Annotated in this window: 53 protein-coding genes and 1 riboswitch (2 of these 54 only partly in view); of the genes, 23 read left to right on the forward strand and 30 right to left on the reverse strand. The window is 60.8% G+C overall.

The annotated features are described in order from the left end of the window. The 6 genes from AC0IW7_RS16565 to tkt form a co-directional block, all read right to left on the reverse strand. On the reverse strand, positions 1-100 hold the 5' end (the start) of the coding sequence (locus tag AC0IW7_RS16565; protein WP_471819466.1) for an MliC family protein. 233 nt of this gene lie to the left of the window's left edge; only the first 100 of its 333 coding nucleotides appear in the window; it begins with the start codon at positions 98-100; its stop codon lies off the left edge, out of view. A 44-nt stretch (positions 101-144) separates the two neighbouring features. Then, positions 145-348 carry a hypothetical protein gene (locus AC0IW7_RS16570; protein WP_463540798.1) on the reverse strand — a complete coding sequence of 68 codons (204 nt, stop codon included), beginning with the start codon at positions 346-348 and terminating at the stop codon, positions 145-147. A 97-nt stretch (positions 349-445) separates the two neighbouring features. Then, a complete protein-coding gene (locus tag AC0IW7_RS16575; protein ID WP_471819468.1) occupies positions 446-697 on the reverse strand; it encodes a hypothetical protein in 252 nt (83 codons plus the stop codon). An 8-nt stretch (positions 698-705) separates the two neighbouring features. Further along, positions 706-1,878 (reverse strand): phosphoglycerate kinase, encoded by a 1,173-nt coding sequence (locus AC0IW7_RS16580; RefSeq protein ID WP_471819469.1) that lies wholly within the window; start codon positions 1,876-1,878, stop codon positions 706-708. Positions 1,879-1,904: 26 nt separating this feature from the next. Beyond that, a complete protein-coding gene (gene epd / locus AC0IW7_RS16585; protein ID WP_471819471.1) occupies positions 1,905-2,978 on the reverse strand; it encodes an erythrose-4-phosphate dehydrogenase in 1,074 nt (357 codons plus the stop codon). A 157-nt stretch (positions 2,979-3,135) separates the two neighbouring features. Further along, complete coding sequence (gene tkt / locus AC0IW7_RS16590) at positions 3,136-5,133, reverse strand: transketolase (protein ID WP_471819472.1); 1,998 nt, start codon at positions 5,131-5,133, stop codon at positions 3,136-3,138. 187 nt (positions 5,134-5,320) lie between these two features. Between tkt and AC0IW7_RS16595 the strand changes: the two genes are divergently transcribed. From AC0IW7_RS16595 to AC0IW7_RS16610, 4 genes are all read left to right on the forward strand, one after another. Next, positions 5,321-6,346, forward strand: a complete 1,026-nt coding sequence (locus AC0IW7_RS16595) for an ArsR/SmtB family transcription factor (protein ID WP_471819474.1) — start codon at positions 5,321-5,323, stop codon at positions 6,344-6,346. Positions 6,347-6,365: 19 nt separating this feature from the next. Further along, on the forward strand, positions 6,366-7,556 hold the full coding sequence (gene metK / locus AC0IW7_RS16600) for a methionine adenosyltransferase (RefSeq protein WP_122497613.1): 1,191 nt from the start codon (positions 6,366-6,368) through the stop codon (positions 7,554-7,556). Positions 7,557-7,950: 394 nt separating this feature from the next. After that, the gene (gene ligB / locus AC0IW7_RS16605) at positions 7,951-9,627 is read left to right on the forward strand and encodes an NAD-dependent DNA ligase LigB (protein WP_471819476.1); all 1,677 of its coding nucleotides are present in this window, start codon (positions 7,951-7,953) and stop codon (positions 9,625-9,627) included. Between the two features lie 114 nt (positions 9,628-9,741). Then, positions 9,742-10,146 carry a DUF1090 domain-containing protein gene (locus AC0IW7_RS16610; RefSeq protein WP_471819478.1) on the forward strand — a complete coding sequence of 135 codons (405 nt, stop codon included), beginning with the start codon at positions 9,742-9,744 and terminating at the stop codon, positions 10,144-10,146. Between the two features lie 6 nt (positions 10,147-10,152). Here AC0IW7_RS16610 and AC0IW7_RS16615 read toward each other — a convergent pair whose 3' ends face one another. The 3 genes from AC0IW7_RS16615 to AC0IW7_RS16625 all read right to left on the reverse strand — a co-directional run bounded on the left by AC0IW7_RS16615 (position 10,153) and on the right by AC0IW7_RS16625 (position 11,572). Continuing rightward, complete coding sequence (locus AC0IW7_RS16615) at positions 10,153-10,602, reverse strand: c-type cytochrome (RefSeq protein WP_471819480.1); 450 nt, start codon at positions 10,600-10,602, stop codon at positions 10,153-10,155. A gap of 74 nt (positions 10,603-10,676) precedes the next feature. Beyond that, entirely contained in the window at positions 10,677-11,063 is a 387-nt protein-coding gene (locus tag AC0IW7_RS16620; protein WP_471819481.1) for an MAPEG family protein, read from the reverse strand. 104 nt (positions 11,064-11,167) lie between these two features. After that, positions 11,168-11,572 carry a hotdog domain-containing protein gene (locus tag AC0IW7_RS16625; RefSeq protein WP_122497623.1) on the reverse strand — a complete coding sequence of 135 codons (405 nt, stop codon included), beginning with the start codon at positions 11,570-11,572 and terminating at the stop codon, positions 11,168-11,170. A 178-nt stretch (positions 11,573-11,750) separates the two neighbouring features. Continuing rightward, positions 11,751-11,868, forward strand: a riboswitch (S-adenosyl-L-homocysteine riboswitch). A gap of 21 nt (positions 11,869-11,889) precedes the next feature. Here AC0IW7_RS16625 and ahcY point away from each other — a divergent pair. The 3 genes from ahcY (at position 11,890) to AC0IW7_RS16640 (ending at position 16,540) form a co-directional block, all read left to right on the forward strand. Then, positions 11,890-13,284, forward strand: coding sequence for an adenosylhomocysteinase (gene ahcY / locus AC0IW7_RS16630; protein WP_463551148.1), 1,395 nt, complete (start codon positions 11,890-11,892; stop codon positions 13,282-13,284). A gap of 112 nt (positions 13,285-13,396) precedes the next feature. Then, positions 13,397-14,242, forward strand: coding sequence for a methylenetetrahydrofolate reductase [NAD(P)H] (gene metF, locus AC0IW7_RS16635; RefSeq protein ID WP_471819483.1), 846 nt, complete (start codon positions 13,397-13,399; stop codon positions 14,240-14,242). 375 nt (positions 14,243-14,617) lie between these two features. Further along, the gene (locus AC0IW7_RS16640) at positions 14,618-16,540 is read left to right on the forward strand and encodes a DEAD/DEAH box helicase (protein ID WP_471819485.1); all 1,923 of its coding nucleotides are present in this window, start codon (positions 14,618-14,620) and stop codon (positions 16,538-16,540) included. A gap of 220 nt (positions 16,541-16,760) precedes the next feature. On the opposite strand, the gene AC0IW7_RS16645 is transcribed toward AC0IW7_RS16640, so the two are convergent. The 3 genes from AC0IW7_RS16645 to AC0IW7_RS16655 all read right to left on the reverse strand — a co-directional run bounded on the left by AC0IW7_RS16645 (position 16,761) and on the right by AC0IW7_RS16655 (position 19,046). Next, positions 16,761-17,351 (reverse strand): YceI family protein, encoded by a 591-nt coding sequence (locus AC0IW7_RS16645; protein WP_122497631.1) that lies wholly within the window; start codon positions 17,349-17,351, stop codon positions 16,761-16,763. Between the two features lie 30 nt (positions 17,352-17,381). Next, complete coding sequence (locus tag AC0IW7_RS16650) at positions 17,382-17,936, reverse strand: cytochrome b (protein WP_122497633.1); 555 nt, start codon at positions 17,934-17,936, stop codon at positions 17,382-17,384. Positions 17,937-18,128: 192 nt separating this feature from the next. Then, entirely contained in the window at positions 18,129-19,046 is a 918-nt protein-coding gene (locus AC0IW7_RS16655) for an SdiA-regulated domain-containing protein (protein ID WP_471819487.1), read from the reverse strand. Between the two features lie 140 nt (positions 19,047-19,186). On the opposite strand from AC0IW7_RS16655, the gene AC0IW7_RS16660 reads away from it, so the two are divergent. The 6 genes from AC0IW7_RS16660 (at position 19,187) to AC0IW7_RS16685 (ending at position 25,342) form a co-directional block, all read left to right on the forward strand. Then, complete coding sequence (locus tag AC0IW7_RS16660) at positions 19,187-20,203, forward strand: AraC family transcriptional regulator (RefSeq protein ID WP_471819489.1); 1,017 nt, start codon at positions 19,187-19,189, stop codon at positions 20,201-20,203. Between the two features lie 141 nt (positions 20,204-20,344). Then, entirely contained in the window at positions 20,345-21,400 is a 1,056-nt protein-coding gene (locus AC0IW7_RS16665) for an ABC transporter ATP-binding protein (RefSeq protein WP_471819490.1), read from the forward strand. Then, positions 21,397-22,311, forward strand: a complete 915-nt coding sequence (locus AC0IW7_RS16670; RefSeq protein WP_471819492.1) for an ABC transporter permease — start codon at positions 21,397-21,399, stop codon at positions 22,309-22,311. The genes AC0IW7_RS16665 and AC0IW7_RS16670 overlap by 4 nt, the downstream gene beginning before the upstream one ends. Further along, a complete protein-coding gene (locus AC0IW7_RS16675) occupies positions 22,308-23,096 on the forward strand; it encodes an ABC transporter permease (protein WP_471819494.1) in 789 nt (262 codons plus the stop codon). Before AC0IW7_RS16670 ends, AC0IW7_RS16675 begins: the two co-directional genes overlap by 4 nt. Positions 23,097-23,130: 34 nt before the next feature. Beyond that, entirely contained in the window at positions 23,131-24,177 is a 1,047-nt protein-coding gene (locus AC0IW7_RS16680; RefSeq protein WP_122497644.1) for an ABC transporter substrate-binding protein, read from the forward strand. A 133-nt stretch (positions 24,178-24,310) separates the two neighbouring features. Continuing rightward, positions 24,311-25,342 carry a histone deacetylase family protein gene (locus AC0IW7_RS16685; protein ID WP_471819495.1) on the forward strand — a complete coding sequence of 344 codons (1,032 nt, stop codon included), beginning with the start codon at positions 24,311-24,313 and terminating at the stop codon, positions 25,340-25,342. Between the two features lie 72 nt (positions 25,343-25,414). Here the strand turns inward: AC0IW7_RS16685 and AC0IW7_RS16690 are convergent, their stop codons facing one another. From AC0IW7_RS16690 to AC0IW7_RS16705, 4 genes are all read right to left on the reverse strand, one after another. Continuing rightward, on the reverse strand, positions 25,415-25,762 hold the full coding sequence (locus AC0IW7_RS16690; protein WP_471819546.1) for a NirD/YgiW/YdeI family stress tolerance protein: 348 nt from the start codon (positions 25,760-25,762) through the stop codon (positions 25,415-25,417). A gap of 89 nt (positions 25,763-25,851) precedes the next feature. Further along, positions 25,852-26,778 (reverse strand): SdiA-regulated domain-containing protein, encoded by a 927-nt coding sequence (locus AC0IW7_RS16695; RefSeq protein ID WP_471819496.1) that lies wholly within the window; start codon positions 26,776-26,778, stop codon positions 25,852-25,854. A gap of 177 nt (positions 26,779-26,955) precedes the next feature. Then, positions 26,956-27,621: a fumarylacetoacetate hydrolase family protein gene (locus tag AC0IW7_RS16700; protein WP_471819498.1), complete on the reverse strand. Its 666-nt coding sequence runs from the start codon at positions 27,619-27,621 to the stop codon at positions 26,956-26,958. A 110-nt stretch (positions 27,622-27,731) separates the two neighbouring features. After that, positions 27,732-29,126, reverse strand: coding sequence for an FAD-binding oxidoreductase (locus AC0IW7_RS16705; RefSeq protein WP_471819500.1), 1,395 nt, complete (start codon positions 29,124-29,126; stop codon positions 27,732-27,734). A 202-nt stretch (positions 29,127-29,328) separates the two neighbouring features. On the opposite strand from AC0IW7_RS16705, the gene serA reads away from it, so the two are divergent. Then, a complete protein-coding gene (gene serA, locus AC0IW7_RS16710; protein WP_471819501.1) occupies positions 29,329-30,558 on the forward strand; it encodes a phosphoglycerate dehydrogenase in 1,230 nt (409 codons plus the stop codon). Between the two features lie 272 nt (positions 30,559-30,830). Here the strand turns inward: serA and AC0IW7_RS16715 are convergent, their stop codons facing one another. After that, positions 30,831-31,298 carry a DUF4399 domain-containing protein gene (locus tag AC0IW7_RS16715; protein ID WP_471819503.1) on the reverse strand — a complete coding sequence of 156 codons (468 nt, stop codon included), beginning with the start codon at positions 31,296-31,298 and terminating at the stop codon, positions 30,831-30,833. 321 nt (positions 31,299-31,619) lie between these two features. Between AC0IW7_RS16715 and AC0IW7_RS16720 the strand changes: the two genes are divergently transcribed. Beyond that, a complete protein-coding gene (locus AC0IW7_RS16720; RefSeq protein WP_463540776.1) occupies positions 31,620-32,162 on the forward strand; it encodes a DUF6160 family protein in 543 nt (180 codons plus the stop codon). A 40-nt stretch (positions 32,163-32,202) separates the two neighbouring features. Here the strand turns inward: AC0IW7_RS16720 and AC0IW7_RS16725 are convergent, their stop codons facing one another. Next, positions 32,203-32,829 (reverse strand): 2OG-Fe(II) oxygenase, encoded by a 627-nt coding sequence (locus AC0IW7_RS16725; protein ID WP_471819505.1) that lies wholly within the window; start codon positions 32,827-32,829, stop codon positions 32,203-32,205. Between the two features lie 87 nt (positions 32,830-32,916). Here AC0IW7_RS16725 and AC0IW7_RS16730 point away from each other — a divergent pair, with 87 nt between their 5' ends. Further along, positions 32,917-33,690: a hypothetical protein gene (locus AC0IW7_RS16730; protein WP_471819507.1), complete on the forward strand. Its 774-nt coding sequence runs from the start codon at positions 32,917-32,919 to the stop codon at positions 33,688-33,690. A 10-nt stretch (positions 33,691-33,700) separates the two neighbouring features. Here AC0IW7_RS16730 and bipL read toward each other — a convergent pair whose 3' ends face one another. Then, a complete protein-coding gene (bipL, locus tag AC0IW7_RS16735; protein ID WP_471819509.1) occupies positions 33,701-34,630 on the reverse strand; it encodes a phospholipase BipL in 930 nt (309 codons plus the stop codon). Positions 34,631-34,751: 121 nt separating this feature from the next. Between bipL and AC0IW7_RS16740 the strand changes: the two genes are divergently transcribed. Next, a complete protein-coding gene (locus tag AC0IW7_RS16740; RefSeq protein ID WP_471819511.1) occupies positions 34,752-35,333 on the forward strand; it encodes a DUF6436 domain-containing protein in 582 nt (193 codons plus the stop codon). On the opposite strand, the gene AC0IW7_RS16745 is transcribed toward AC0IW7_RS16740, so the two are convergent. Then, on the reverse strand, positions 35,311-36,336 hold the full coding sequence (locus AC0IW7_RS16745) for an AraC family transcriptional regulator (RefSeq protein WP_471819512.1): 1,026 nt from the start codon (positions 36,334-36,336) through the stop codon (positions 35,311-35,313). The genes AC0IW7_RS16740 and AC0IW7_RS16745 overlap by 23 nt on opposite strands. 137 nt (positions 36,337-36,473) lie before the next feature. Here AC0IW7_RS16745 and AC0IW7_RS16750 point away from each other — a divergent pair, with 137 nt between their 5' ends. After that, positions 36,474-38,858, forward strand: coding sequence for a penicillin acylase family protein (locus tag AC0IW7_RS16750; protein WP_471819514.1), 2,385 nt, complete (start codon positions 36,474-36,476; stop codon positions 38,856-38,858). A 254-nt stretch (positions 38,859-39,112) separates the two neighbouring features. Here the strand turns inward: AC0IW7_RS16750 and AC0IW7_RS16755 are convergent, their stop codons facing one another. The 8 genes from AC0IW7_RS16755 to AC0IW7_RS16790 all read right to left on the reverse strand — a co-directional run bounded on the left by AC0IW7_RS16755 (position 39,113) and on the right by AC0IW7_RS16790 (position 48,437). Continuing rightward, on the reverse strand, positions 39,113-40,012 hold the full coding sequence (locus tag AC0IW7_RS16755) for an ABC transporter permease subunit (protein WP_471819515.1): 900 nt from the start codon (positions 40,010-40,012) through the stop codon (positions 39,113-39,115). Then, positions 40,009-40,890 (reverse strand): ABC transporter permease subunit, encoded by an 882-nt coding sequence (locus AC0IW7_RS16760; RefSeq protein ID WP_163016725.1) that lies wholly within the window; start codon positions 40,888-40,890, stop codon positions 40,009-40,011. Before AC0IW7_RS16760 ends, AC0IW7_RS16755 begins: the two co-directional genes overlap by 4 nt. Before the next feature lie 23 nt (positions 40,891-40,913). Beyond that, a complete protein-coding gene (gene potA / locus AC0IW7_RS16765) occupies positions 40,914-42,056 on the reverse strand; it encodes a polyamine ABC transporter ATP-binding protein (RefSeq protein ID WP_122497675.1) in 1,143 nt (380 codons plus the stop codon). A 156-nt stretch (positions 42,057-42,212) separates the two neighbouring features. Continuing rightward, positions 42,213-43,307: a polyamine ABC transporter substrate-binding protein gene (locus AC0IW7_RS16770; protein ID WP_463540766.1), complete on the reverse strand. Its 1,095-nt coding sequence runs from the start codon at positions 43,305-43,307 to the stop codon at positions 42,213-42,215. A 257-nt stretch (positions 43,308-43,564) separates the two neighbouring features. Next, the gene (locus AC0IW7_RS16775; protein WP_122497677.1) at positions 43,565-44,662 is read right to left on the reverse strand and encodes an extracellular solute-binding protein; all 1,098 of its coding nucleotides are present in this window, start codon (positions 44,660-44,662) and stop codon (positions 43,565-43,567) included. Positions 44,663-44,860: 198 nt separating this feature from the next. Next, positions 44,861-46,228 (reverse strand): aspartate aminotransferase family protein, encoded by a 1,368-nt coding sequence (locus tag AC0IW7_RS16780; RefSeq protein WP_471819516.1) that lies wholly within the window; start codon positions 46,226-46,228, stop codon positions 44,861-44,863. Positions 46,229-46,282: 54 nt separating this feature from the next. Continuing rightward, the gene (locus AC0IW7_RS16785; RefSeq protein WP_108098960.1) at positions 46,283-47,641 is read right to left on the reverse strand and encodes a glutamine synthetase family protein; all 1,359 of its coding nucleotides are present in this window, start codon (positions 47,639-47,641) and stop codon (positions 46,283-46,285) included. Positions 47,642-47,684: 43 nt separating this feature from the next. Then, positions 47,685-48,437, reverse strand: coding sequence for a gamma-glutamyl-gamma-aminobutyrate hydrolase family protein (locus AC0IW7_RS16790; RefSeq protein ID WP_471819518.1), 753 nt, complete (start codon positions 48,435-48,437; stop codon positions 47,685-47,687). A 277-nt stretch (positions 48,438-48,714) separates the two neighbouring features. Here AC0IW7_RS16790 and AC0IW7_RS16795 point away from each other — a divergent pair, with 277 nt between their 5' ends. The 5 genes from AC0IW7_RS16795 to aguA all read left to right on the forward strand — a co-directional run bounded on the left by AC0IW7_RS16795 (position 48,715) and on the right by aguA (position 54,376). After that, the gene (locus AC0IW7_RS16795; RefSeq protein ID WP_463540761.1) at positions 48,715-50,091 is read left to right on the forward strand and encodes a glutamine synthetase family protein; all 1,377 of its coding nucleotides are present in this window, start codon (positions 48,715-48,717) and stop codon (positions 50,089-50,091) included. Between the two features lie 234 nt (positions 50,092-50,325). Next, positions 50,326-51,396 (forward strand): polyamine ABC transporter substrate-binding protein, encoded by a 1,071-nt coding sequence (locus tag AC0IW7_RS16800; RefSeq protein ID WP_471819520.1) that lies wholly within the window; start codon positions 50,326-50,328, stop codon positions 51,394-51,396. 130 nt (positions 51,397-51,526) lie between these two features. After that, the gene (locus AC0IW7_RS16805) at positions 51,527-52,168 is read left to right on the forward strand and encodes a TetR/AcrR family transcriptional regulator (protein WP_471819522.1); all 642 of its coding nucleotides are present in this window, start codon (positions 51,527-51,529) and stop codon (positions 52,166-52,168) included. Between the two features lie 136 nt (positions 52,169-52,304). After that, positions 52,305-53,183, forward strand: coding sequence for an N-carbamoylputrescine amidase (gene aguB / locus AC0IW7_RS16810; RefSeq protein WP_471819523.1), 879 nt, complete (start codon positions 52,305-52,307; stop codon positions 53,181-53,183). Between the two features lie 98 nt (positions 53,184-53,281). After that, the gene (aguA, locus tag AC0IW7_RS16815) at positions 53,282-54,376 is read left to right on the forward strand and encodes an agmatine deiminase (protein ID WP_471819525.1); all 1,095 of its coding nucleotides are present in this window, start codon (positions 53,282-53,284) and stop codon (positions 54,374-54,376) included. 143 nt (positions 54,377-54,519) lie between these two features. On the opposite strand, the gene AC0IW7_RS16820 is transcribed toward aguA, so the two are convergent. Together AC0IW7_RS16820 and desA are read right to left on the reverse strand one after the other, a co-directional pair. Continuing rightward, positions 54,520-55,503, reverse strand: coding sequence for a GGDEF domain-containing protein (locus tag AC0IW7_RS16820; RefSeq protein ID WP_471819526.1), 984 nt, complete (start codon positions 55,501-55,503; stop codon positions 54,520-54,522). 123 nt (positions 55,504-55,626) lie between these two features. Next, positions 55,627-56,493: the 3' portion of a delta-9 fatty acid desaturase DesA gene (desA, locus tag AC0IW7_RS16825; RefSeq protein ID WP_471819527.1), read on the reverse strand. Its footprint extends 321 nt past the window's final position; 867 of the gene's 1,188 nt are visible here — the last part of the coding sequence; its start codon lies beyond the right edge, outside the window; the stop codon is at positions 55,627-55,629.

The following is a 56,493-nucleotide window of genomic DNA, read 5'->3' on the forward strand; positions in this document are numbered from 1 at the left end:
AGGTGGTCCACTGCTCACCCGATGGCGAGCTGGCACAGCCGGTCAATGCAGCACTGGCAGCAAGCAATACGGGGGCCAATCGGCCCATAACGCCTTTCATCCACACTCCTTATGGGCCAGCGTTGCTTGCCCGGGTTCGTTCGGTCAGGGGCAGTTTTGCTCGTGACTGTCAGTCATTGGTGGCTCGCCGGTGCTTTGCGCCTCAACCCGTTGATCGTTCTGATTGGTCGGCAGACTGATCTGAGCAGGGCTCAATACTTCGCACGTACTCGTCGCGCCACCGCCGGCACAGCCGGTCAACAGCACTAACAACGAAGCAGACAACAGCGTGGCGCAGTAGCGGTTCATGGCGGGTCTTCCTTTACGCGGGAGGGGTATTAGCAATGACCGTGGGGCCATTGAAATAGTTGCTCCTACGTAACGGCTCAGACCGCGCGGGAATCCGCTACGGGCATTCCTCCATGGCCGCCGCCGGCTGGTTATCGCCTTGGGCCGGCTGCGGGCGGTGTTCTTCGTCGAATCGACGGTAGATCACCGCAGAGGTTTCTGCCCACCAACTGGTTTGATAACAGCTTGGCTCGCCAGCCTGCTGCGCCTGTTGCGGTTTATCCGGCGTGACCTTCTGCTCCGGCGCGCTGCTGCAGCCTTGCAGCAATACGCCGAGGACAACAACGGACAACGGAGCGAGCAGGCGCATGGTTCGCATCAGCCCTTCGCGCGCTGCTCAAGCACTTCCACAGCGGGCAGTACTTTGCCTTCGACGAACTCGAGGAACGCACCGCCGCCAGTGGAAATGTAGGAGATCTGCTCGCCCACACCGTATTTGTCGATAGCCGCCAGGGTGTCGCCACCGCCGGCGATGGAGAACGCCTGGCTCTCGGCAATCGCCAGGGCCAGGGCTTTGGTGCCGTGGCCGAACTGGTCGAATTCAAACACGCCAACCGGGCCGTTCCACAGAATGGTTTTCGACGACTTCAGCAAATCGGCGAACAGCGCGGCAGTTTGCGGGCCGATGTCGAGGATCATGTCGTCGTCGGCCACGTCGCTGATGGCCTTGACGGTGGCCTCAGCGGTTTGCGCGAATTCCTTGGCAACCACCACGTCCACCGGCAGCGGCACGCTGACCTTGGCGGCGATGGCTTTGGCGGTGTCGAGCAGGTCGGGTTCGTACAGCGACTTGCCCACCGGGTAACCGGCGGCCGCGAGGAAGGTGTTGGCGATGCCGCCGCCGACGATCAACTGGTCGCAGATCTGGCTCAGGCTGTTGAGCACGTCGAGCTTGGTCGACACTTTCGAGCCGGCAACAATCGCAGCCATCGGTTTGGCCGGTGCGCCCAGGGCTTTGCCCAGCGCGTCCAGTTCGGCAGCCAACAGCGGGCCAGCAGCGGCCACTTTGGCGAACTTGGCCACGCCGTGGGTCGACCCTTCGGCGCGGTGGGCGGTGCCGAAGGCGTCCATCACGAACACGTCGCACAGGGCGGCGTATTGCTGGGCCAGCTCGTCAGCGTTCTTCTTCTCGCCCTTGTTGAAGCGCACGTTTTCGAACAACACGATGTCGCCCGGTGCCACGTCAACGCCACCGAGGTAGTCGGCTACCAACGGCACATCGCGGCCCAGGGCCTTGCTCAGGTAGTCGGCCACTGGCTTGAGGCTGTTCTCGGCGCTGAATTCGCCCTCGGTCGGACGCCCCAGGTGGGAGCACACCATGACGGCCGCGCCTTTTTCCAGGGCCAGTTTAATGGTCGGCAAAGAGGCGAGAATGCGCGCATCGCTGGTGACCACGCCGTCCTTGACGGGCACGTTAAGGTCTTCGCGAATCAGCACGCGCTTACCTTTCAGATCCAGATCGCTCATTTTTTGTACAAGAGGGGTGGTCATGGCGCAGTCCTTCCCGGGCTGGTTGATCAAAGGGGCTTGGAAACAGGTGCAACAGAAACAGGTGAAGCAGCGACGTCCAGATAATGCTGAGCCACGTCGAGCATGCGATTGGCGAAACCCCATTCGTTGTCGAACCAGGCCAGCAGGTTCACCAGCCGTGGGCCGGAAACGCGGGTCTGACTGCCATCGACAATCGCGGAATGCGGGTCGTGGTTGAAATCGCAGCTGGCGTGCGGCAATTCGGTGTAGGCCAATAAACCCTTCAATGGCCCACTTTCCGCCGCTTGGCGCAGCACTCGGTTGATCTCGTGTGCATCGGTATCACGCGCAGTTTGCAGGGTGATGTCCAGGCACGAGACGTTCACCGTCGGCACTCGCACGGCTTTGGCCTGAATTCGTCCGGCAAGTTCCGGCAACAAACGCTCGATACCGCGAGCCAGGCCGGTGGACACCGGAATCACCGATTGAAACGCCGACCGCGTGCGACGCAAGTCTTCGTGGTGATAAGCGTCGATCACCGGTTGGTCGTTCATGGCCGAGTGAATCGTGGTGATGGATGCATATTCCAGACCCACCGCTTCATTGAGCAATTTCAGCAACGGCACGCCGCAGTTGGTGGTGCACGAGGCGTTGGAGACCAACGTCTCGTGGCCCGTTAGCTGTTGCTGGTTAACGCCGTAGACGATGGTGGCGTCGATATCCGCCTCGCTCGCCATCGGCTGCGAGAACAACACACGCGGCACGCCGGCGTCGATAAAGCGCTGGCCGTCGGCGCGGGTGTTGTAGACGCCGGAACATTCCAGCACCAGGTCGACATCCAGCGCCTTCCAGTCGATGCCCTCAGGCGTGGCGCTGCGCAGCACCAGCAAGTTGTCGCCATTTACGTGCAGGCAATCGCCTTCAATCCGCACCTCACCGGGGAAGCGCCCGTGGGTGGAGTCGAAGCGCGTGAGGTATTCGATGCTGGCCAGATCCGCCAGATCATTCAGCGCCACCACCTGAAAACCGGCCTTGGCGCCACGCTCATACAACGCACGCAGTACGCAACGACCAATGCGGCCATAACCGTTGAGGGCAACTTTGTAAGGACGCTGGGACATGGACAGGCTCACGTCGGGTAAAGCGGAGGGGGTTAGCAGTCAGCCTTGGGTTCACTCCAAACACCCGTCATTCCCGCGCAGGCGGGAATCCAGGCTTATCGATTGGACGACACGACTGAATCCACCTGCGTGAGGACGGCGAGTGCAGAGCCGGCTCTTAACCTTCCAGCAACTCGCCAGCCTGCTCGAGGATGTTCTCCACGGTAAAGCCGAAGTGCTCGAACAACGCCGGAGCGGGGGCCGACTCGCCGAAGCTGGTCATGCCGATTACGCGACCTTCCAGGCCGACGTACTTGTACCAGTAGTCCGCGTGGGCGGCTTCGATGGCGATACGCGCGCCCACTTGCAGCGGCAACACGGCCTGCTTGTAGCCGGCGTCTTGGGCGTCGAACACGCTGGTGCACGGCATGGACACTACGCGCACCTTGCGGCCTTGCTCGGTGAGCTTGTCGTAAGCCTGAACGGCCAGGGCAACTTCCGAGCCGGTGGCGATCAGAATCAGCTCAGGCTCGCCCGCGCAATCTTTCAGCACATAACCACCGCGCTCGGCGTTGGCCAGTTGCTCGGCGTCGCGGTTTTGATGCGGCAGGTTCTGGCGCGAGAAAATCAGCGCGCTCGGGCCGTCTTTGCGTTCAACGGCGTGCTTCCAGGCGATGGCCGATTCAACCGCGTCGGCTGGGCGCCAGGTGTCGAGGTTCGGCGTGGTGCGCAGGCTGGTGAGCTGCTCGATTGGCTGGTGCGTCGGGCCGTCTTCACCCAGACCGATGGAGTCGTGGGTGAACACATACAGCACGCGCTTTTTCATCAGCGCCGACATGCGCACAGCGTTGCGAGCGTATTCCATGAAGATCAGGAAGGTGGCGCCATACGGCACGAAGCCGCCGTGCAGGGCCACGCCATTCATGATGGCGCTCATGCCGAACTCGCGTACGCCGTAGAACATGTAGTTGCCAGCAGCGTCTTCGGCGCTCACGCCTTTGCAGCCTTTCCACAGCGTGAGGTTGGAGCCGGCGAGGTCAGCCGAGCCGCCGAGGAATTCCGGCAGCAGCGGACCAAATGCATTCAGCGCGTTCTGGCTGGCTTTGCGGCTGGCGATGGTTTCGCCTTTGCTCGCCACTTCATTGATATAGGCAACGGCCTTGTCGGCGAAGTCGGCAGGCAAGTCGCCGGCCAGGCGGCGTTTCAGCTCGCTCGCCAGTTCCGGGTGAGCGGCAGCGTAAGCGTCGAAACGGCTGTTCCACTCCGCTTCGGCGGCAGCGCCCGCCGTTTTGGCGTCCCACTCGGCATAGATGTCGGCCGGAACTTCGAACGGGCCGTGGTTCCAGCTCAGCGCGGCGCGGGTCAGGGCGATTTCGTCGGCGCCCAGCGGAGCGCCGTGGCAGTCTTCCTTGCCTTGCTTGTTTGGCGAACCGAAGCCAATCACGGTTTTGCAGCAGATCAGCGTCGGCTGCGCGCTCTTGCGAGCGGTGTCGATGGCGATCTTGATTTCTTCGGCATCGTGGCCGTCCACGTTGCGGATCACTTGCCAGCCGTACGACTCGAAACGCTTGGGCGTGTCGTCGGTGAACCAGCCTTCCACTTCACCGTCGATGGAGATGCCGTTGTCATCGTAGAAAGCGATCAGCTTGCCCAGGCCCAAGGTGCCGGCCAGCGAACTCACTTCGTGGGAAATGCCTTCCATCATGCAACCGTCACCCAGGAACACGTAGGTGTGGTGGTCGACGATGTTGTGGCCAGGACGGTTGAACTGCGCGCCCAGCACTTTCTCCGCCAGGGCAAAACCCACGGCGTTGGCCAGGCCTTGGCCCAGTGGGCCGGTGGTGGTTTCTACGCCAGGGGTGTAGCCGTATTCCGGGTGGCCCGGGGTGCGGCTGTGCAGTTGGCGGAAGTTTTTCAGGTCGTCGATGGACAGGTCGTAACCGGTCAGGTGCAGCAACGAATAGATGAGCATTGAGCCGTGGCCGTTGGACAGGATGAAGCGGTCACGGTCGGCGAACTCAGGGTTGCTCGGGTTGTGCTTGAGGTAGTCGCGCCACAGCACTTCGGCGATGTCCGCCATACCCATCGGTGCACCGGGGTGGCCGCTGTTGGCTTTCTGCACGGCATCCATGCTGAGGGCACGAATGGCATTGGCACGCTCACGACGGCTGGGCATCGCTAATCTCCTGGGTAGGGCTGTTCACAAAAAGGCGGCCATTTTCGCCCAGGCCGGTAGTGCGGGGCAATCACAGATGGTCGAACCGGGCCGCTTTTGTCCCTTCGACGACCCTCGGCGCGCAATATCAAAACTTTTTGATATTGGTGTTGCTGGATAAAAAATGACCGACTAGACTGCGCACCCTATGAATATGCGCGTCCCCCAACTGCGTTTCGAACCCGCCGATGAGCTGGCCGCCCTGTGCAAGGCCGGCGGTGATCCGCTGCGGTTGAACGTGTTGCGCGCGCTGAGCAACGACTCGTTTGGCGTACTGGAGCTGGCGCAAATTTTCGCCACCGGCCAGTCCGGCATGAGCCACCACTTGAAGGTGCTGGCCCAGGCCGGGCTGGTTGCCACGCGCCGCGAAGGCAATGCCATTTTCTACCGCCGTGCCCTGGCTCCGGCCGAACGCCTGGGCGGCCTGTTGCACAGCGCGTTGTTGGATGAAGTCGACAACCTGGAACTGCCGGCCGACGTACAAACCCGCATCGCCGCCGTTCACGGCCAACGCGCCGCCGCCAGTCAGGATTTTTTCAGCCGCATGGCCGAGAACTTTCAGGCCCAGCAGGACTTGATCGCCGGCCTGCCGCAATACCGCGACAGCGTGCTCGCCCTGCTCGACGCACTTGGCTTCAGCCGCGGGGCCACAGCGCTGGAAATCGGCCCCGGCGATGGTGGTTTTTTGCCCGAGCTGGCCAAGCGTTTCGCCCGTGTTACGGCGCTGGACAACAGCGCGGCCATGCTTGAATTGGCCCGCGTACGCTGTGAGCAAGACGGCCTGAACAACGTTGAATTACAACTGGCCGATGCCTTAAATGAAGAAAGCGCGCGGCTGACCGCCGACTGCGTGGTGCTGAACATGGTGCTGCACCACCTGGCCGCCCCGGCCGACGCGCTGAAGCAACTGGCGCAGCGGGTCAAACCCGGCGGCAGTTTGTTGATTACCGAGTTGTGCCGCCATAACCAGAGCTGGGCCCGCGAGGCCTGTGGCGACCTCTGGCTTGGCTTCGAACAGGACGACCTGGCCCACTGGGCACAAGCCGCAGGGCTTGAACCCGGTGAAAGCCTCTACATTGGTTTACGCAATGGTTTCCAGATTCAGGTGCGCCATTTTCAGCGCGCCCCTGGTAGCCCGGACCCATCAGCAGCCACAACGCTGCCGAACACTTGATAAACAGGAACCCGTCGAGATGAGCGAATACTCTCTTTTCACCTCTGAGTCCGTGTCTGAAGGACATCCAGACAAAATCGCCGACCAGATTTCCGATGCCGTCCTCGACGCCATCATCGCCCAGGACAAACACGCTCGCGTAGCGTGCGAAACCCTGGTGAAAACCGGCGTTGCCATCATCGCCGGCGAAGTGACCACCAACGCCTGGGTCGATCTGGAAGAAATCGTCCGTAACGTCATCACCGACATCGGCTACACCAGCTCCGACGTCGGCTTCGACGGCGCCACCTGCGGCGTGATGAACATCATCGGCAAGCAGTCCCCCGACATTAACCAGGGCGTTGACCGCAGCAAGCCGGAAGACCAGGGCGCTGGCGACCAGGGCCTGATGTTCGGCTACGCCAGCAACGACACCGACGTGCTGATGCCAGCCCCGATCTGCTACGCGCATCGTTTGGTAGAGCGTCAGGCCGAAGCGCGTAAATCCGGCCTGCTGCCTTGGCTGCGCCCGGACGCCAAATCGCAAGTGACCTTCCGCTACGAAAATGGCAAGCCGGTCGCCGTGGACGCCGTGGTTCTGTCGACCCAGCACAACCCGGAAGTCAGCTACAAAGACCTGCGCGAAGGCGTGATGGAACTGATCGTCAAGCACGTGCTGCCGGCTGAATGGCTGCACAAAGACACCCAGTTCCACATCAACCCCACCGGCAACTTCGTGATCGGCGGCCCAGTGGGCGACTGCGGCCTGACCGGCCGTAAAATCATCGTCGACTCCTACGGCGGCATGGCCCGTCACGGCGGCGGCGCGTTCTCCGGTAAAGACCCATCCAAGGTAGACCGCTCGGCCGCTTACGCCGGTCGATACGTGGCCAAGAACATCGTCGCTGCCGGCCTGGCCGAGCGCTGCGAAATTCAGGTGTCCTACGCCATCGGCGTGGCCCAGCCCACGTCGGTTTCGATCAACACCTTCGGCACCAACAAGGTCAGCGAAGAGAAGATCATCCAGCTGGTGCGCGACACCTTCGACCTGCGTCCGTACGCCATCACCAAAATGCTCGACCTGCTGCACCCGATGTACCGTCCAACTGCGGCCTACGGCCACTTCGGTCGTACGCCGGAAGAACTGACTGTCGGTGATGACACCTTCACCACGTTCACCTGGGAAAAAACCGACAAGGCCGAACAGCTGCGCGCTAACGCCGGTTTGTGAGTGCTGCGTTGAAGTGAAAAAGCCCCGCCTTGTGCGGGGCTTTTTTGTGTGCAGGACGGGATGGATTCGAGCCCACCTCAAGCAACGCCGTCATGGCCGCAAAGGTGGCGGGGGATCTGTCCCAATTACCGTCATACCCGCGCAGGCGGGAAACCAGGCTTGCGGACCGAAGTGAAATGGTCGGCGGTCCCAAGTCCTCTGCCCGCCGAAAGATTCTGGATCCCCGCTTTCGCGAGGATGACGGAGGTTTTTCTCAACACCACGTCCCCCCCGCAAGCGGCAACGACAGACTCTTTTCCAGCCATAACCTACAACCCCGCCAGCCCGCTCTGCTTGGCACAATTTCCCCAATCCGTAACCTGCCGGGTGCCCTCATCCGAACAGGACGTTCGCCATGTTGCGACGGATTGCCATACTGCTTTGCTCCACCCTGCCCCTCTTGTGTTCTGCCGCGCCCTGCCCGTCCTGGCCACCGGAGCGCGCCGCCCTTGAACTCAACGCCCTTAGCGACCAGATTGGCCAATGGAACGAGGATTACCGCCAGGGCCGCGTCACGGTCGCCGATGAGCTTTACGACCAAACACTGCTAAAACTTCAAGACTGGAAAATCTGCTTCTCCGCCATTGAGGTGGCAGAACCGGCGACCACGCCGACTGAAGGCGGACCGCTGGAGCATCCGGTCGCGCACACCGGGCTCAACAAATTGCCCAACGCGCAGGCGGTCGGCGAATGGCTGAAGCACCGCAGCGATATCTGGGTGCAGCCCAAGGTCGACGGCGTGGCGGTCACCCTGATCTATGCCGATGGGCAGCTGCAGCGCGTCATCAGCCGCGGCGACGGGCTCAGCGGCCAGGACTGGACCGACCACGCGCAACACATTCCCGCCATCCCACCCCGCTTGAACGCCAGCGAAGGGCAAACGCTGGTTCAAGGCGAGCTGTATTTGCAGGCCGCTGGCCATGTGCAAGCCAAGCGCGGCGGCATGGGTGCGAGGGCGACCGTGGCCGGGCTGCTCAATCGCAAACAGCTGTCGGATGCAGACGGTCAGCGCATCGGCTTGTTCGTGTGGGAGCTGCCAAACGGCCCATTGGATATGCCGTCCCGGCTAGACCGCCTGATTGACCTGGGCTTTACCGATACCGTGAAGCTGACCCACCCGGCCCATTCCCTCGCCGATATAGAGCAGTGGCGCCAGCACTGGTACCAAAGCCCGCTGCCGTTTGCCAGCGACGGCATCGTCATCCGCCAGGGCACCAGGCCCGCCGGCAAACGCTGGCGAAGCGTGCCGCCGGCAAGCGCGGTGGCGTGGAAATACCCGTATGCCCAGGCGTTGGCCGAAGTGCGGCGGGTGGAGTTCAAAGTCGGCCGCACCGGCCGCGTCACCCCTGTGCTGCACCTGGAACCGGTGCAGTTGGACGACCGCACCATCCGTCGCGTGAGCGTCGGCTCCTTACGGCGCTGGAGCCGCCTGGATATTCGCCCCGGCGACCAAGTGGCCATCGCCTTGGCCGGCCTGACCATTCCGCGCCTTGAAGGCGTGACCTGGCATACGCAAACCCGTGAAGAACTCGCCCCACCTGAGGCGAGTCGCTATCACCTGTTGAGTTGCTGGACGCCGGAGCCAGACTGCGCCAGCCAGTTTCGCGCCCGACTGGAGTGGCTGAGCAGCAAAAAAGGCCTGGCGATGGCGGGCGTTGGCCCGGGCACGTGGGAAAAATTAATGAACGCCAACCGCGTTAGCGGGCTGCTCGACTGGTTGGACTTAACCGAAGCAGAACTGGCCGGCCTGCCAGGCTTGGGTAAACGCAGCGCCAGCAACCTGTATGGCAGCTTCCAAAGCGCATTACAGCAGCCGCTGCCCACTTGGTTGAAAGCGCTGGGGATGCCGCCGACGGGCGATGCGAGTATGGCTGAAACCTGGGACGAGCTCGCGCAGCGTAGCGAACGGGATTGGCTCGATCAGCCCGGCATTGGCAAAACGCGCGCACAGCAACTGACGGCTTTTTTCCGCGATCCGCAGGTGCATGCGTTTCGGGAAAAATTGCAGGCGGCGGGTGTGAGTGGCTTCTGATGACCCGAGTCCGCCACCCTAACAGACCGGTTTCTATCGGATAGACTTCTGGCCATCGCGACCTCGCGCAAGCGTCCGGTCGCCGATCTTTTTCACTGCCAACGGAGCGTTGCAATGTTGTCTTTACATGCCTTACGTCACCTTGTCACAGCGGCCGCGCTTGGCCTTTTCGCCGCCTCGGCTGTGGCTGCCGAAAGCACTAAAACCCTGACCGGTTGCGCCGCCAAGCGCGACGAAATCCAGCAGCAAATTGAACACGCCAAAGCCGCCGGCAACAGTGCGCAGCAGGCAGGTTTGGAAACGGCATTGAGCCAAGTTAAAAACAACTGCACCGATGAGCAGTTGGAGAAATCACGCGAGCAAAAAGTGCTGGACGCTCAGCACGAGGTGAAACGCCGCGAAAGCGATCTGCAAAAGGCCATGGCCAAAGGTGACCCAGAGAAGATCGACTCCCGCAAAAACAAACTGGCCGAAGCCCGCAAAGAACTCGACGAAGCCAAAAAGCAACTGGGTCGCTAATCACGATCAGTGATTGCGGAACGCCTTGTGGCAGGTTTCACAGGCGTCTTCCACGGCCTGCACGGGCGCGTCGAGTTTCTTCGCGTCCAGTGCCGGATCCCGGCTGGCGACGACGAGGGCTGCCGTCGCGGCTTCCAGATTTTTCGCTAGCTCCTGAAAGCGCGCCTGGTTTTCCCACACTTCGGGCTTGGCGCTGCTTTTGTCGGTTTCCTGCGCCTGCGGGAAATACTGCCAAGGCTGCTTGGACAACTCGTCGAGCTTCACCGCGCCGGCAGCGAATTTCTCGCTGTCGAACTGCACCCTGCCGCGCAACATGCCGCCCAGGTCTTCACCTGTTTTGAGCATCTGTTTGAAGATGGCCTGGCGCTTGCCCTGTGGCGAATTGGGATCAACGCCACCGCAGGCGGCTAGTGCCAGACAGGCGAAAACAATGAGAGTGGCTTTTTTCGAAATCATGGCGAGGCTACTTTTGGCTGTTCAACGGCGGCCGCCAGTATCCTCGCCTTGCTCCCGATTACCAACCTTCGACGTCAGACGCTGACGAAGAAAAAGCTCGCGATCAGCGCCATGCCAACGCCCCAGATCAACGAGCGAATCGGCGCCCAGTCAGCCAGGTAGCAGATGATGTAAAGAATGCGGCTGACGATAAACCAGATCGCCAGCAGGTCGATGGTGGTCTGTGTGGCATGGCCGATTTGATGGGCAATGATCACCGCAGCAGCGAATGCCGGCGTCACCTCAAAGCCATTGAGCTGGGCGTTGTTGGCGCGCTTGGCCGGACCATTCATGGTCGCCTGCAACGCACGGGGATCGTGATTGTGTTTGGGCGTGAAACCGCCGCCCAAGCCTTTGGCCAGCCCTGTGCAGAGGTAGGGAAGAAACAGCGCAATCAGCACGCACCAATAAGCAACGGTCATAGCAACTCCTCGGTTTTATTGTTCCGAGCAGCTTGCCCTGATGCGCGCGCCGAATCCATGGCCAGCCAGGCGCTGGCCAATGGCATATGAGTCAATCGCTCGGCTTAGGCCGAACCGCCCTCTTCCTTGAACTGGTCACGGATATAGGTGATTTCGGTTTTGCCATGGGGCGCCGGGTTGCCGTCGGCATCGACGTTAACAAACACCATCTTGTCGATGGTCAGGATGCTTTTGCGGGTGATCTTGTTGCGCACCTCGGCGCGCATGGTCAGCGACGTGCGGCCGAAAGCGGTGGCGGTGATGCCCAACTCGATGATGTCGCTCTGGCGCGCCGACGAGACGAAATTGATTTCGGAAATCAGCTTGGTCACCACGTGCTGGCTACCCAGCTGGATGATCGCGTAGATCGCCGCTTCCTCGTCAATCCACTTCAGCAAGCTGCCGCCGAACAAGGTGCCGTTGGGGTTGAGGTCTTCGGGCTTCACCCATTTGCGTGTGTGGAAGTTCATACCTGCTCCTCGTGTTAGAACGCCCGCAGCATGGCAGAAGCGATGCGAGGCTGTCGCAACAACGCTGTTAATAGTGGCTATAGCCCATTGCGACAGAAAGCCTTGGGCAAGCTCGCCGGCGCAGCTATAATCCCCCAGCTTCAAAGCGGCCCCCTGGATTGTGGGTCGCTCCCGCCACCTGTTCGAGGGGCGCTGCAGCAGGTTCTTCCGTCGCGAAGTGGCCTGTCAGGCTCGAGCAGGGCGTAGAGAACAGCCATTCGCTGGCTGTTAAAACGCATCAACGGCGCCCATTCGCACACCACGAATGGAGTTACAGCATGAGCGCTGCTTTTACCGACTATAAAGTCGCCGATATTTCCCTGGCCGCTTGGGGCCGCCGCGAAACCATCATCGCCGAATCCGAAATGCCAGCCCTGATGGGCCTGCGCCACAAGTACGCCGGCGAGCAGCCGCTCAAAGGCGCGAAGATCATCGGCTGCATCCACATGACCATCCAGACTGCCGTGCTGATCGAAACCCTGGTTGCCCTGGGTGCCGAAGTACGCTGGTCGTCCTGCAACATTTTCTCCACTCAAGACCAAGCCGCTGCTGCCATCGCTGCTGCCGGCATTCCTGTGTTCGCCTGGAAAGGTGAAACCGAGCAAGAGTACGAGTGGTGCATCGAGCAAACCATCCTCAAAGATGGCCAGCCGTGGGACGCCAACATGATTCTCGACGACGGCGGCGACCTGACCGAAATCATCCACAAGAAATACCCGGCCATGCTCGACAAGATTCACGGCGTGACCGAGGAAACCACCACCGGCGTTCACCGCCTGTTGGACATGCTGGCCAAGGGCGAGCTGAAAATTCCGGCCATCAACGTCAACGACTCGGTGACCAAGAGCAAGAACGACAACAAGTACGGCTGCCGTCACAGCCTGAACGACGCCATCAAGCGCGGCACCGACCACCTTCTGTCCGGCAAGCAAGCGCTGGTCATTGGCTACGGTGACGTGGGCAAAGGCTCGGCTCAGTCGCTGCGTCAGGAAGGCATGATCGTCAAGGTCACCGAAGTAGACCCGATCTGCGCCATGCAAGCGTGCATGGACGGTTTTGAAGTGGTTTCGCCGTTTATCGATGGCAACAACGACGGCACCGCCGCCAGCATCGACAAACAACTGCTGGGCAAAATCGACCTGATCGTGACCACCACCGGTAACGTCAACGTCTGCGACAGCAACATGCTCACCGCTCTGAAAAAACGCGCAGTGGTCTGCAACATCGGTCACTTCGACAACGAGATCGACACCGCTTTCATGCGCAAGAACTGGGCATGGGAAGAAGTGAAGCCGCAGGTGCACAAGGTTCACCGCACCGGCGCTGGCAGCTTCGATCCGCACAACGATGACTACCTGATTCTGCTCGCCGAAGGCCGCCTGGTTAACCTGGGCAACGCCACCGGTCACCCGAGCCGCATCATGGACGGCTCGTTCGCCAACCAGGTGCTGGCGCAAATCTTCCTGTTCGGCCAGAAGTACGCCGACCTGTCGCCGGCTGAAAAAGCTGAGCGCCTGACTGTGGAAGTGCTGCCGAAGAAACTCGACGAAGAAGTGGCCCTGGAAATGGTCAAGGGTTTCGGCGGCGTTGTGACCAAGCTGACCAAAACGCAAGCCGACTACATCGGCGTGCCGCAGGAAGGCCCGTTCAAGCCACACGCCTACCGCTACTGATGTGCCCGGCGCCCGCACCCGCGGGCGCTTTGCCGCGAAGTACAGGCTCGCGCTTTCCGATTGGAAGCCGGGCCTGTCGACCATTCGCCAGCGTTTCCGAGAGCACTTTTAAATGAGCAAAGAACGTCGCTACAGCTTCGAGTTCTTCCCGACCAAGACCGACGCTGGGCATGAAAAACTGTTAGCCACTGCCCGCGTGCTGGCTGGCTACAACCCCGATTTCTTCTCCTGCACCTACGGTGCCGGTGGTTCGACCCGCGACCGCACGATCAACACCGTGCTGCAACTGGACAGCGACGTGAAGGTGCCGACCGCACCGCACCTGTCCTGCGTGGGCGACAGCAAGGCCGAACTGCGCGCCCTGCTCAAGCAATACCAGGATGCGGGCATCAAACGCATCGTGGCCCTGCGCGGCGACCTGCCATCCGGCATGGGCATGGCCAGTGGCGAGCTGCGTCACGCCAATGACCTGGTCAGCTTTATCCGTGAAGAAACCGGCAGCCACTTCCACATCGAAGTCGCCGCCTACCCGGAAATGCACCCGCAAGCGCGCAACTTCGAAGACGACATCGCCAACTTCGTGCGCAAGGCCAAGGCCGGCGCCGACAGCGCGATCACTCAGTACTTCTTCAACGCCGACAGCTACTTTTACTTCGTCGAGCGCGTGCGCAAGATGGGCGTCACGATTCCGATCGTGCCGGGCATCATGCCGATCACCAACTACAGCAAATTGGCGCGTTTCTCCGACGCGTGCGGCGCTGAAATTCCACGCTGGATTCGCAAACAGCTGGAGGCTTACGCCGACGACATCGAGAGCATTCAGGCGTACGGCGAGCAGGTCATCACAGAAATGTGCGACCGCCTGCTGCAAGGTGGCGCACCGGGCTTGCACTTCTACACCCTGAACCAGGCAGAACCGAGCCTGGCCGTGTGGAACAACCTCAACCTGCCGCGCTAAGCGAAAGTTTGCAGGGTTTCAAATGAACAAAGCGCGGAATTGAAGTGTCAATTCCGCGCAACTGGTTGATGAAACACGAACCACACTAAACTCAAGCGCTCCTGGACTAAGGCCAGGCAAGGCAAGGCGGAGTGAAATCAAAAAGCGCAGCGTACTCAAGTACGTGAGCATTTTTTATTTCGCTCCAACGCAGCATGGCCGACGGCCAGGAGTGCGCAGCCGTACACCAGTGTATATACTCCGGGCTCCCTGGCTACGCCCGGACGCCGGCCCCCCTAGAGGGCCCGCAGGACCGGACGGGAACGCGCCCTCAACGCGTTTCATGCACGGCAGAATTTCCCCTATGGGCCACGCCCTCACTAAACAGGATTACTCATGTCCTTTGCTTCCCTCGGTCTCTCCGAGGCTTTAGTCCGCGCCGTCGAGGCTGCTGGCTACACCGAGCCCACTCCAGTGCAACAGCGGGCCATTCCCGCCGTGTTGCAAGGTCGCGATCTGATGGTTGCCGCCCAGACGGGCACCGGCAAAACCGGTGGCTTCGCCTTACCCATCCTAGAGCGCTTGTTCCCCAATGGTCATCCGGACCGCGAGCACCGCCACGGCCCGAAACAGCCGCGCGTACTGGTGCTGACACCCACCCGCGAGCTGGCCGCGCAAGTGCACGACAGCTTCAAGCTGTATGCCCGCGATCTGAAATTCGTGTCGACCTGCATCTTCGGCGGCGTTGGCATGAACCCGCAGGTGCAGGCCATGGCTCGCGGTGTCGACGTACTCGTCGCCTGCCCCGGTCGCCTGCTCGACCTGGCCAGCCAAGGCAGTGTCGACCTCTCGCACGTTGAGATTCTGGTACTTGACGAAGCCGACCGTATGCTCGACATGGGCTTTATCCATGACGTGAAAAAGGTGCTGGCGCGCTTGCCGTCCAAGCGTCAGAACCTGCTGTTCTCGGCGACGTTCTCCAAAGACATCACCGACCTCGCCGGCAAGCTGCTGCATAACCCCGAGCGCATCGAAGTCACGCCGCCGAACACCACGGTCGAGCGCATCGAGCAACGGGTGTTCCGCCTGCAGTCCAACCACAAGCGCGCCCTGCTCGCCCACTTGATCACCGCTGGCGCGTGGGAACAGGTGCTGGTTTTCACCCGCACCAAACACGGCGCCAACCGTCTGGCCGAGTACCTCGACAAACACGGTCTGCCGGCTGTGGCGATTCACGGCAACAAAAGCCAGAACGCGCGCACCAAGGCCCTGGCGGATTTCAAAGCCAACGCCGTACGTGTGCTGGTTGCTACCGACATCGCCGCGCGCGGTCTGGACATCGACCAGTTGCCCCACGTGGTCAACTTCGAACTGCCCAACGTTGAAGAAGATTACGTGCACCGCATCGGCCGTACCGGCCGTGCCGGTCGCAGCGGTGAGGCCATTTCGCTGGTCGCGCCGGATGAAGAGAAATTGCTCAAAGGCATTGAGCGCATGACCAAGCAGAAAATCGCTGACGGCGACCTGATGGGCTTCGATGCCAGCACCGTGGAAGCGGAAAAACCGGAAGTGCGCGAGCGCCCTGAAGGTCAGAACCGTGGCCGTGGTGGCCCACGTGATCCGAACAAACCAGGCGGTGGCGGCGGCGGTGATCGTCGTGGCAGCGGGCGTAAAGACAAAGGCAAGGACGGCAAAGACAAACCCGCCGCCCAGGGCCGCGACAAGCCAGCCAACTCGGGCCGCCAGCAACAGCCGCGCCAGGGTCAGCCACGCAGCAACGAACCCCGTCAGCCACGCACCAGCAGTGCGGCAGCGGTGGTTCCGCCATTGCCAGCGGATCGCGCGCCGGATGAGTTTCTCGACGACGAAATCGATAACTTTGGTAACCGCGCCGACTACGTCAGCCCGAACCAGGGCAATCGTCAGCAGAACCGTGGCCGCAAGCCGGCCGCTGCTGGCGCCGCGCCTAGCGCACCGCGCGCCGCTGGCCAGCCGCCACGGGGCCAATCGCCCCGTCCGCAGGGTCAGGCAAAACCGCAAGGTCAACGCAGTGGCGGTGGCGCTAATGCCCAGGGTAAACGCCCACAACGCAGCGGCGGCCAACCCCGTCGCGACGAGTCGCGCGCACGCCCCGACGCCTTGCGTCAGGAACCGGCCGTTCGTGGTCCGCGTGAGCCCCAGCACCAGCCAGTGATCGTGCATAAGGAGTCGAAAATAGACCGCACCTTGACGCCCGAGCAGTTGGAGCAATTGGACAAACTGCCGAGCCGCAATCGTGGCGAGAAACCGGCATTGCTGACCCGTAACCGCGAAGGCTAAGGCTCAGCGTTACAACAAAAACACCGGCCCTGTGCCGGTGTTTTTGTTTGGGGCCGACATTTCGATTGGGCGCGAATCCTGGAAACCTCGGTGGCGAATTGTTGGCACGGTTCGCGAGCAATCGGAAGGCCGCCCCCTCGCTCCTACGAGTCCGACAAGGTTTTAACCGCCCATAAAAAACGCCGGCATCAGCCGGCGTTTTTTATGGGCGGTTAAAACCTTACTTCTTTACACCTTCAAACGAGATCTGCAGTTCCAGCTCTTGGGATTTCGGGCCCAGGTCTTTCTGAATGTCGAAGTCTTTCAGCTTGATGGTGGTGGTGCCTTCGAAGCCAGCGCGGTAGCCGCCCCATGGGTCTTTGCCTTCGCCGAGGAAGGTTGCCTTGATCACGACCGGCTTAGTCACGCCGTGCAGGGTCAGGTCACCGGTAACGTCGGCCTTGCCTTCGCCAGTCGACTTAACCGAGGTGGACACGAACTTGGCTTCCGGGAATTTCGACACGTCGAGGAAGTCGGCGGTGCGGATGTGCTTGTCGCGCTCGGCGTGGTTGGTGTCAACGCTGGTGGTTTTCAGCGTTACGTTGATTTTGCTGGCTTCCGGGTTCTTGGCATCAAAGCTGAACGAACCGTCCCAATCTTTGAACGTGCCGTAGATGTAGCTGTAACCCAGGTGGCTGATTTTGAAATCGATGAAGGCGTGCTGGCCGGTTTTGTCGATGGCGTAGTCGTCGGCCATGGCGTGCCCAGCGCTGAGCATTGCGGTGCCGAGTGCCAGAGCGGCCAGGGATTTTTTCAGGGTTGCGTTGAACATTGCGTAAGTCCTTCTTGTGCAGTGAGAGAGCTAGTCGGCGCGACGGCCAAACATGCGGGTCAGGGTTACATCGTGATCGATAAAGTGGTGCTTTAAAGCTGCTAACGCGTGAACCCCGGCAAAAATTACCAAGGCCCACGCCAGGTACAAGTGCACCGCGCCGGCCAGATCTTCCTGGTCAGGAATGCTGGTCAAAGTGGCGGGCACAGCGAACAAACCAAAGACCTCGATGGGGCGGCCATCGGCGGTGGAAATCAGGTAGCCGGCGATCAGCACGGCGAACAACAACAGGTACAAGGCGCCATGGCCGAGCTTGGCGCCCAAGCGGGTGGCGCGGCTGTAGCTGCTTAGCGTCGCCGGAGCCGGACTGATAAAGCGCCACAGCAGGCGCACGATCATCAAACCCAGCAGGGTCAGACCGATGCTTTTATGCAGCGCCGGGGCGGAGTGGTTGTAGGGGCTGTAGTAATCAAGCGTGACCATCCACAGGCCCAAACCGAACAATCCGAATACCGCTAATGCGATGCCCCAGTGCAAAACAATGCTGACCAGACCATAACGGGAAGGGGAGTTGCGCAGTTGCATGTAAGGGGTTCCCTAAAAAAGCAGTGGGCTAAGACTAGCGGTTAATCTATCGAGTTAAAGCGAAAAATTCTGCTTTGAAATATCGGGAAATACGATCGGTTCGCGGCCGTGCAAACCAAGCGTCGAAGCGTCAGCAATTGGCTGTAAGTCCGCCCCTGCTCGCCCGTTAACCCCCCGGCGCGTCGGCGGCCTTTATTCTTCCTTCTTGAACACATAAAACAGATTCGGCTCGCTGACGATGTACAGATTGCCCGCGTTATCGCTGGCAATGCCCTCCGCCTGCGGCACGGTTTTCTTCAGCCCACTCTGGCCGCGCAACAAAGACAACGTGCTGATCGGCTTGCCGTCGGTGTCCAGCTCGATCACCAGCCGCGACTCATCCGACAGCGCCAGCAAATGCCCGGTGGGCATGTCGAAATCCAGACTCGACAGGTCGCGCACAAACAGCCCGGCGTCCCGTTGGGGATCGTCTACCACGTGCACGGCGAAGGGGCGGTCGACATTGGTGTGGGGGAACCCGTGCACCTCATAGATGCGCACCGGATCGCGCTCCTTGGCGACAAATAGGCGCTGGCCTTTGGCGTCGTAAGCCAGGCCTTCAAAGCCTTTGTTGCCACTGGGACCCAGCCCGAGGGAGAGCTGCTGGGCGTCGTCGGCGCGTACTGGCGTTGAGGTTTCGTCCAGCTGCACGCTGATCAAACGTTGGCGGCGCTCGTCGGTGATGACGTACACGCCAGGGCTGATGTATTCGATCGCTTCAGGGTCGCCAAAGCCCAGCAGCGGGATGCGACGCAGCACGTCGCCGGCCAGCGACAGCTCGATAATTTCCGAGCGCTGGTTGGTCACGGTGAAAAGCGTGTTGCGGTCGGGGTCGTAGGTCAGGGCCGACACGTCGTCATCTAGGCCTTTGATGGGCATGGCTTCCACGCTGACTCGATACGCCGGCAGCCACAGCGAGCGCGCTTGCCAGGCTTCGCCATGGCGCCATTCTTGCACCTGAAACCAGGCCCGTTCGAACAGCCGAAACTCCTGCGCAGCTGTTGCCAGGAGAATCAAAGCGCCGAGCACCACGGCTCCCAGCAGGTACTTCAAGGTCAGCAGACGACGCATCAGGGGGATCTCGCAAAAGGTGGCGGGGCAGAAAACGGGCGCTAGAAATAGCACAGCCATGCTGAATTGAAACTTAACCGTGCACGCCGGTTGCAGTTCGCCGCACTGGCGTTACAAGAAGAAGCATCAAGGGCAGAAATATGGGCTTGTCATTACTTCCCGAAGACCGCGCACGCACCACCCTTCACACCATTGCCCTGGCCGTCAGCCAGCTCAGCGAAACCGGTATCGCGCATCAGCGTTTGCTGCACGACAGCGGCCTGAGCAGCGCCGACCTGGAAACCCCGGAAAAGCTCATCAGCCCCGCGCAAGAGCTGCGCGTATTCGCCAACGCCATTCAATGCACCCGCGACCCAGCGCTGGGGCTCTCGATGGGCCTGCGTATGCACGTGTCGGCCTACGGCATCCTCGGCTACAGCATGCTCGCCAGCCGCACCCTGCGCGACGCGCTAAACCTGGCGATGGCCCAACCGACCCTGCTGGGCACGTATTTCAAATTGCACCTGGAAGAAGACGGTGACGAGGCTCGCCTGGTCGCGCGCGGATATCGTTATGCGCCAGAGCTGACGGTGTTCAACACCGAGCTGTGTTTGATGTCGTTGCTCACCGTGATTCGCGACCTGTTGGGCGAAGCGGTGCGCCCGCGCAGCGTGCATTTCTCCTACCGCCCGCCCTTGCATGCACATTCCTACACGCAGTTGTTTGGTTGCCCGGTGGAGTTTGGTGAGCCGGTTAACACCTTGTGCTTCAGCGCCGCCCTGCTCGACCGCGAGCTGCCGCTGGCCGACCCGGTGAGCTGCCATTACGGCGTGCAGCAATGCCTGAAACTCGCCGCGCAACTGGACAGTGGTCAGGATGTGCTCGAGCAGATTCGTCAGCACCTGAGCAGCAACATGCGTGAGGCCAGCAGCCTGGAACGTGTGGCCAACCAATTGCACCGCAGCGCTCGCACCCTGCGCCGCCATCTCACGCGCATGAACACCAGTTACCAACGTCTGCTCGACGAAGTGCGTTACGACAAGGCGCGCCAACTGCTGATGCAAACCGACCTGCCCATTTACCTGATCGCCGAGCAGTTGGGCTACAGCGAAACCGCCAGTTTTCGCCATGCGTTTTTGCGCTGGAGCGGGCAGACGCCTAGCGTGTATAGACGTTAGCGGCCAACTTGGCCGCATCTATCCCCTTTTGACCGTTTCTATCGTTCTGCCCTGCGGGTCACGCTGACAGAATCGAAGACACGCTTGGCAGCCGTTTCGTATGCGCTAAAAGCCAACAATAACAACGGGTTATAGAACTCTATGGGAAATTCCAGCGCCATCAGCATTGAGCAGCTCAGCATGGAATTCGGCGACCCTGGTCAGGGCGTCAAAGCCCTCGATACGGTTTCTCTGGAAATCCAGTCCAACGAATTCTTCACCCTGCTCGGCCCTTCTGGCTGCGGCAAAACCACGTTGCTGCGCCTGATCGCCGGCTTCGAACAACCCAGCGCCGGCACCATTCGCTTATACGGCGAAGCCATGCAGGACTTGCCGCCCTTTCGCCGCCCGGTGAATACCGTTTTCCAAAGCTACGCGCTGTTTCCCCACATGACGGTGGCGCAAAACATCGCCTTCGGTTTGGAAATGCGCGGGCTGAGCAAGGCTGAAATCAGCGAAACCGTGACCCGCATGTTGGCGCTGGTAAAGCTGCCGGATGTGGGCGCACGCCGTGCCGACCAGCTTTCCGGCGGCCAGCAACAACGCATCGCCCTGGCCCGCGCTCTGGCCAATCGGCCGAAAGTGCTGCTGCTGGATGAGTCGTTGTCGGCGCTGGATCAGAAGCTGCGCAAAGACATGCAGATCGAGCTCAAGCGTTTGCAGAGCGAAACCGGCATCACCTTTATCTTCGTGACCCACGATCAGGAAGAAGCGCTGACCATGTCCGACCGCATCGCGGTCATGAGCAAGGGCCGCATCTTGCAGGTGGGCACGCCGACCGAAATCTACGAAGCACCGGCCAACCGCACCGTGGCCGACTTTATTGGCGAAACCAACTTCTTAACGGCCGAGGCCGGCGACGACGGCGTGAAGCTCAGCGACGGCCAGGTGCTCAGGACGCTCACTGAGCACCGCGGCCCGGTCACCCTGGCGATTCGCCCGGAACGGGTGAGCCTGGCGGCCGACGGCCAGTTGCTCGGCAAGGTGGAGAACGTGGTGTATGTCGGCACCGACACCGTGTACCACCTGGACGTCGCCGGCCAAGGCGGTTTTCGCGTGCGCCAGCAGAACCGTGACGGCGCCGTGGGCGGGTATCGGGTGGGCGATCAGGTGCGGGTGCAGGTGCCCACCGCCGCCATCAAGGTGCTGGTCGAATGAGTACGCCACGGCTGCTGGCCGAGCGCCGCCAATTGGGCCGCCGCCTGCTGCTCAGCACGCCCGCCATGCTCACGCTGCTGGTGTTCATGCTGCTGCCGCTGGGCATCATGTTTGTGGTGTCGATCCTGCAATCCGGCGAGTACGGCGGCGTGAAGTGGGGCGAGTATTCCCTGGAGGCGTACCGCAATTTCTTCTACGAGCGCGATCTGGATGACGCGTTGGTGTTCAACACCGACTACCTGGAAATCTTTCAGCGCTCGTTCTGGCTGTCGATCCTGACCACCGCCGGGTGCCTGCTGATCGGTTTCCCCACCGCGCTGTACCTGGCGTTGCAGAGCGAGCGCAAACGCAACCTGCTGCTCTTTCTGGTGACTGTGCCGTTCTGGACCAACCTGCTGGTGCGCGCCTACGCGTGGATGTTGCTGCTGCGCAACGGCGGGCTGGTGGACGAAGGGCTGCAAGGCCTGGGCATCACCCAACATGGCTTGGGCCTGCTGTACACCGACAACGCGGTGATTATCGGGCTGCTCTATACCTACCTGCCGTTTATGGTGCTGCCGATTTACACCAGCCTGGAAAAAATGGACTGGCGCTTGGTGGAGGCGGCGTTCGATCTGGGCGCCAATCGCTTCCACGCGCTCAAACGCATCATCGTGCCGCTGGCCATGCCGGGCATCGTGGCCGGCAGCATTCTGGTGTTCATTCCTTCGCTGGGTAACTACATCATTCCCGAGCTACTCGGGGGCGGTAAAACCCTGATGATCGGCAACCTGATTCAGCTGCAATTTGGCAGCTCGCATAACTGGCCGCTCGGCGCCGCCTTGTCGTTTGCCCTGCTGAGTTTCGTGCTGCTGGCCATGCTGGTGTACAGCGTGCGCTTCAAGCCGGGCAGCGCGGGGGGCCACCCATGAACACGCGCAATCCGTTGTGGCGCTTCGCGGGCATGAGGCCGGCAGCCTGGTTCTTTTTTATTTTCCTGTACCTGCCGATTGTGGTGCTGGTGGTGCTCAGCTTTAACGGCGGGCAATCGGCAACGCTGTGGGATGGTTTCAGCCTGAAGTGGTACAGCGTGGTCGCCAACGACGCCGAAGTGGTGCGCGCGGCGAAGAACTCGCTGATCATCGCGACCCTCGCCACATTGATTGCCACGTCCCTGGCGACATTGGCGGCCTTGGGAATGCGCGGCCGTGCGTTTCGTGGGCAAACCCTGATGAGCGGGGTGCTCGGCTTGCCGCTGTTGGTGCCAGAGATTGTCACGGCGGTGTCGACGCTGATGTTCTTCTCGTTTATCGGGCTGAAACTGAGCCTGTTCACCATCCTCATCGCCCACGTGGTGTTCTGCATTCCGTTTGCGTATCTGCCGATTCGCGCCCGCCTCGAAGGCATGAACCCGTACCTGCTCGAAGCCGCCGCCGACCTCTACGCCTCGCCGTGGAAAGCGTTCTGGAAAGTGACCTTTCCGCTGCTCAGCCCGGGCATCGTTTCCGGGGCGATGCTGGCGTTCATCATTTCCATGGACGACTTCGTCATCACCTACTTCGTTGCCGGTGCCGGCGCCACGACGCTGCCGGTGTACATCTTCAGTTCGATTCGCATGGGTATCTCGCCGAAGATCAATGCGATCTCGTCGATCATCCTGGTGATTTCCATCGCGTTTGTGGCGCTGTCGTATTACGTGGGTCAGCGCAAACGCTAACGCTCTCTAAAAAAGTCCAGCAAGGAGCTTTGCCATGCACGTTCGCACCACCTCGCTCGCGTTGTCCCTGCTATGCGCCATGGGCATCGCCACCTCGGCTCAGGCCGCCGGCACGCTGCACTTCGCCAACTGGTCGGACTACTACCCGCCAGAGCTGCTGAAAAAATTCGAAGCCGACACCGGCATCAAGGCCACGCTCGACGCCTACGACTCCAACGAAACCCTGCTGGCCAAACTCAAAGCCGGCGGCGGCGCGTACGACGTGGTGGTGCCCTCGGACAGCTTTATCGAAATCATGGTCAAAGAAGACCTGCTGCAGAAGTTCGACAAGAGCAAGCTGACCAACCTCGCCCTGCTCAAAGACACCTTCAAAACCCTGAGCTTCGATCCGGGCCACGACTACAGCGTGCCGTATCTGTGGGGCACTACGGGTTACAGCTACGACACCGCCAAGGTGCCCGGCGGCAAACTGGAAGAAAGCTGGAAACCCTTCTTCGAGCCCGACCCCGAACTTAAAGGCAAAGTCGTGGCGTTGAATTCGATCGAAGAATTGTTCGTGCCGGCCGCGTTCTACCTGGGCATCGACCAGTGCACCGAAGACCCGAAAGCTGCGCAGAAAATTCAGGACCTGCTGCTCAAGCAGAAACCTTCCCTGGCCATGTACAACAGCGACGGCACTATCGAGCGCATGGCCGCCGGTGAAGTGACAATGCACCAGCAATGGAACGGCGCCTTCCACCGCGCCCAGGCCCAGCGCGCGAGCCTTACTTACGTGTACCCGAAAGAAGGCATTAGGGTGTTTATCGACAATTTCGCCATTCCCAAAGACGCCACCAACGTGGCCGAAGCCCACGCCTTCATCAACTGGATGATGAAACCGGAAAACATCGCCGCCGCCTCCAACTTCGCCAAGTACAACAACGCCATCGAAGGCTCGGACAAGTTCATGGACAAAGAACTGTTCGACGACCCGGCCATCAACACCCCGGCCGACAAACTCGACCGCCTGAAACCCTTCGAACTCTGCTCCCCCAAAGCCCTGGCCCTGCGCGCCAAGGTGTGGACCAAGTTGAAGAAATAAGCGCCGCCCGGTCTCCTTGTAGGAGCCAGCTTGCTGGCGAAACTTTTTAAATCAACAGCTTCGCCAGCAAGCTGGCTCCTACAAAAGCCCCATACAAACCCTCTTTCACAGGCCTGCTCCTGAGGGCACCCCCATGCTGACGATTTATAGCGACGACCATCACCTGCACCACGGCAAGTACGAGTTGATCGGCGGCCAGTTCACGCCGTGTTTTGAGATGCCCAGCCGCGCCGACATGGTGCTCGACCGCGCCAAGGCCGTGGGCCTGGGCGATGTGCACGCGCCGCTGGATTTCGGCCTGGCGCCGATTCGTCGAGTGCACAGCGAAGGCTTTGTGCGCTTCCTTCAGAACGCCTGGAGCGACTGGCAGGCCATCGGCCGCCAGCACGACATGCTGCCCATCGCCTGGCCGACCCGGCGCCTGCGTCAGGTAGAACCGACCGCCATCGACGGTCGTTTGGGCTACTACTCGTTTGATGCCGGCGCGCCGATTACGGCCGGCACCTGGCAGGCGATTCTAAGTTCGGCCAACGTCGCCCTGACCGGCCAGGCCGAACTGGCGAAAGGCGCGCGCGGGGTGTTTTCCCTGTGCCGGCCGCCAGGTCACCACGCAGCCGCTGACTACATGGGCGGTTATTGCTACCTGAACAACGCCGCCATTGCCGTGCAAGCCCTGCTCGACCTCGGCGCCAACCGCGTGGCCGTGCTGGATGTGGATTACCACCACGGCAACGGCACGCAGGATATTTTCTACGAACGCGCCGACGTGCTGTTCACCTCCATTCACGGCGACCCACGGTTCGAGTATCCCTATTTCCTTGGCTTCGCCGATGAGAAAGGCGCCGGCGTCGGCAGCGGCTTCAACATCAATTACCCATTAGCCGAGGGCAGCGACTGGTCGGTGTGGAGTCTGGCCCTGGCCGACGCCTGCCGGCAGATTCAGGCCTACGCGCCGGATGCGTTGGTGGTGTCGCTGGGCGTGGACACTTACAAGTCCGACCCCATCTCGCAGTTCAAACTCGACAGCCCCGATTACCTGCGCATGGGCGAGGTCATCGGCAAGCTCGGCTTGCAGACCTTGTTCGTGATGGAGGGCGGTTACGCGGTCGAGGAGATCGGCATTAACGCCATCAACGTGCTGCAAGGGTTCGAGAGCGTCGCCTAAGCGCGCGGTGTGTCAGCCACAAAAAAGCCCGCCCCGGTGGAATGCCAGGGCGGGCTTTTTGCAGTGCAGTGTTTACATCACTTCGACGATATCCACGTCCACTTCGCGGCTCATCAGATCGCGCTCAACTTCACCGGTGAGCTTGACCTTGGCGCTGTCGGAGATGGCTTGGGGCGGCCAGTCTTCATCGTCGATTTCCACTTCGATGGTGCCGCTGGCGTCTTTGAATTCGTAGCGATCACCCTTCAGGCGTTTGACGATCTGGCCTTGCAGCACCACCGGCGCATCGTCGGCGGCGTCCAGCGCAGCGGCTACGCTGGTGATTTGCTGGGTGGCGCCAGGGCCGGTGTAACCGCCGGCAGCCAAGGCGGTGCCGGACAGCAGCGGAACAAACAACAGGGCGAGTGCGTGGGTTTTCAGGTTCATCAGGACAATCCCGTTCTGGTAAATGACGGGGTCAGGTTAAGCAGCGCACCTGAACTGAAACTGAATAGCGCCTTAATCCAAGCTTAAGACGGGTCGGCCGCTTTCTCTTTGCGGAACACGTAGAACAGGTTCGGCTCGCTGACCATATAGATGGTGCCTTGCTCATCGATGGCCACGCCTTCGGCGCGCGGAATACTGTCGTGCAGACCGTTCATGCCGCCGTACAAACTGATAAAGCTGACCGGCTGACCGTGCTCGTCCATTTCCAGCAGCAGCTTGGATTGAGCCGACAACACCAGCGAATGGCCGGTGCGTGGATCGACGCTCAGAGCCGAGATATTGCGCATATACAGCTCGTCGCTAGGCAGCGGCTCCATCTGCCCGGCCAATCCTGCGGTGCCGTCACTGCTCCAACTGAACAGCGCCGTTGGCGAACGCTCTTTGCCCAGCAGCAGGCGCTTCTGCGCGGGATCCCAAGCGATGCCTTCAAAGCCTTTGTTGCCGGACTCGGCGTAGCCCAGGTCGAACTCGCGGGTGTCGATGGCGCGCAGTTCCAGAGCGACCGGCCCGAGCTTGAAAATCGACAGCGTACGGCGGCGCTCGTCGGTGATCGCCATGTTGCCATTACTCAGCATCGCCACGCCCTCGGGGTTGGAAAAACCAACCAGGGCTATGCGCCGCAGCACTTCACCGTCCAGGCTCAGTTCCACCAACAGCGGCTCTTTGCCGGTAACGGTGAACAGGGTTTTGGAGTCGGGGTTGTACGTGAGGTCCGAGGTTTCATCGTCCTCGAGGTCTTTCAGGGGTTTGGCTTGAATCACCGGGCGGTAGCCGGGAAGCCAGATGCTGGCGGCGCGCTCGGCCGGGTCGAAGTTGTCTTCATCCGCCCAGTACTTCACCTGGCCAAGCCAATGCTGGGTATAGGTGAGCACCGCAACGGTGAGCAGCACAAAGGCGAGCAGCAGCCAGGGCCAGTTGCGACGAAACGAAACGGAGCGAGCGGTGGGCATGGGACGTTCTCTGTTACTGCAGCAGCAAGCTAGCCGCCAAAGCAGGAGATTACGGTTTGATCATCCGTGAACAACCGCGAACCCGCGCAAAGCCGGCGCGGGCAGTGCCGAACTGTACATCAGCCGTTCGCGGTTATCCCACCCATTAGTAATTACAGCGCTTGTACGCAGCGCCGCTTACAGAACGCGGGTCGTCACGCTCGAATGGCCGACCAGTTCGAGCAGCAATTCATCACCTTGGTTCAACGGCCCAACGCCGGCTGGCGTGCCAGTGAGAATCACGTCACCGGGCTGCAAGCTGAAGTGCCCGGCAATGTGGGCAATGATCGGCAGAATTGGATTGAGCATCGACGCGCTGCTGCCGTCCTGGCGCACTTCACCGTTGATGCTCAGACGAATGCCGATCTCGGTCAGGTCGCTTACCGCATCGCTGCTGACAAAGGGCGCCAGCACGCAGGCGCCGTCGAACGACTTGGCCACTTCCCACGGATAACCCTTTTCCTTGAGCTTGGCTTGCACGTCACGCAGCGTCAGGTCCAGCGCCGGAGCGAAGCCGGAGATGGCGTCGAGCACTTCTTCCTGATTGGGTTTACGCGACAGCGGCTTGCCGATCAGCACGGCAATTTCCGCTTCGTAATGCACGCCGCCACGGTCGGTCGGAATGCTGAAGCCGCCTTCGGCTTCCACCACGCAGCTGCCCGGTTTGATAAACAGCAGCGGCTCGGTGGGCACCGGGTTGTTCAGTTCTTTGGCGTGCTCGGCGTAGTTGCGGCCCACGCACACCACTTTGCCGATGGGGAAATGGATGGTGGTGCCGTCGAGGTAGCGGTGTTGGTAGCTCATAAACACTCCTGAATTGAGTTGGGGCCTATCGCGGCTAAAGCCGCTCCTACAGATAGCGCAGTTTTGTAGGAGCGGCTTTAGCCGCGATAGGCCAGACCTGGAAACAGAGCTTACAAGGCGAAAATCTTGCCCGGGTTCATGATGCCGTTCGGGTCGAACGCGGCCTTGATGGCCTTCATGTAGGCGATCTCGGCCTCGGAACGGCTGTAGGTCAGGTAATCGCGCTTGGTCATGCCCACGCCGTGTTCAGCGGAGATCGAGCCGTTGTACTTCTGCACGGTCTCAAACACCCACTTGTTCACCGTGGCGCACTTGGCGAAGAACTCGTCTTTGCTCAGGTTGTCGGGTTTGAGGATGTTCAGGTGCAGGTTGCCGTCACCGATATGCCCGAACCAGACGATTTCGAAATCCGGGTAGTGCTCGCCAACGATGGCATCGATGTCATGCAAGAACGCCGGCACCTGGGCGACGGTCACGGAGATGTCGTTCTTGTACGGCGTCCAGTGCGAGATGGTTTCAGAGATGTACTCGCGCAGCTTCCACAGGTTCTGCAACTGCTGCTCGCTTTGGCTCATCACGCCGTCCAGCACCCAACCTTGCTCCACGCAGTGCTCGAAGGTCGCCAGGGCCGCTTCGGCGACTTCTTCGGTGGTGGCTTCAAATTCCAACAGGGCATAGAACGGGCATTCGGTTTCGAACGGCGCCGGCACATCGCCACGGCCCATGATTTTGGCCAGGGCTTTGTCGGAGAAGAATTCGAAGGCGGTGAGGTCGAGCTTGTTCTGGAAGGCGTGCAGCACCGGCATGATCGAGTCGAAGTCGGCGGCGCCCAGCACCATGGCGGTGAGGTTCTGCGGCGCGCGGTCGAGGCGCATGGTGGCTTCGACGACAAAACCCAGCGTGCCTTCAGCGCCAATAAACAGCTGACGCAAGTCGTAGCCGGTGGCGTTTTTGATCAGGTCTTTGTTCAGCTCCAGCAGGTCGCCTTTGCCGGTCACCACTTTCAAACCGGCCACCCAGTTGCGGGTCATGCCGTAGCGAATCACTTTGATGCCGCCGGCATTGGTGCCGATGTTGCCGCCAATCTGGCTGGAGCCAGCGGAGGCAAAGTCCACCGGGTAGTACAGGCCTTTTTCTTCGGCGAACATCTGCAATTGCTTGGTCACCACGCCTGGCTGGCAGACGGCGGTGCGGTCGAATTCGTTAAAGCTGAGCACCTGGTTCATGTAGTCGAACGCCACGACCACTTCGCCATTGGCCGCCACGGCAGCGGCGGAAAGCCCGGTGCGGCCGCCTGATGGCACCAGCGCAACCTTCTGTTCATTAGCCCAACGGACGATCGCCTGAACCTGCTCGGTGGTTTTCGGAAACACGATGGCCAATGGCGCGGGGGCGAAGTGTTTGGTCCAGTCTTTACCGTAGGCGTTCAGCGAATCGGCGTCGGTAAGTACCTTGCCAGGCTCGACCAGGGTCTTGAGTTGTTCAATCAGGGCAACGTCGGTCATCTACGGAACTCTCACGCAATTCATGGTCGCCCTGAGAACCTTTCAGGTCGCAACCGAGCAAGTAAAAAGGAAGACATGCTAGCATACGCCCCCCGCGAATCGTGCTCTGTGCTCGGTTTTGCGGCAGCGGCGCGACGCCGAAACGGGCTGCCCGCGACGCTGGCTTTCCCTGACTTTTCTACCGGGACAAACAGGTACTCAGATGAGCAAGACCTCTCTCGACAAGAGCAAGATCAAGTTCCTTCTTCTCGAAGGTGTGCACCAGAACGCTGTCGACACGCTGAAAGCGGCCGGCTACAGCAACATCGAGTACCTCAAAGGCGCCCTGTCGGACGCTGAGCTCAAAGAAAAGATCGCCGATGTGCACTTCATCGGCATTCGCTCGCGTACCCAGGTCACCGAGTCGGTGTTCGACCACGCCAAGAAGCTGATCGCCGTCGGTTGCTTCTGCATCGGCACCAACCAGGTCGACCTCGACGCCGCCCGCGAACGCGGTATCGCCGTGTTCAACGCCCCGTACTCCAACACCCGTTCGGTCGCCGAGCTGGTGCTGGCTCAGGCGATTCTGCTGTTGCGCGGCATCCCGGAGAAAAACGCCTCGTGCCATCGCGGTGGCTGGATCAAGTCCGCCGCCAACTCGTTCGAAATTCGCGGCAAGAAGCTGGGCATCGTCGGCTACGGCTCCATCGGCACGCAGCTGTCGGTTCTGGCCGAAGCGCTGGGCATGCAAGTGTTCTTCTATGACACCGTGACCAAACTGCCGCTGGGCAACGCCACTCAGGTTGCCAAGTTGCACGACCTGCTGGGCATGGCCGACATCGTGTCGTTGCACGTGCCGGAACTGCCGTCCACCCAGTGGATGATCGGCGAAGCGGAAATCCGCGCCATGAAAAAGGGCGGCATTCTGATCAACGCGGCGCGCGGCACCGTGGTTGAACTGGAGCATCTGGCTCAGGCGATCAAAGACGAGCACCTGATCGGCGCTGCCATCGACGTGTTCCCGGTGGAGCCGAAGTCCAACGACGAAGAATTCGAAAGCCCGCTGCGTGGCCTGGACCGCGTCATTCTCACCCCGCACATCGGTGGTTCCACCGCCGAAGCCCAGGCCAACATTGGTCTGGAAGTGGCTGAGAAGTTGGTCAAATACAGCGACAACGGTACGTCCGTGTCTTCGGTCAACTTCCCCGAAGTGGCCCTGCCGGCGCACCCGGGCAAGCACCGTTTGCTGCACATCCACGAAAACATTCCGGGTGTGATGAGCGAAATCAACAAGGTGTTCGCCGACAACGGCATCAACATCTCGGGTCAATTCCTGCAAACCAACGCCAAGGTGGGTTATGTGGTGATTGACGTGGATGCGGAGTACTCGGACCTGGCGCTGGAAAAACTTCAGCACGTGACCGGTACCATTCGCAGCCGCGTTCTGTTTTAACTAAACGATCGGCTGCGCGTCGGCCGGGCTGCGTTGAAATCGGTTTTTGAATGCTCATTGGCTACAGCCAACTCCGCTTAAAAAACCGATTTCGCCTCGCCCGGCTCTAGCTCGCTCGATCTTGATCGCTGTAATGAAAAAGGGAGGCTTCGGCCTCCCTTTTTCATTACCCAAAAAACCCCTTCCTGTGGGAGCGGCTTCAGCCGCGATGCTTTTGACTTAAACAGCATCGCGGCTAATCGGCATACCGCCCAGCCGCTCCCAAAAAAGCACTATTTCACCGTGATATTAATCACCGGCGAAACCACCGGCATCGGCGCCGGTACGCCGTTCTTGTCGGTCTGCACCAGCTGCAAGCGGTGTGGGCCGCTGGGCAATACGAATTTCTCGGCTTTGTCTTCCGACAACAACCGCACCTGGTCGCTACGCAGCACCGGCATGTTGGCCGACACCGGCGGTGCATCGATCAGCAGGTGAATCTCGTTGTCTGGCGCGCTCATTACCGGCGGCGACATGCCTGGCGTCACTGTCACGGTGCGTAGGCCGAATTTGATCGCGAAGGGACGGTCAACGGTGGCGCCGTCGTGGGGTTCGATAAAGTACAGCTGCGCCGTTTGCGTCACTTCAATTGGCACGGCGGGCTCGGGGGTGGTGGCGGCCACGCTGGCGGAACTGGCGCCCAACGCCATGGCCATCAACAGCGCAGCCTGAACGGCCGGGGTGAACAACTTCATGTGCATGGTTGAGCCCTCCTGGATCCTTATTAGAAACCGCCCGTTGTCCGAGCTGCTCATTTAATGACCACCAGAGTGTAGGACGGTTCAGGCATAACGCCTGCGCTTCAAGCGCCCGGCTCCAGCGCTTGACGGGCGTTCCAGGTCACCGCCGGTAACACGGCCAAAACCGGCCACTATCGAAGGTGTGGCTTGGCCGGCAATAACCTGCAAAAGCCCGGTTTACGCGGCTTGCAGGCCCATCCTTCGACGGGAACCCGCGCGCGCCGCTGGCGCCTTGCCAGGCCGCTCGCCAGACTGCCGGTCGCCCATCAAGGAAGTGCCGCAATGATAAAAACAATCGCACCTGCCGCTCTCGCTCTACTGTTCGCCACGCCGTGCCTGGCGGACTTGCAGCCGCTGGACAATCCCGCCCTGAGCGACGTGGCAGGCCAAGCCGGCATCAGCATTCGCCTCGACTTGCAGGCGCGCATCAACCAGATCCGCTTCAGCGACACCGGTGGCAACGTGTCGCTGCGCAACGTGAAAATCGACAACGGCTGCGTCACCGCCAGCGACTGCCCCAACGGAGCCGGTGGAAGCTTTGCCCTGGGCCCGGCGCAATTGGGGTTGGTGCTGCCGATTTTTGGCGTTAACCAGCCCACCCTGATGGTCGACGTGGTGACCGGCGCCAACGGCCAGCAGCAGCTGCAATTCACCCTGCCGGATCTCACCACCATCAACGAGCAACTGATCGCCAGCGGCCTGCCGGCGCAACGCATTCGCCTGCGCGTGGCCAGCGACATGTTCGTCGGCGAGAGTCGTTTAGGCAGTTTGGAGGTGCGCGATATCACCGATTTGCACGGCACGATCAAGGTGTGGGGGCACTGATCGCAACAGACGCCGGCCGCCCTTCGAAAACAGCGGGGTGCTAGGCCTCTCGGCGGCGAAACCAACCCGTCAACGACAAGCGCTCCCGCGTCGCCGGCAGCACTTCATGGGGCAACTCGCCGGACATGAAAATCACCAGTCGCCCGCCTAAGGGCGCGATGTCGTAAGGCTGCTCGGCAGGGTAAATGCGCAACGCCCCGCCTTGCTCGGCTAACCAGCCTTCGTTCAGGTACAACACGGCCGACACGGTGCGGCGGTCATCGTCGCGGAAACGGTCGACATGGCGCTGGTAAAACGCGCCGGGCGGGTACAGCGCAAAGTGGCTTTCGTAATCGTCCAGGCCCAGGTACAGCGCTTGATTCAGCGTCAGCCGCAGTTGATCCATCACGCTCAGGTAGGCATCGGTGGCCACGCTTTCGCCCGGCTCCAGCCACTGAATGCTGTCGCCGCGCACGCCTTCGCGCACTTGAGTCGCGGCACCTCGGCCGACACCCGCGCGTGCCAGGCGGCCATCGGCGGCACGTTGTTGGCACTCAGTGGCCAATTCGCCGGTCAGAGCCTGTGGAATAAACAGGTCGTGCTGCGACCAACCCTTGTCGGCGAGGTTGTCGACAAGGGTGGTCAGCAGCGCGTTATCGAGCAGAAGCGTTTCGGATGGAGTGGGCATGCCGGCGATTCTATCAGCGCCGCTCACGCGCCTCGACAAGCCCACGCCATGCCGCTGAAAATAGCGGCCTGCCCGACAGGAGTCTTTATGCGCGCCCTCTTTGCCCTCGTCTTGTTGTTTTGCACCTTGCCAAGCCTGGCCGACGAGCACAGCCAGCTCTATGAAACCGCCGGCTGGCCGCAACAACGCGCGCACTTCAACGCGGCCCTGAAAGCCGCACAGGAACGCTACCGCGCCAGCCTGCCGGACGCCGTCTATCAAACCCTGGTCAACAACAGCAACCAGCGCTTCGCACCCGAGGCGATGGACCAGCGCGGTGAAGCCACCCTGCGCGAGAAACTGCCCAACCCGGCGCCCGCGTTGGCGTTTTTCCAGTCGCCGCTGGGGCGCAAAATCGTTCAGGCCGAAGTCGATGCCACGCGCCCGGAAGAGCTGGCCAAGCACGCCAACGGTATTCCGCGCATTCAGGCTGAAGCCACCCGCGCCTTGTTGATTCGCCACCTGGCCCAGGCGCTGCCGGCCAAGGAAGCGGGCGCAGAAGTGAGCCTGGCGCTGGCTGGGGTCGCGGCTGACAGCCTGAGCCAGATGATTCCCGGCTTGCTCGGCGGCGGCCAGGCGCAAGGCATGCTGCAAAGCCAGCGCCAGCGGTTGATGCAGCAGATTGGCGCCGACGTCGATAACACGCTGCTGTACGTGTACAGCGGCTTGTCCGACCCGGAGTTGGATGAGTTTGTGATGTTCGCCGAATCAGCCGATGGCAAGGCCTACTACCAGGCGGCGCTGGAGGCGATGCGTGCAGGCCTGGCGGTGGGCCAGCCGGCAGCGGCGGCGCCGAACCCGGCAGCCAATCCGGGTATTTGAGCGGCAACAATCAGCGCGAAAACTGCTCACTCAAAAACGCAAAGTAGCGCTGGCGAATCTCCGCGCTTTCATTGGCCAGGTGATGCCGCCCGCCTTCCACCATCAGCACCGTCACCTCGCTGAACTTGCTGCGCAGCACCTCAAGGTTGAAACGCCAGTCGACGGTCATATCTGCATCGCCCTGCACGATCACCACGCGCCGCTGAATCACCTTGGCCCGCTCGATACCCGGCACCCAGCGCGATAACGCGCCCACCCAAGCAGTGGGCAAACTCAGCGGTTGCAGTGGATCGGCCTGAATGAAGGTGAGGAATTCCGCGTCATTGGAGTTAGGGCTGAAGCGTCGCGGAATTTCGGTGACGAAGTGGCGCAGCACGCGGTAGCTGAGCTTCGACCAGCCCCACGCACGCGGGCGCACCAGCGGCGCCAGCAGCAGCACTTCACCGATTTCGGCACGCACCGGGTTATTCAGCAGAAAGTCGACGATGATCGCCCCGCCCGTGCTCTGCCCACACAAGTGCCACGGCCGCGGCAAGTCGAGGCTGGCGGCTTCGGCCAGCACGGCCTTGAACACGGCCTGGTATTCGCTGAATTCGCCAATGCTGGCGCGCGGGCCGCTAGACAAACCATGGCCCGGCAAGTCGCACGCCAGCACGGCGAAGCCCATGCCCAGCGCCCAGGCGATTACGTGGCGATACAAGCCCATGTGATCGTAGTAGCCGTGTTGCAGCACCAGCGTGGCGGTGGGCGCGGGTGGCAACCACAGCTGCGTCACTACCTCGTAACCATCAACGGTCACAACCCCGAGTCGGCAGGTGGCGCCGGGAATATTCAGCCGATAGAACTGCCGATAAACCTGAGCCTCTGGCGGCTCGGCATGCGCCGCGGCCAAGGGTCGCAATTGCGCGCGGAGGGAATCGGGCTGGACGGGTTCTGACATGGGGCATCCGTGGATGTCGGAAGAAAACCGCGGCTCACACAAACGGCGCCGCAATGGCTGGGAAGTTTCGGCTGCGCGGCCTTCCGTGGCAAGCTAACAACCCGCCACCGAACGATTTGCCATGCGCCCCAGCCGAAAAACCGTACTCGCCACCTTGCTTGCCGTCGTCTGGCTGGGCGCCATGCTCAGTGCATTCTGGTGGTATGAGGCGCGTTATATCCGCCCGTTTGCCGAAACCACCGCACTGTTCTCCGGCGACCCACTGCAACTGCCGGCGCAGCTGGCCGGGCCGGGACCGATTCGCGTGGTGCACTTCTGGGACCCGGCCTGCCCGTGCAACGTCGGCAACCAGCAGCATCTGGCCGAGCTGCTGGCGCGCTTCGGGCCACAAGGCGTGGCCTTTTACGGCGTGCAAAAACCCGGCAGCAACGGCCAACTGCCGGACACCCTCAGCGCCCTGCAACCGCTCACCGCTTTCCCCGGCGCCGACCATCTGCCCGCCAGCCCCGCCGTGGGCATCTGGGATAAAAACGGCAACCTCGCCTACTTCGGCCCCTACAGCGAGGGCGCCACCTGCACCTCCAGCAACAGCTTTATCGAGCCGATTCTGGAAGCACTGGCCCAAGGCCGCACCGTAAACGCCACGCACACACTGGCCGTGGGCTGCTTCTGTCAGTGGGCTACGCCGGCCGCCGCGCCCTGAGTTGATACGCCTGCGGCGTCATACCTTGCCAGCGGCGAAAAGCGCGGTAGAACGGCGACAACTCGGCGAAGCCACAGGCGCGCGCCACCTCTCGAATCGGCTGGCCCGCTTCCAGCAGTTGCATGGCGTGCTGGCGCCGGACTTCTTCGTGCAGCTCGCGAAAGCTGCTGTTTTGCTGCGCCAAGGCGCGCTGCAAGGCGCCCCCGCTCAGGTGCAGCGCTTCGGCGCAATTGAGCAAGGTGCAGAGCGTCTGGCCCAGATGCAGTTGCAGCCAGTAGCGCACCCGGTTGAGCAATTGGTTCTCGCCCAGCTCTTGCAGCTCCAATTCCGCCTGCTGGCTGAGCAAGGCAAACAGCCGAGGATTGGCGCTGCGCGAAGGGCGGTTGAGCAGGCTACTGGCGAACAGCAGCGCGTCGTGGGCCTGGCCAAAGCTGGGGGTCAGGCCAAACAGGCGTTTGTGTTCACTGAGCCGGCGTGGCGCGGGATGACGAAACTCCACGCCCAGCACGCGAAACTCTTCATCGGTGACGCTGCCGAGCATCTTGATCAGCAGCAGCGCCAAGCATTCGATCTGCTGGCGCAACGAGCCAAAGCCTCGGTAGTTGAGGTCCAGCACCAGCCGCACGGTGTCGCCGTGCTCTTGTAGATGCGCGGCGAAACCGCCGGACAAAATGTGCTGATAGCGCACGAAACAGTGCAGCGCTTCGCGCAGGTCGCGACTGGCCAGCAGCAGGTAACTGACCACGTCCAACGGCCGTGGCTTCATGACTTCGGCGAGGTGCAGACCGATATCGCAATCGCCAGTGAGGTCTTGCAGGGCTTCCCAGAACAGCGGCGCGTTGTCGTGCTCCTCGCGCCCGGACACCGACGGCGCCGCCAGGGGCACGCCCTGATAAGCGCGGCGGTAGGTGTCGGTCGGGTCCCAACCCAGGCTCATCAGCCCCTCGTACAGCAAGCGGCGCATGGTCGGTGAATGGGTAAGCACGGCAGCGGTGGTGGACATGGGCGGCCTGGCGGCAATCGAATTGACCGGAGATTTTCACTGTTCGAATGTTTGGTCAATGCCGCGAGGCAATCGCGCTGCGCAAAATGCAGCACGCGCGCCCCGCCGTCGCTGCGCATAACAATAAGGACTCGACAATGAAACGCACCCTGACCGCTCTTGCCGTGGTGGTAGCCGCCGTAGCGGCTGGCGCCACCTGGTACATCCACAGTAAACAGCCGATGCGCGATGGCCAGGTGCAACTGGCTCACCTGGATGGCGCGGTCAGCGTGCGCTACGACGAGCGCGGCGTACCCCATATCAAGGCGCAGAACGAGGCCGACATGTATCGCGCCCTGGGTTACGTGCATGCCCAGGACCGTTTGTTCCAAATGGAAATGTTGCGGCGCCTGGCCCGTGGTGAACTGGCCGAAGTGCTCGGCGCCAAGTTGGTGGACACCGACCGCCTGTTCCGCACCCTGCGCCTGCGCGAACACGCCGACGCCTATGTGCCCAAGCTCGACCACAACACACCGGCCTTCAAAGGGCTGGAGGCGTACCTGGATGGCGTCAACCAGTTCCAGGCCAGCCATCCGAAACCCATCGAGTTCGACCTGCTGGGCATCCAGCCCCGGCCGTTTACACCCGAAGACACCTTGAGCGTCGCCGGCTACATGGCCTACAGCTTCGCCGCTGCGTTCCGGACCGAACCGGTGCTCACCTATGTGCGCGATGAGCTGGGCCCGGACTACCTGAAAATTTTCGACCTGAACTGGAAGCCGCAAGGCGCCATCGGCCAGGCCGCACTGGCGAGCAACGACTGGAAAGACCTCAACGCCATCGCCCGCCTCAGCCACGACGCGCTGGTGGAGGCCGGCCTGCCGCAGTTTGAAGGCAGCAACGCCTGGACCATTTCCGGCAGCCGCACGCAAAGCGGCAAACCGCTGCTGGCCGGCGACCCGCACATTCGCTTCGCCGTGCCGGCGGTGTGGTACGAAGCGCAGCTGTCGGCGCCGGGCTTTGAGCTGTACGGCCATCACCAGGCGCTGAACCCGTTCGCCTCGCTGGGCCACAACATGGACTTCGGCTGGAGCCTGACCATGTTCCAGAACGATGACCTGGATCTGATCGCCGAGAAGGTCAACCCGGACAACCCCAATCAAGTGTGGGTGAACGGCCAGTGGGCCGACCTGCAAACCCGCGAAGAAGAGATCAAGGTCAAGGACGCCGCGCCGGTCAAACTGACCCTGCGCCAGTCGCCCCACGGCCCGATCATCAACGACGCCCTCGGCGCCTCGGCCGGCAAAACGCCGATTGCCATGTGGTGGGCATTCCTGGAAACCGAGAACCCAGTGTTGCAAGGTTTCTACGAGCTGAACCGCGCTAACACCGTGGAGAAAATGCGCAGCGCCGGGGCGAAAATTCAGTCGCCGGGCCTGAACCTGGTGTGGGCTAACGCCAAGGGCGATATCGGCTGGTGGGCCGCCGCGCAACTGCCCATCCGCCCGGAAGGCGTGAACCCGACGTTCATCCTCGACGGCAGCACCCACGAGGCGGATAAAAACGGCTTCTACCCCTTTAGCGCCAACCCGCAGGAAGAGAACCCGGCGCGCGGTTACATCGTGTCGGCCAACTTCCAACCGGTATCGCCCACCGGCATGGAAGTGCCGGGCTACTACAACCTCGCCGACCGTGGCGCGCGCCTCAACGCGCACCTGGCCGACAGCAGCGTGAAGTGGAACCTGGAAAACAGCCAGGCGCTGCAACTGGACACCGGCACCGACTATGCCAACCGCGTGCTTCAACCGCTGCTGCCGGTGTTGCGCACCGTGGTCACCGACCCTAAGGAAATTCCTATGCTGGAGCAGTTGAGCTCCTGGAAAGGCGACTACCCGCTGGACTCTGTGAGCGCGACGATCTTCAACCAGCTCATCTACCAACTGGCAGACGCCGCTATGCGCGACGAGTTGGGCGATGCCTTCTTCACCAACCTGCTGGCCACCCGCTCCTTCGACGTGGCGTTGCCGCTGCTGGCGGCCGACGAGCATTCGCCGTGGTGGGACAATCGCACCACGCCAGCCAAAGAAACCCGCGCCGACACCGTAAAAGCGGCCTGGCAGGCGAGCATCGCGCATTTGAAAACCACCGCTGGCGACGACTCGAAAAACTGGCAATGGGGCAAGCTGCACACCCTCACACACGGCCACCCGCTGGGCGCGCAGAAGCCGTTGGACAAACTGTTCAACGTCGGCCCGTTCGCCGCACCGGGTAGTCACGAAGTGCCCAACAACCTCACCGCCCCCGTTGGCCCGGCGCCGTGGGGCGTGGTGTATGGGCCTTCGACCCGTCGCCTGATCGACTTTGGCGATGCGGCGCACAGCCTGGGCATTAACCCGGTTGGGCAAAGCGGCGTGGCGTTTGATGCGCACTATTCCGACCAGGCGCAAACCTACATTCAGGGCGGGTATGTGCCGCAGCATTTTGAAGAGTCGGAAGTGGCGGCCAATACCAAAGGAACGTTGAAGTTGGTGCCGGCTAAGTAAAGATCGTTGTTATGCAAAGCCCCGCGAGTGCGGGGCTTTTTTTATGGCGTGGGTTTTGCGTTGGGGCTGGCCCTCACCCCCCGCCCTCTCCCGCAAGCGGGCGAGGGGCTTAACCGCGTAACAGGCTAAATCGGTGATTGAGTTCCCCTCTCCCGCTTGCGGGAGAGGGGCTAGGGGTGAGGGCCGACCCAACGCCTATTTTTCCCGCTCGATAAAAAAACGCCCCGAAGGGCGTTTTTTTCACAACCAACAAATCACGCAGTCGCATGCTTCTGCGACGGATCCCGACGACTATCCGGCCCCGCGGCATTGGCCGCACCGGTGGTTTCGTCCATGGCCTGCTGAATCGCTTTCAACCGACGCTTCTCGGCCTTACGGCTGAAGAACCAGACCAGGAAGGTGAAGATCGACACCACCAGCAGAATCAAGCTGGCCACGGCGTTGATCTCTGGCTTCACGCCCAGACGCACGGCGGAGAACACTTCCATCGGCAGGGTGGTGGAACCCGGGCCCGATACGAAGCTGGCCAGCACCAGGTCGTCCAGCGACAGGGCGAACGACATCATGCCACCCGCTGCCAGCGACGGCGCGATCATGGGGATGGTGATCAGCATGAACACTTTCCAGGGCTTGGCGCCCAGGTCCATGGCCGCTTCTTCGATGGACATGTCCAACTCACGCAAGCGCGCCGATACCACTACCGCCACGTACGAGGCGCAGAAGGTGGTGTGGGCGATCCAGATGGTGAAAATGCCACGCTCTTGCGGCCAGCCGATCATTTGCGCCATGGCCACGAACAGCAGCAACAGCGACAGACCGGTGATCACTTCTGGCATTACCAGCGGCGCGGTGACCAGACCACCGAACAAGGTGCGACCCTTGAAGCGGGTGATACGGGTCAGCACGAATGCCGCCAGGGTGCCGAGCACCACTGCCGAAATCGCGGTGTAGAAAGCGATTTCCAGCGAGCGGCCCACGGAGTTCATCAGTTGGGTGTTGTCGAGCAAGCCGACGTACCACTTCACCGACCAGCCGCCCCACACCGTCACCAGCTTGGAGGCGTTGAACGAGTAGATGACCAGAATCACCATGGGCATGTAGATGAACAACAGGCCCATCACCAACATGATGTTCGAGAAACTGAAGCGCTTCATGCTTTGCCCTCCAGTTCTTTGGCTTGGCTACGGTTGAACAGAATGATCGGCACGATCAGGATCGCCAGCATCACCACCGCCAGGGCAGAGGCCACCGGCCAGTCGCGGTTGTTGAAGAACTCTTGCCACAACACCTTACCGATCATCAGCGTTTCCGGACCGCCCAACAGTTCTGGAATCACGAACTCGCCCACTACCGGAATGAACACCAGCATGCAGCCGGCGATGATGCCGTTCTTGGCCAGCGGTACGGTGATTTTCCAGAAGTTGTTGAGGTTGGTTGAGCCCAGGTCCGAGGCGGCTTCGAGCAACGACAGGTCGTGCTTCACCAGGTTGGCGAACAGCGGCAGCACCATGAACGGCAGGTACGAGTAAACGACGCCGATGTACACCGCCAGGTTGGTGTTGAGGATTTGCAGCGGCTCGTTAATCAGCCCCATGCCCATCAACGCCGCGTTAAGCAGGCCGTTGTTGCTGAGAATGCCCATCCAGGCGTACACGCGGATCAGGATGGCCGTCCAGGTCGGCATCATGATCAGCAGCAGCAAAACGGTTTGCGTGTCCTTGTTGGCGCGGGCTATGCCGTAGGCCATCGGGAAACCAATGACCAGGCACAACACGGTGCTGATGAAGGCCATCTTCAACGAGCCGAGGTAGGCCGAGATGTACAACTCGTCCTCGGTGAGCATCACGTAGTTGCCCAGGTTGAGGATCACCTGCAGCTTCTGCTCCACGAAGGAGTAGATCTCGGTGTACGGCGGAATGGCGACGTCGGCTTCAGCGAAGCTGATCTTCAGAACGATGAAGAACGGCAGCATGAAGAACAGAAACAGCCACAGGAACGGCACGCCAATGACAGCGTGTCTGCCGGTCGGCATCAGCGCTTTTAGTTTTCGACTTTTCATGAGCGTAACGCGACCCCGCTATCGTCTTCCCACCAGACGTACACCTCGTCGCCCCAGGTTGGACGGGCGCCGCGGCGTTCCGCGTTGGCCACGAACGATTGCACGATCTTGCCGCTCGGCAGCTCGACGTAGAACACCGAATGGCCGCCCAGGTAGGCGATGTCATGCACCTTGCCGCGCGACCAGTTGTATTCGCAGGTCGGCATTTCGGTGGTCACCAACAGCTTCTCGGGTCGGATGGCGTAGGTGATTTGTTTGTCTTGTACGGAGGTGGTTACCCCGTGGCCGACGTAGATGGCGCGTTCCAGATCCGGGCTGGCGATCAGGGCGTGGCCTTCCATGTCTTCCACCACGTGGCCTTCGAACAGGTTCACGTTGCCGATGAACTCGCACACCATGCGGCTGGTGGGCGTTTCATAGATATCGATGGGGCTGCCGATTTGCGCGATCCAGCCCAGGTGCATGATGGCAATGCGTTCGGCCATGGTCATGGCCTCTTCTTGGTCGTGGGTCACCATTACGCAGGTCACGCCAACGCGTTCGATGATTTCCACCAGCTCGAGCTGCATTTGCGAACGCAGTTTTTTGTCCAGTGCGCCCATGGGCTCATCGAGCAGCAGCAGCTTCGGGCTCTTGGCCAGCGAACGGGCCAGGGCCACGCGCTGACGCTGGCCACCGGAGAGCTGATGCGGCTTGCGCTTGGCGTACTGGGTCATGTGCACCAGCTTGAGCATCTCGTTCACGCGCTCGTCGATTTCAGCCTTGGACATGCGGTCCTGCTTGAGACCGAAGGCGATGTTCTGCGCCACGGTCATGTGCGGGAACAGCGCGTACGACTGGAACATCATGTTGATGGGCCGCTCGTAAGGCGGCATATCGGTGATGTCTTGGCCGTCGAGGAAAATCCGTCCCTCGGTTGGGCGTTCAAAGCCTGCCAGCATCCGCAGCAAGGTGGATTTACCCGATCCTGAGCCGCCGAGCAGGGCGAAAATCTCACCCTTGTTGATTGTCAGGGACACATCGTCCACTGCAATCGTCTCGTCGAACTTCTTGGTCACCCGATCGATTTTGACCAAAACCTCTTTAGGTTTCTGGTCGCCCTCGAGGGCTTTCTTGTAGGCGCCGGAGGCAACTGCCATTACAAAACTCCCAACTTTATTTTGAGGGCCAGCCCACTACGGGCCGGCCTTTTTTCATCATCACCCGGTGAAAACCAGGTGATTACTGGGTGAGTAGCGCCAGGTGCGCGCTGCTGTTTCGGTGGTGCTTATTCAGGTCATAACGACTTGTGCGAACTACTTGCCGGATTTGATCTTGGTCCAGGAACGGGTCTCAACACGTTGCAGTTTTTGCGGCAACGGCACCGACACGTACAGGCGGTCGATCACTTCTTGCGGTGGGTAAACAGCCGGGTCGTTACGCAGCTCTTGGTCCATTACCGCATCAGCTTTGCTGTTGGGGTTGGCGTAACCGACGTACTCGCTGATGGGCGAGATGACCTTGGGGTCCAGCAGGAAATTGATGAACGCGTGGGCTTGTTTGGCGTTCGGTGCGTCAGCCGGAATGGCGAGCATGTCGAACCACAAATTGCCGCCCTCTTTGGGAATGCTGTAGGCGATCTCAACGCCCTTGCCGGCTTCCTTGGCACGCGAGGCGGCCTGGAAAACGTCGCCGGAAAAACCAGCGGCTACGCAGATGTTGCCGTTGGCCAAGTCGGAGATGTACTTCGAGGAATGGAAATAGGTGACGTAAGGGCGAACGGCCAACAGTTTGGCTTCGGCCTTTTTATAGTCCTCGGGGTTGGTGCTGTTTGGGTCCAGGCCCATGTAGTTCAGCACGGCGGGGAACATTTCGTCCGGCGAGTCGAGGAAGGCGACGCCGCACTGGCTCAGTTTCTTGATGTTCTCCGGCTCAAACAGCATGGCCCAAGAGTCGATGTGGTCGACGCCCAGTACCGCTTTTACTTTTTCGACGTTGTAGCCAATGCCGTTGGTGCCCCACAGGTAAGGCACGGCGTAGACATTGCCAGGATCAACCTTGTCGAGCTGCTTGAGCAGCTTGGGATCCAGGTTACTGAAATTGGGCAGTTGGCTGCGGTCGAGTTTCTGGAACACGCCGGCCTTGATCTGCTTGGACAAGAAGTTGTTCGAGGGCACCACGACGTCATAACCGGTGTGGCCGGCGAGCATCTTGCCTTCGAGGGTTTCGTTGGAGTCGAAGACGTCATAAACCGGCTTGATCCCGGTGGCTTTCTGGAAGTCGGCCAGGGTGGTTTCGCCGATGTAGTCGGTCCAGTTGTAGACATGCACGGTCGGCTCGGCCTGGGCCAAGGCACTGATGCCCATCAGGGCAGCGGCGCTTATCAGGGTTTTGCGCAAAGAGGTTCGCACACGTCCATCCTCATTTTGTTAGATCAATGTGGCCATCAACGGTGGCCAGTTGGGTTACCGCATCTGCGCCGTTTGTACGGTGAGCAGGTGGCAAAACGGCAATCGCGGGGCGCAAAAAACTGTAAACGCCACTGCTGAGAGCCCGGCACTTCAACTACTGAGCAATACATCTTCAGAAGAACCGTGGGCCTCGTCGACGCCCAGGTTCCGGACACACCTCCAGCGGTTTGTTGTCACCGCCAGAGGTGTTGGTTCGCTTACTTACCAGACTTGATTTTGGTCCAGGAGCGGGTCATCAAACGCTGAACCTTGGCCGGCAGGTCAGGGAACGCATACAGCTTTTTCATGACGTCTTCGCTTGGGTAGATGCCTGGGTCTTTACGAATGGCTTCGCTCACCAACGGGGTGGCGGCGGAGTTGCCGTTCGGGTAGGACACTTCGTCACTGATCTCAGCAATGATTTCTGGCTTGAGCAGGAAGTCGACGAACTTCAAAGCGCCTTCCGGGTTTGCGGCATCCTTCGGAATGGCCACGGTGTCGAAGAACGCACCCGCACCTTCTTTAGGAATGTTGTAGCCGACGTTGACCTTGTTCTTCGCTTCTTCAGCGCGGGACTTGGCCTGGTAGATGTCGCCCGAATAACCGATAGCCACGCAGATGTTGCCGTTAGCCAGGTCGGAGATGTATTTGGACGAGTGGAAGTAAGCGGTCGACGGACGCACTTTCAGGAACAGCGCCTCAGCGGCGGCCAGCTCTTTGGGGTCTTGGCTATCGGATTTGTAGCCCAGGTAATGCAGGGCGGCCGGCAGCATTTCGGTCGGCGAATCCAGGAAGCTCACGCCGCACTCTTTAAGCTTGGCCATGTTCTCTGGCTTGAACACCAGGTCCCACGAATCGACCGGCGCGTTGTCGCCCAGAATGGCTTTGACCTTGTCGACGTTGTAACCGATACCGATGGTGCCCCACAGGTAAGGAATGGCGAACTTGTTGCCCGGGTCGCTGATTTCCAGGGTCTTCATCAGCTCGGGGTTGAGGTTCTTGTAGTTCGGCAGCTTGCTGCGATCGAGCGGCTGGTAAACGCCGGCTTTGATCTGCTTGGCCAGGAAGGAGTTGGACGGCACGACGATGTCGTAGCCCGACTTGCCGGCCAGCAATTTGGCTTCGAGCACTTCGTTGCTGTCGTACACGTCGTAGACGACTTTGATGCCAGTCTCTTTGGTGAATTTTTCCACGGTGTCCGGTGCGATGTAATCGGACCAGTTGTACACGTGCAGCACTTTGTCATCGGCCTGGACCGCGCCGACCATCACTCCCAATAAGGACAACGCGAGAAAGGACTTGCCGAATGTTTTCATGCGTACAGCTCCTGTTTTATGTAGTTATCCGAACAGTGGCGTTTGCTCAGGGGAGCGTTGCATCCGCCCCCTTGGCGGCCACCCTTCGGTGAGCCTGGCCAACGCACCGTGCAGTCTGGCAAGGACCAGCGCGGGTTTACAACTTTTCGGCGCACTCGAAGCGAAATTTCGCCCCGAACGTGCCTGCCCATTTACTGCTTAGCCCAGTACTGCACTGGCGGTCAGATCCAGGCACTTACGTGCCTTGGTCACCAGCTCATCGATTTCGTCTTTGCTGATTACCAGCGGTGGCGCAATGATCATGGTGTCGCCCACAGCGCGCATGATCAGACCGTTGTTGAAGCAGTGGCCGCGGCAGATCATGCCCACGCCCTTACCCTCGAACCGCTCGCGGGTCTTTTTGTTCTTCACCAACTCGATTGCGCCGAGCATGCCAAGACCGCGCACTTCACCCACCAGCGGGTGATCCGCCAGCTCACGTAAACGCTTCTGCAAATACGGTGCCGTTTCGGCGCGCACTTTCTCCAGAATCTTTTCTTCGCGAATGATCCGCAGGTTTTCCAGCGCCACGGCGGCGGCCACCGGGTGACCGGAATAGGTGAAGCCGTGGTTGAAATCGCCCCCTTCGTTGATCACTTGCGCGACCTTGTCGCTGACGATCAGGCCGCCCATGGGGATGTAACCGGAGGTCAGGCCCTTGGCGATGGTCATCAGGTCGGGCGTGTTGCCGTAGTAATCGCTGCCGAACCATTCGCCGGTGCGGCCGAAGCCACAGATCACTTCGTCAGCGGCGAACAGAATGTCGTACTTGGCGAGAATCTCGCGCACCTTCGGCCAGTAAGTGTCTGGCGGAATAATCACGCCGCCTGCGCCCTGAATCGGCTCGGCAATAAACGCCGCGACCTTGTCTTCGCCGACTTCGAGAATTTTCTTTTCCAGCTGCTCGGCGGCCCAGATGCCGAACTCGGCCGGGCTCATGTCGCCGCCTTCGCCGAACCAGTAAGGCTGCGGGATGTGCACGATGTCGGGAAGCGTGCCGGCCTGCTCGTGCATGCCTTGCATACCGCCCAGCGCGGCGCCGGCAACGGTGGAGCCGTGGTAGCCATTCAGGCGACCGATGATGACTTTCTTCTGCGGCTTGCCCTTCACCTGCCAGTAGTGACGGACCATACGCAGCATGGTGTCGTTACCTTCGGAACCTGAGCCGGTAAAGAACACATGATTCATGTGCGGCGGCGCCAGCTCGGCGATGGTTCTCGCCAGCTCCAGCACCGGCGGATGCGCGGTCATAAAGAAGGTGTTGTAGAACGGCAGCTGCTTCATTTGCTTGGCGGCGGCGTCGGCCAGCTCATCGCGGCCGTAGCCAATGGCCACGCACCAGAGGCCGGCCATGGCGTCGAGAATCTTGTTGCCTTCGCTGTCCCACAGGTACACGCCGTCGGCCTGGGTGATGATGCGCGGGCCCACTTCTTTCAGCTGTTTATAGTCGCTGAACGGCGCCAGGTGATGGTCGTTGCTCAGCGCTTGCCATGCGCGTGTCTGCGGGTTCTTCGTCGGGCTGGTCATTGCAAACCTCAATTCAAACAAGCCCGGCGTGTGCCGGGCCTGGTGAGTCTCTGATTAAACCGAGAGCAGGAGGAACTCACGTTCCCACGAGCTGATTACGCGCTTGAAGTTCTCGTGCTCGGCACGCTTCACGGCGATGTAACCGCTGACAAACTTGTTGCCCAGGTACTTCTCGACGGTCTTGGAGTTTTCCATGCGCTCCAGGGCGTCTTCGATGGTCAGCGGCAGGCGCAGGTTGCGACGCTCGTAGCCGCGACCTTTAACCTGGGCGCTCGGGTTCAACTGCTCCACCATGCCGATGTAGCCGCACAACAGGCTCGCGGCGATGGCGATATACGGGTTGGCGTCGGCACCGGGCAGGCGGTTTTCCACGCGGCGGTTTTGCGGCGATGCATCCGGTACGCGCAGGCCAACGGTGCGGTTTTCTTCGCCCCATTCCACGTTTACCGGCGCCGAGGTGTCGGGCAGGAAGCGGCGGAAGGAGTTTACGTTCGGCGCGAACAGCGGCAGCAGCTCAGGGATGTATTTCTGCAAACCGCCGATGTGGTGCAGGAACAGCTGGCTCATGGTGCCGTCTTCGTTAGAGAAGATGCTCTTGCCAGTGGCGATATCGATGATGCTCTGGTGCAGGTGCATCGCGCTGCCAGGCTCGCCAGTCATGGGCTTGGCCATGAAGGTGGCGGCCACGTTATGTTTCAGCGCGGCCTCACGCATGGTGCGTTTGAAGATGATGATTTGGTCGGCCAGGTGCAGGGCGTCGCCGTGACGGAAGTTGATTTCCATCTGCGCGGTGCCGTCTTCGTGGATCAGGGTGTCCAGATCCAACTCCTGCAATTCGCACCAGTCGTAAACGTCTTCGAACAGCGGATCGAATTCGTTGGCGGCGTCGATGGAGAACGACTGGCGGCCAGTCTCGGCGCGGCCGGAACGGCCAATCGGGGCTTGCAGCGGGTAGTCCGGGTCGTCGCTGCGCTTGGTCAGGTAGAACTCCATTTCCGGCGCGACGATAGGCTGCCAGCCTTTCTCGGCGTAGAGCTTGAGCACCTTCTTAAGGATGTTGCGCGGCGACAACTCAATCGGGTTGCCTTGCTTGTCGTAGGTGTCGTGAATCACCTGGGCAGTAGGCTCGATGGCCCACGGTACGAGGAACACGGCATTTTCGTCCGGGCGGCAGATCATATCGATGTCAGCCGGGTCGAGCAGGTCGTAATAAATGTCGTCTTCCACGTAGTCGCCGGTGACGGTCTGGAGCAATACGCTCTCAGGCAGGCGCATGCCTTTCTCGTCGATGAACTTGTTCGTGGGCGCAATCTTGCCGCGCGAAATGCCGCTTAAATCACTAATAAAGCACTCAACTTCGGTGATTTTGCGCTCTTTCAGCCAACTGGTGAGTTGGTCGAGTTTGGGACTCATAAAGACCTCAGGGGGGATTGAAAACCTAGCTCTATAGCTAAGCTCAGCGTTGACTCGCCCGCTTGCGGCAGGCATCTCCAAATGCCTGGAAGATGGCGAGGTATTCGGGGTTCGAGGCCACTTGCCATTCAGGGTGCCACTGCACACCGAGGGCGAAGCTTTTGGCGCCTTCAACCGAGACCGACTCGATCAGTCCGTCAGGCGCCAGGGCCTCAACACGCAGGCCCGGCGCCAGACGTTCAACGCCCTGACCATGTATGGAATTGACTCGAATCTCGTCTGGCAAACCAAGGCCGGCGAGCACACCACCCGGCTGCACATGCAGCGGGTGACTGGGTGAATACTGCACTTCAACCGGCTCGTTTTCCGGCTCGCGGTGATCCAAGAAGGTGCCGGTTTCGTGAACTTTCTGGTGCAGGCTGCCGCCAAAAGCGACGTTCATTTCCTGAAAGCCCCGGCAGATACCGAATACGGGCACGCCAGCCGCCACAGCTGCGCGAATCAGGGGCAGCGTGGTGGCGTCGCGTTCAGGATCATGAAGCGTGCCGGGCGCACTGGCCGGGCCGCTATAAAGGTGGGGTTCTACGTTGGACGGCGAGCCAGTGAACAACAGGCCGTCTAGACTCTCCAGCAGGGCGTCGAAATCGAGCAAATCGGCCAGCGAAGGAATGATCAATGGCAGGCCACCTGCGCCGACGGCCACTGCCCGAACGTATTTGTCACCCGCTATATGGTAGGGATGGAGGCCGACCTGCTTGGTGCAGGCGGTAACGCCGATTAACGGCAGGCGCGACATGGGACACCCGTTTTATTGCTGTTATGGGTTTGAACCGGAGCTTAGCCTTGTTCATTTTTTTACACAATAGTGATGTAAAAAATCTAACACGGCTCGCTGAGCGCCGCGCCAGACAAGGGCGCCAAGGGGGTTAAGATGCCCTGAAACGCCCTAAAAATGGCCACTGCGCCCCGTTTCAGGGCAAAATGTGGCACTATTGACAGCCTGAGGCGATTAAGATTGACTCACACCCCATCAGTCTGATGATTGATATTTTTAACAATAAAGGTGTTGCATCATGTCGGTACCCCCGCGTGCCGTTCAGCTTAACGAAGCGAACGCGTTCCTTAAGGAACATCCTGAGGTCCTGTTCGTCGACCTTCTTATTGCAGATATGAATGGTGTGGTGCGCGGCAAGCGCATCGAGCGTGCGAGCCTGCACAAGGTTTACGAACGCGGCATCAACCTCCCGGCTTCTTTATTCGCACTCGATATCAACGGCTCGACAGTGGAAAGCACTGGCCTGGGTCTGGATATCGGCGATGCCGACCGTATCTGCTACCCCATTCCGAACACGCTATGTAATGAGCCTTGGCAGAAGCGTCCGACCGCGCAACTGTTAATGACCATGCATGAAATGGAAGGCGAGCCGTTTTTCGCCGATCCACGGGAAGTGTTGCGGCAGGTGGTCGCGAAGTTCGACGAACTGGGCCTTACTATTTGCGCCGCGTTTGAACTTGAGTTTTATCTGATCGACCAGGCAAACGTGAACGGCCGGCCTCAGCCGCCGCTGTCGCCGCTGTCGGGCAAACGTCCGCACTCCACACAGGTTTATCTCATCGATGACCTGGACGAGTACGCCGAATGCCTGCAAGACATCCTCGAAGGCGCCAAAGAGCAGGGCATTCCTGCTGACGCCATCGTTAAGGAAAGTGCTCCGGCGCAATTCGAAGTCAACCTCCACCATGTGGCCGATCCCATCAAGGCGTGCGACTACGCCCTGCTGCTCAAGCGTCTGGTGAAAAACATCGCCTACGACCATGAGATGGACACCACCTTCATGGCCAAGCCGTACCCGAACCAAGCGGGCAACGGTCTGCATGTGCATATTTCGATTCTGGACAAAGAGGGCAATAACATCTTTGCCAGCGATGACCCGGAACAGAACGATGCCCTGCGCCACGCCATTGGCGGCGTGCTGGAAACCATGCCGGCCTCGATGGCGTTCCTCTGCCCTAACGTCAACTCGTACCGCCGTTTCGGCGCACAGTTCTATGTGCCGAACTCGCCGAGCTGGGGTATCGATAACCGTACTGTTGCCTTGCGCGTGCCTAACGACACCCGCGATGCCGTGCGTATCGAACACCGCGTTGCCGGCGCCGATGCCAACCCGTACCTGCTGCTCTCGGCAGTGCTGGCGGGCGTGCACCATGGCCTGACCAACAAGATCGAGCCAAGCGCACCGGTAGAAGGCAACTCCTACGAGCAGAACGAGCAGAGCCTGCCGAACAACTTGCGCGATGCCCTGCGCCTGTTGGACGACAGCGAAGTGATGGCCCGTTATATCGACCCGAAATACATCGACATCTTCGTCGCGTGTAAAGAGAGTGAACTCGCCGAGTTCGAAAACTCCATTTCGGACCTCGAGTACAACTGGTACCTGCACACGGTGTAAGTACCTACTCAACGCCGGCCCTCGGGCCGGCGTTGTTTTATCTGCTAACTCCAATTTTGCCTACACCGCAGCCTCGCGCTGCGGTGTTGTTTGTGTGCCATGGCCAGCCCAGACGTGCATCGAATCCACCAGACATGTCGCGGCTCGCTCAGTTGTAAAGGATTTGAGCGATAACTCCGTTCGCCGCGCCTTTTGTGCGGCCCATGCTGTGAACCGACACGTAAGGAAGTCGTCATGCCACGCTTTTTAGCCGCACTGTTGTTTGCTGGCTCATCCGTTCCGCTCGCCGCCCCGGCCGTCCATGCCGAAGACCTGGTGGTCTACAACTGGAACGACTACATCGCCCCGCAGGTGCTGGTCGATTTCGAAAAAGAAACCGGCATACATGTCGACTACCACACCTACAGCACCGCCGAGGAACTTGAAAAAGCCCTGGCCAGCGGCGAGTCCATCGACATCGCCGTGCCGTCGCACGACACCCTGCCGGCACTGATCAAAGCCGGGCGCTTGCAGCCGCTGGACCTCACCCGCCTGCCCAACCGCTCGCACCTCGACAAACAGCTGCTCAGCAAGCTAAACGCCGTGGACCCGCAAAACCGCTACGCCATTCCCTATCTCTGGGGCGCAGTCGGTTTAGCCATCAACGTGCCGCAGGCGGAAAAAGCCTTTGGCGGCCCATTGCCCAACAGCTGGAGCCTGCTGTTCGACCCGGCGCAAAGCGCACGCCTGGCCAGTTGCGGCATCAGCGTGCTGGATGCCCCGGATGAAGTGATGTCGGTCGCCATGAACTACCTCGGCCGTAGCCTGGCCCACAGCCCGCCGACGCAAATCAAGCAGGGCGGCGACATGCTGCAGGCCGTGCGCGGCAACATCCGCTACGTCGACAGCGAGCGTTATATCGATGACTTGAAAGAAGGCCGCCTGTGCATGTCGCTCGCCTGGGTGGGCGACGCATTGGGCGCCAGCGCTGCTGGGCAGAACGTGCAGTTCGTGGTGCCGGACGAAGGCTCGGTGCTGTTTATCGACAACCTGGTGATTCCCAGCAGCGCCCGTCGCGCCGACCTGGCGCACCGGTTTATCGACTACGTGATGCAACCAAAAGTGGCCGCGCAAATCACTGCTGAAACCCTGTACCCCAGCGGCAACGCCGATGCTCGCCAGTTCCTCGACCCGGCCCTGCGTGACCAACCCGGCCTCTACCCGGACCGCGCGACCAAGCGCCGGCTGGCTGCACTGGAAGTGCTGCCCGAGAAAATCTCGCCGATCAAAGACGAGGTGTGGGGCAAGTTCCGTAGCGGCAGTTGAGAGGATGAAGCCGTTCCCACAAGCGCGAGTCCGATGCTGTGGGAGAGGCTTTAGCCGCGATGCTCTTCCAGCCCGCTTGCCCCCACCGTGTGGCCTGACGTCCAATAGCGCCTCGATCAAGGAGAGCCTTATGCAGCGTCCCGCCACCGCCCGCAAACCCCGCGCCAGCAGCCAGGCGCGCATCGCGTCCATTCTCGATGCCGCGCGCGCCTTGTTGGCGGAGGAAGGCGTTGCCGGCCTGTCGATTTACAGCGTGGCCGAGCGCGCGCTGATGCCGCCCTCCTCCGTGTACCACTTCTTCGCCAGCGTGCCGGCCATTCTTGAAGCGCTGACGGCGGATGTGCACGCCGCCTTTCGCGCCACGCTCGAATGCCCCATCGACCACGCCAGCCTGCAGCATTGGCGCGACCTTTCGCGCCTGGTCGAGCAGCGCATGCTGGACATCTACACCGGCAATGCCGCCGCCCGGCAACTGATCCTCGCCCAGCACGGGCTCACCGAAGTCACCCAGGCCGACCGTCAGCACGACATCGAACTGGGCCGGCTCTTGCACGCGCTGTTCGACCGCCACTTCCCTCTGCCGCAATTGCCCACCGAGCTGGATGTGTTTGCCCTGGCCTTGGAACTAAGCGACCGCGTGTATGCCCGCTCGGTGCAGCAATTTGGCGAGATCACCCCGCGCCTGGCTGAGGAAGGCATGCGCGTATTCGATGTTTATCTGGGCTTGTACCTGCCGGCATTCCTGCCCAAGCGGGAAACAGCGGCCGTTTAATCGATATTTATCCGTTTATTTATCGTTAATTATCTTCCAATAGACAAAATCACCTTCTAAGTCGGATTTTTATCGACTATAAAATGGCACCTGCAAAACGGCTTTCCAAGCCTGCCAACAAGAGAAGAGGTGTTTGATGTCTCGTACCGTAACCGTCGCTGCCACGCAGATGGCCTGTTCCTGGGACCGTGCCGCGAATATCGCCACGGCGGAAAAACTGGTTCGCGAAGCGGCTGCCAAGGGCGCGCAGATCATCCTGATTCAGGAGCTGTTCGAGACGCCTTACTTCTGCCAGAAGCCCAACCCCGACTACCTGCAATTGGCCACGCCTACCGACACCAACGCCGCCATCGCCCATTTCCAGAAAGTGGCCAAAGAGTTGAGCGTGGTGCTGCCCATCAGCTATTTCGAACTGGCCGGCCGCGCGCGTTTCAACAGCATCGCCATCATCGACGCCGACGGCAGCAACCTCGGTGTGTACCGCAAGAGCCACATTCCAGATGGCCCGGGCTACCACGAGAAGTACTACTTCAACCCCGGCGACACCGGCTTCAAGGTGTGGAACACCCGCTACGCGAAAATCGGCGTGGGCATTTGCTGGGACCAGTGGTTCCCCGAATGCGCCCGCAGCATGGCGCTGATGGGCGCGGAAATTCTGTTCTACCCGACCGCCATCGGCAGCGAACCGCACGACAAAACCATCAGCTCGCGCGACCATTGGCAGCGCGTGCAGCAAGGCCATGCCGGCGCTAACCTGATGCCGCTGATTGCCTCCAACCGCATCGGCAATGAAGCGCAAGACGGCTACGACATCACCTTCTACGGCTCCTCGTTCATCGCCAACCCGTTCGGTGAAAAGGTCAAAGAACTCAACGAAACTGAAGAAGGCGTGCTGGTGCATACTTTCGACCTGGACCAACTCGAACACATCCGCAGCGCCTGGGGCAGCTTCCGTGATCGTCGGCCGAACCTGTACGGTCCGATCAAAACCCTCGACGGTGCGCTCGAATCCTGACACCGACCCTGTAGGAGCGAGCTTGCTCGCGATGCTCTTTAGATCGACAGCTTCGCGAGCAAGCTCGCTCCTACAGGTTTTCACCAAAGGTATTTGCAATGACCACACTGACTTCCACTCCCCGCGCCGACGGCTTTTCCATGCCAGCCGAGTGGGCACCCCACAGCCAGACCTGGATGGTGTGGCCGCAGCGCCCGGACAACTGGCGCCTCGGCGGCAAGCCGGCACAAGCGGCGTTCACCGCCGTGGCCAAAGCCATCGCCCGCTTTGAACCGGTGACAGTCTGCGTAAACGCCGACCAATACGAAAACGCCCGCGCGCGCCTGGATGCCGACAACATTCGCGTGGTCGAAATCAGCACCGACGACGCCTGGGTGCGCGACACCGGCCCGACCTTCGTGCGCAACGCCAGCGGCGAAATCCGTGGCGTGGACTGGACCTTCAACGCCTGGGGCGGCTTTGATGGCGGCCTGTATTCGCCGTGGACCCGCGACGATCAGGTGGCCAGCAAAATTCTCGAAATCGAACGCCGCGACCGCTACCGCACCGAAGGCTTTGTGCTCGAAGGCGGCTCGATTCACGTCGACGGCGAAGGCACGGTGATCACCACCGAAGAGTGCCTGCTCAATCGCAACCGCAACCCGCACCTGAGCCGCGAAGACATCGAAGCGGTGTTGCGCGATCACCTGGCCATCGAAACCGTAATCTGGCTGCCCGACGGCCTGTTCAACGATGAGACCGACGGCCACGTCGACAACTTCTGCTGCTACGTGCGCCCCGGCGAAGTGCTGCTGGCCTGGACCGATGACACGCAAAACCCCAACTACGAACGCTGCCAGGCCGCTATGCGCGTGCTGGAAAGCGTGAAAGACGCCAAGGGTCGCCAATTGGTCGTGCACAAAATGCCGATTCCCGGCCCGCTGTACGCTACGGACGAAGAATGCGCAGGCGTGGATCTGGTGGCCGGCACGCAAGAGCGCGACCCGTCGATTCGCCTGGCCGGTTCGTACGTGAACTTCCTTATCGTTAACGGCGGCATCATCGCCCCCAGTTTCGACGACCCGAAAGACGCCGAAGCCAAAGCGATCCTGCAGCGCCTGTTTCCGGAGCATGAAGTGGTGATGGTGCCGGGGCGGGAAATTTTGCTGGGTGGTGGGAATATTCACTGCATTACGCAGCAGCAGCCGGCCTGACCGCGTAGCCCGCTGCCCTCTCCCCCAGCCCCTCTCCCGCAAGCGGGCGAGGGGAGCAGAACGCCGATCAACCCGACAACGCCGAATCGCCCCCTCTGCCCGCTTGCGGGAGAGGGCTGGGGAGAGGGTTTGGTTCGAGCCGCTTAAGCCCGAATAATCCGGTTCTTGCCCTGCCGCTTGGCGTTGTACATCGCCGCGTCGGCGCGGGCGAACAGGGTGTCGAGGGTGACGTCGGCATCGGTCAGGCTGGTCAGGCCCTGGCTGACGGTGACGCCAAAGGTGACGCCGTTACAGCTGAACACCAGCCGCTGAATTTCCCGTTGCAGGCGCTCAGCAATTTGCAGGGCCAGCTCCTCGGTGCAGCAGGGGAATAGCGCAGCAAACTCTTCGCCGCCGATGCGCCCGAACAAGTCGCCACGACGCAACGCCGCGCTGCCACATTGGGCGATCCGTTGCAGCACCACGTCGCCCATCTGGTGGCCGTAGGTGTCGTTGATCTGTTTGAAGTTATCCACGTCCAGTAACAGGAACGCCAACGGCGCGTCTTCCTGGGTGGCTTGCTGGAATTCGGTGTGGGCGCATTCGAAGAAGTAGCGGCGGTTGCTGCTTTGCGTCAGCACGTCGGTGGTGGCCAGACGGTGCAGCTCGCCTTCCAGATGCTTCTTGTCGGTGATGTCTTCGGCGATGCCCACCACAATCAGCGGCTTGCCGGCTTCGGCCTGACGGCTGATAAAGCATTTATCGCTCAGCCAACGCAGTTGCCCGTCGGCTCGCAGAATGCGGTATTCGCGGTCTTCAACGGCCCCTTTGACCAACACCTCGGCGAGGGTGGCGGCGGCGTGCTCAACGTCGTCGGGGTAGATGCTATTCAGCCATTCCCCGTAATCGGCCATCAACAAGCCCGCGTTACGGCCGAACACACGCTCGTAAGCGGGGCTGACGTAGAGAATGCGCTGGGCATCCCAGTCGAACGCCCACAGCACGATGTTTACGCTGTCCAGCAGCGAGCTGAACATTTGCTCACGTTCGCGCAACCGCTCCACTTCGCCGCGGCTATGCAGCAGCGCCAGAGTCAGTTCTTCCAACTCGGGGGAAAGTGGCGGTGTTAATGGGGAATGTTCGTCCATTAGATGTCCTTTTCTATCAACGAAACTACGACCATCGGCGCGGCATAAGGTGCCAATCCCTGACACAGAAAAAAGCCCGCCGTTCGGCGGGCTTCGGCGCTCTATGGCGCAGTTATAGCCTGTTTACAGCGCGTTTGCCGGGCGCAACGAGTAGGTTTTGAGGTGCTCCGCAAAATCACGCAACGACTGAATGCCGCTGGCCTCTGCTTCGTGCACCCAGAGCTTCATCGCCTCAAGCATGTCGTGGCCGTTACTGCTGGTTTTCACCCAGATATGCTGCAGCGCCAGACGCTTTTCATAGATCACTTTCAACGCCTGGCTTTGCTCCAGCATGGCTTGAATACGCAGGTGATGACGCTCTTCCAGCAGGCTGGTCTCACGCGACAACAAGCGCTTGGCGCGGTGGAATTTGGCCCGCACCGAAGCGTCGGCCTTGGCCAGTTCCAGCTTCACCAGCGGCGCAATAACGGCGCGGCGGTACTGGGCCATGATCTGGAAGCGGTTGTTGAGAATGGCCATGGCGGTGTCCATGTCCAAGTAGCCTTTGCCCGTCACCCGATGAGCAATCGGCGCCACGCGCTGCACTTTGGCCAGGCGCAAGAAGCTGAACAGTTGAATCCAGGCCCAGCCCATATCGAATTCCCACTTGCGAACCGACAGCTTCGCCGAGTTCGGGTAGGTGTGGTGGTTGTTATGCAGCTCTTCGCCGCCGATCAAAATGCCCCACGGCACCAGATTGGTGGCGGCATCGCGGCATTCGAAGTTGCGGTAGCCGACGGCGTGGCCCAAACCGTTGATAACACCGGCGGCCCACACCGGAATCCACATCATCTGCACGGCCCACACGGTGATACCCAGCGCGCCGAACAGCGCCAGGTCGATCACCGCCATGATGGCGATACCGCCCAACGGGAAGCGCGAGTACACCTTGCGCTCAATCCAGTCTTCGGGGCAGTTCTTGCCATAAATCCGCAGCGTTTCGGGGTTTTC

This window comes from Pseudomonas sp. AC229 (assembly GCF_979254655.1).

Bases quoted from the DNA above. Each gene is read 5' to 3' on its own strand.
- AC0IW7_RS16570 (WP_463540798.1), bottom strand. From the start codon at position 348: ATGAACCGCTACTGCGCCACGCTGTTGTCTGCTTCGTTGTTAGTGCTG.
- AC0IW7_RS16575 (WP_471819468.1), bottom strand. From the start codon at position 697: ATGCGCCTGCTCGCTCCGTTGTCCGTTGTTGTCCTCGGCGTATTGCTG.
- AC0IW7_RS16580 (WP_471819469.1), bottom strand. From the start codon at position 1,878: ATGACCACCCCTCTTGTACAAAAAATGAGCGATCTGGATCTGAAAGGT.
- epd (WP_471819471.1), bottom strand. From the start codon at position 2,978: ATGTCCCAGCGTCCTTACAAAGTTGCCCTCAACGGTTATGGCCGCATT.
- tkt (WP_471819472.1), bottom strand. From the start codon at position 5,133: ATGCCCAGCCGTCGTGAGCGTGCCAATGCCATTCGTGCCCTCAGCATG.
- AC0IW7_RS16595 (WP_471819474.1), top strand. From the start codon at position 5,321: ATGAATATGCGCGTCCCCCAACTGCGTTTCGAACCCGCCGATGAGCTG.
- metK (WP_122497613.1), top strand. From the start codon at position 6,366: ATGAGCGAATACTCTCTTTTCACCTCTGAGTCCGTGTCTGAAGGACAT.
- ligB (WP_471819476.1), top strand. From the start codon at position 7,951: ATGTTGCGACGGATTGCCATACTGCTTTGCTCCACCCTGCCCCTCTTG.
- AC0IW7_RS16610 (WP_471819478.1), top strand. From the start codon at position 9,742: ATGTTGTCTTTACATGCCTTACGTCACCTTGTCACAGCGGCCGCGCTT.
- AC0IW7_RS16615 (WP_471819480.1), bottom strand. From the start codon at position 10,602: ATGATTTCGAAAAAAGCCACTCTCATTGTTTTCGCCTGTCTGGCACTA.
- AC0IW7_RS16620 (WP_471819481.1), bottom strand. From the start codon at position 11,063: ATGACCGTTGCTTATTGGTGCGTGCTGATTGCGCTGTTTCTTCCCTAC.
- AC0IW7_RS16625 (WP_122497623.1), bottom strand. From the start codon at position 11,572: ATGAACTTCCACACACGCAAATGGGTGAAGCCCGAAGACCTCAACCCC.
- ahcY (WP_463551148.1), top strand. From the start codon at position 11,890: ATGAGCGCTGCTTTTACCGACTATAAAGTCGCCGATATTTCCCTGGCC.
- metF (WP_471819483.1), top strand. From the start codon at position 13,397: ATGAGCAAAGAACGTCGCTACAGCTTCGAGTTCTTCCCGACCAAGACC.
- AC0IW7_RS16640 (WP_471819485.1), top strand. From the start codon at position 14,618: ATGTCCTTTGCTTCCCTCGGTCTCTCCGAGGCTTTAGTCCGCGCCGTC.
- AC0IW7_RS16645 (WP_122497631.1), bottom strand. From the start codon at position 17,351: ATGTTCAACGCAACCCTGAAAAAATCCCTGGCCGCTCTGGCACTCGGC.
- AC0IW7_RS16650 (WP_122497633.1), bottom strand. From the start codon at position 17,936: ATGCAACTGCGCAACTCCCCTTCCCGTTATGGTCTGGTCAGCATTGTT.
- AC0IW7_RS16655 (WP_471819487.1), bottom strand. From the start codon at position 19,046: ATGCGTCGTCTGCTGACCTTGAAGTACCTGCTGGGAGCCGTGGTGCTC.
- AC0IW7_RS16660 (WP_471819489.1), top strand. From the start codon at position 19,187: ATGGGCTTGTCATTACTTCCCGAAGACCGCGCACGCACCACCCTTCAC.
- AC0IW7_RS16665 (WP_471819490.1), top strand. From the start codon at position 20,345: ATGGGAAATTCCAGCGCCATCAGCATTGAGCAGCTCAGCATGGAATTC.
- AC0IW7_RS16670 (WP_471819492.1), top strand. From the start codon at position 21,397: ATGAGTACGCCACGGCTGCTGGCCGAGCGCCGCCAATTGGGCCGCCGC.
- AC0IW7_RS16675 (WP_471819494.1), top strand. From the start codon at position 22,308: ATGAACACGCGCAATCCGTTGTGGCGCTTCGCGGGCATGAGGCCGGCA.
- AC0IW7_RS16680 (WP_122497644.1), top strand. From the start codon at position 23,131: ATGCACGTTCGCACCACCTCGCTCGCGTTGTCCCTGCTATGCGCCATG.
- AC0IW7_RS16685 (WP_471819495.1), top strand. From the start codon at position 24,311: ATGCTGACGATTTATAGCGACGACCATCACCTGCACCACGGCAAGTAC.
- AC0IW7_RS16695 (WP_471819496.1), bottom strand. From the start codon at position 26,778: ATGCCCACCGCTCGCTCCGTTTCGTTTCGTCGCAACTGGCCCTGGCTG.
- AC0IW7_RS16700 (WP_471819498.1), bottom strand. From the start codon at position 27,621: ATGAGCTACCAACACCGCTACCTCGACGGCACCACCATCCATTTCCCC.
- AC0IW7_RS16705 (WP_471819500.1), bottom strand. From the start codon at position 29,126: ATGACCGACGTTGCCCTGATTGAACAACTCAAGACCCTGGTCGAGCCT.
- serA (WP_471819501.1), top strand. From the start codon at position 29,329: ATGAGCAAGACCTCTCTCGACAAGAGCAAGATCAAGTTCCTTCTTCTC.
- AC0IW7_RS16715 (WP_471819503.1), bottom strand. From the start codon at position 31,298: ATGCACATGAAGTTGTTCACCCCGGCCGTTCAGGCTGCGCTGTTGATG.
- AC0IW7_RS16720 (WP_463540776.1), top strand. From the start codon at position 31,620: ATGATAAAAACAATCGCACCTGCCGCTCTCGCTCTACTGTTCGCCACG.
- AC0IW7_RS16725 (WP_471819505.1), bottom strand. From the start codon at position 32,829: ATGCCCACTCCATCCGAAACGCTTCTGCTCGATAACGCGCTGCTGACC.
- AC0IW7_RS16730 (WP_471819507.1), top strand. From the start codon at position 32,917: ATGCGCGCCCTCTTTGCCCTCGTCTTGTTGTTTTGCACCTTGCCAAGC.
- bipL (WP_471819509.1), bottom strand. From the start codon at position 34,630: ATGTCAGAACCCGTCCAGCCCGATTCCCTCCGCGCGCAATTGCGACCC.
- AC0IW7_RS16740 (WP_471819511.1), top strand. From the start codon at position 34,752: ATGCGCCCCAGCCGAAAAACCGTACTCGCCACCTTGCTTGCCGTCGTC.
- AC0IW7_RS16745 (WP_471819512.1), bottom strand. From the start codon at position 36,336: ATGTCCACCACCGCTGCCGTGCTTACCCATTCACCGACCATGCGCCGC.
- AC0IW7_RS16750 (WP_471819514.1), top strand. From the start codon at position 36,474: ATGAAACGCACCCTGACCGCTCTTGCCGTGGTGGTAGCCGCCGTAGCG.
- AC0IW7_RS16755 (WP_471819515.1), bottom strand. From the start codon at position 40,012: ATGAAGCGCTTCAGTTTCTCGAACATCATGTTGGTGATGGGCCTGTTG.
- AC0IW7_RS16760 (WP_163016725.1), bottom strand. From the start codon at position 40,890: ATGCCGACCGGCAGACACGCTGTCATTGGCGTGCCGTTCCTGTGGCTG.
- potA (WP_122497675.1), bottom strand. From the start codon at position 42,056: ATGGCAGTTGCCTCCGGCGCCTACAAGAAAGCCCTCGAGGGCGACCAG.
- AC0IW7_RS16775 (WP_122497677.1), bottom strand. From the start codon at position 44,662: ATGAAAACATTCGGCAAGTCCTTTCTCGCGTTGTCCTTATTGGGAGTG.
- AC0IW7_RS16780 (WP_471819516.1), bottom strand. From the start codon at position 46,228: ATGACCAGCCCGACGAAGAACCCGCAGACACGCGCATGGCAAGCGCTG.
- AC0IW7_RS16785 (WP_108098960.1), bottom strand. From the start codon at position 47,641: ATGAGTCCCAAACTCGACCAACTCACCAGTTGGCTGAAAGAGCGCAAA.
- AC0IW7_RS16790 (WP_471819518.1), bottom strand. From the start codon at position 48,437: ATGTCGCGCCTGCCGTTAATCGGCGTTACCGCCTGCACCAAGCAGGTC.
- AC0IW7_RS16795 (WP_463540761.1), top strand. From the start codon at position 48,715: ATGTCGGTACCCCCGCGTGCCGTTCAGCTTAACGAAGCGAACGCGTTC.
- AC0IW7_RS16800 (WP_471819520.1), top strand. From the start codon at position 50,326: ATGCCACGCTTTTTAGCCGCACTGTTGTTTGCTGGCTCATCCGTTCCG.
- AC0IW7_RS16805 (WP_471819522.1), top strand. From the start codon at position 51,527: ATGCAGCGTCCCGCCACCGCCCGCAAACCCCGCGCCAGCAGCCAGGCG.
- aguB (WP_471819523.1), top strand. From the start codon at position 52,305: ATGTCTCGTACCGTAACCGTCGCTGCCACGCAGATGGCCTGTTCCTGG.
- aguA (WP_471819525.1), top strand. From the start codon at position 53,282: ATGACCACACTGACTTCCACTCCCCGCGCCGACGGCTTTTCCATGCCA.
- AC0IW7_RS16820 (WP_471819526.1), bottom strand. From the start codon at position 55,503: ATGGACGAACATTCCCCATTAACACCGCCACTTTCCCCCGAGTTGGAA.